Annotated in this window: 41 protein-coding genes and 1 pseudogene (1 of these 42 running past the window's edge); 19 read left to right on the top strand and 23 right to left on the bottom strand. The window is 42.1% G+C overall.

Annotated features, from left to right (window positions below):
- Nucleotides 1-470 (top strand): tetratricopeptide repeat protein (locus tag DXZ20_RS24020; RefSeq protein ID WP_250565905.1); only part of this gene is annotated, 470 nt, incomplete at its 5' end.
- 119 nt (nucleotides 471-589) lie between these two features.
- Nucleotides 590-790, top strand: a complete 201-nt coding sequence (locus DXZ20_RS24025) for a hypothetical protein (protein ID WP_250565906.1) — start codon at nucleotides 590-592, stop codon at nucleotides 788-790.
- Nucleotides 791-803: 13 nt separating this feature from the next.
- On the opposite strand, the pseudogene DXZ20_RS38775 reads toward DXZ20_RS24025, so the two are convergent.
- The 4 genes and pseudogenes from DXZ20_RS38775 to DXZ20_RS24035 form a co-directional block, all read right to left on the bottom strand.
- A pseudogene (locus DXZ20_RS38775) lies at nucleotides 804-911 on the bottom strand (IS982 family transposase); the annotation flags it as partial.
- Between the two features lie 161 nt (nucleotides 912-1,072).
- On the bottom strand, nucleotides 1,073-2,527 hold the full coding sequence (locus tag DXZ20_RS37750; RefSeq protein WP_250565907.1) for a tetratricopeptide repeat protein: 1,455 nt from the start codon (nucleotides 2,525-2,527) through the stop codon (nucleotides 1,073-1,075).
- Nucleotides 2,514-3,839: an NB-ARC domain-containing protein gene (locus tag DXZ20_RS37755; RefSeq protein WP_250565908.1), complete on the bottom strand. Its 1,326-nt coding sequence runs from the start codon at nucleotides 3,837-3,839 to the stop codon at nucleotides 2,514-2,516. The genes DXZ20_RS37750 and DXZ20_RS37755 overlap by 14 nt, the downstream gene beginning before the upstream one ends.
- Complete coding sequence (locus DXZ20_RS24035; protein ID WP_163701411.1) at nucleotides 3,832-5,133, bottom strand: tetratricopeptide repeat protein; 1,302 nt, start codon at nucleotides 5,131-5,133, stop codon at nucleotides 3,832-3,834. The genes DXZ20_RS37755 and DXZ20_RS24035 overlap by 8 nt, the downstream gene beginning before the upstream one ends.
- A 206-nt stretch (nucleotides 5,134-5,339) precedes the next feature.
- Between DXZ20_RS24035 and DXZ20_RS24040 the strand changes: the two genes are divergently transcribed.
- The 5 genes from DXZ20_RS24040 to DXZ20_RS24060 all read left to right on the top strand — a co-directional run bounded on the left by DXZ20_RS24040 (nucleotide 5,340) and on the right by DXZ20_RS24060 (nucleotide 11,231).
- Entirely contained in the window at nucleotides 5,340-6,239 is a 900-nt protein-coding gene (locus DXZ20_RS24040; protein WP_163701414.1) for a 5'-methylthioadenosine/S-adenosylhomocysteine nucleosidase family protein, read from the top strand.
- Between the two features lie 86 nt (nucleotides 6,240-6,325).
- On the top strand, nucleotides 6,326-8,116 hold the full coding sequence (locus DXZ20_RS24045) for a tetratricopeptide repeat protein (RefSeq protein WP_163701417.1): 1,791 nt from the start codon (nucleotides 6,326-6,328) through the stop codon (nucleotides 8,114-8,116).
- 240 nt (nucleotides 8,117-8,356) lie between these two features.
- Complete coding sequence (locus DXZ20_RS24050; protein ID WP_163701420.1) at nucleotides 8,357-9,067, top strand: IS6 family transposase; 711 nt, start codon at nucleotides 8,357-8,359, stop codon at nucleotides 9,065-9,067.
- Nucleotides 9,068-9,140: 73 nt separating this feature from the next.
- On the top strand, nucleotides 9,141-9,557 hold the full coding sequence (locus DXZ20_RS24055; protein ID WP_163701423.1) for a hypothetical protein: 417 nt from the start codon (nucleotides 9,141-9,143) through the stop codon (nucleotides 9,555-9,557).
- 303 nt (nucleotides 9,558-9,860) lie between these two features.
- Nucleotides 9,861-11,231: a tetratricopeptide repeat protein gene (locus tag DXZ20_RS24060; protein WP_163701426.1), complete on the top strand. Its 1,371-nt coding sequence runs from the start codon at nucleotides 9,861-9,863 to the stop codon at nucleotides 11,229-11,231.
- Between the two features lie 80 nt (nucleotides 11,232-11,311).
- Here DXZ20_RS24060 and DXZ20_RS24065 read toward each other — a convergent pair whose 3' ends face one another.
- The 11 genes from DXZ20_RS24065 to DXZ20_RS24115 form a co-directional block, all read right to left on the bottom strand.
- Entirely contained in the window at nucleotides 11,312-11,860 is a 549-nt protein-coding gene (locus tag DXZ20_RS24065) for a hypothetical protein (RefSeq protein WP_163703602.1), read from the bottom strand.
- 57 nt (nucleotides 11,861-11,917) lie between these two features.
- Nucleotides 11,918-16,096, bottom strand: a complete 4,179-nt coding sequence (locus DXZ20_RS24070; protein ID WP_163701429.1) for a PIN domain-containing protein — start codon at nucleotides 16,094-16,096, stop codon at nucleotides 11,918-11,920.
- Nucleotides 16,097-16,173: 77 nt separating this feature from the next.
- A complete protein-coding gene (locus DXZ20_RS38550; RefSeq protein WP_348918775.1) occupies nucleotides 16,174-16,980 on the bottom strand; it encodes a tetratricopeptide repeat protein in 807 nt (268 codons plus the stop codon).
- A gap of 3 nt (nucleotides 16,981-16,983) precedes the next feature.
- Complete coding sequence (locus tag DXZ20_RS24080; protein WP_163701435.1) at nucleotides 16,984-17,688, bottom strand: tetratricopeptide repeat protein; 705 nt, start codon at nucleotides 17,686-17,688, stop codon at nucleotides 16,984-16,986.
- The gene (locus DXZ20_RS24085) at nucleotides 17,666-19,402 is read right to left on the bottom strand and encodes a tetratricopeptide repeat protein (RefSeq protein ID WP_163701438.1); all 1,737 of its coding nucleotides are present in this window, start codon (nucleotides 19,400-19,402) and stop codon (nucleotides 17,666-17,668) included. Before DXZ20_RS24085 ends, DXZ20_RS24080 begins: the two co-directional genes overlap by 23 nt.
- Before the next feature lie 11 nt (nucleotides 19,403-19,413).
- Nucleotides 19,414-20,964 (bottom strand): tetratricopeptide repeat protein, encoded by a 1,551-nt coding sequence (locus DXZ20_RS24090; protein ID WP_163701441.1) that lies wholly within the window; start codon nucleotides 20,962-20,964, stop codon nucleotides 19,414-19,416.
- Between the two features lie 173 nt (nucleotides 20,965-21,137).
- Nucleotides 21,138-23,045, bottom strand: a complete 1,908-nt coding sequence (locus tag DXZ20_RS24095; RefSeq protein ID WP_163701444.1) for a tetratricopeptide repeat protein — start codon at nucleotides 23,043-23,045, stop codon at nucleotides 21,138-21,140.
- An 18-nt stretch (nucleotides 23,046-23,063) separates the two neighbouring features.
- Complete coding sequence (locus DXZ20_RS24100; protein ID WP_163701447.1) at nucleotides 23,064-25,280, bottom strand: tetratricopeptide repeat protein; 2,217 nt, start codon at nucleotides 25,278-25,280, stop codon at nucleotides 23,064-23,066.
- A gap of 206 nt (nucleotides 25,281-25,486) precedes the next feature.
- The gene (locus tag DXZ20_RS24105) at nucleotides 25,487-27,340 is read right to left on the bottom strand and encodes a tetratricopeptide repeat protein (protein WP_163701450.1); all 1,854 of its coding nucleotides are present in this window, start codon (nucleotides 27,338-27,340) and stop codon (nucleotides 25,487-25,489) included.
- Nucleotides 27,341-27,456: 116 nt separating this feature from the next.
- Nucleotides 27,457-29,442 carry a 5'-methylthioadenosine/S-adenosylhomocysteine nucleosidase family protein gene (locus DXZ20_RS24110; RefSeq protein ID WP_163701452.1) on the bottom strand — a complete coding sequence of 662 codons (1,986 nt, stop codon included), beginning with the start codon at nucleotides 29,440-29,442 and terminating at the stop codon, nucleotides 27,457-27,459.
- A 189-nt stretch (nucleotides 29,443-29,631) separates the two neighbouring features.
- On the bottom strand, nucleotides 29,632-29,889 hold the full coding sequence (locus tag DXZ20_RS24115) for a hypothetical protein (protein ID WP_163701455.1): 258 nt from the start codon (nucleotides 29,887-29,889) through the stop codon (nucleotides 29,632-29,634).
- Nucleotides 29,890-30,532: 643 nt separating this feature from the next.
- Here DXZ20_RS24115 and DXZ20_RS24120 point away from each other — a divergent pair.
- Nucleotides 30,533-30,778 carry a hypothetical protein gene (locus DXZ20_RS24120; protein WP_163701457.1) on the top strand — a complete coding sequence of 82 codons (246 nt, stop codon included), beginning with the start codon at nucleotides 30,533-30,535 and terminating at the stop codon, nucleotides 30,776-30,778.
- A 102-nt stretch (nucleotides 30,779-30,880) separates the two neighbouring features.
- Here the strand turns inward: DXZ20_RS24120 and DXZ20_RS24125 are convergent, their stop codons facing one another.
- From DXZ20_RS24125 to DXZ20_RS24140, 4 genes are read right to left on the bottom strand one after another with little or no spacing between them, the layout of a single operon-like run.
- Complete coding sequence (locus DXZ20_RS24125; RefSeq protein ID WP_163701459.1) at nucleotides 30,881-31,273, bottom strand: hypothetical protein; 393 nt, start codon at nucleotides 31,271-31,273, stop codon at nucleotides 30,881-30,883.
- Nucleotides 31,274-31,312: 39 nt separating this feature from the next.
- Nucleotides 31,313-31,705: a hypothetical protein gene (locus DXZ20_RS24130; protein ID WP_163701461.1), complete on the bottom strand. Its 393-nt coding sequence runs from the start codon at nucleotides 31,703-31,705 to the stop codon at nucleotides 31,313-31,315.
- Nucleotides 31,706-32,248 (bottom strand): hypothetical protein, encoded by a 543-nt coding sequence (locus DXZ20_RS24135; RefSeq protein ID WP_163701462.1) that lies wholly within the window; start codon nucleotides 32,246-32,248, stop codon nucleotides 31,706-31,708.
- A 9-nt stretch (nucleotides 32,249-32,257) separates the two neighbouring features.
- Nucleotides 32,258-33,385, bottom strand: coding sequence for a hypothetical protein (locus DXZ20_RS24140; RefSeq protein WP_163701465.1), 1,128 nt, complete (start codon nucleotides 33,383-33,385; stop codon nucleotides 32,258-32,260).
- Nucleotides 33,386-33,680: 295 nt separating this feature from the next.
- Here DXZ20_RS24140 and mobF point away from each other — a divergent pair, with 295 nt between their 5' ends.
- From mobF to DXZ20_RS24155, 3 genes are all read left to right on the top strand, one after another.
- Nucleotides 33,681-36,797 carry a MobF family relaxase gene (mobF, locus tag DXZ20_RS38555; RefSeq protein ID WP_163701467.1) on the top strand — a complete coding sequence of 1,039 codons (3,117 nt, stop codon included), beginning with the start codon at nucleotides 33,681-33,683 and terminating at the stop codon, nucleotides 36,795-36,797.
- A gap of 208 nt (nucleotides 36,798-37,005) precedes the next feature.
- Entirely contained in the window at nucleotides 37,006-38,826 is a 1,821-nt protein-coding gene (locus tag DXZ20_RS24150; protein ID WP_163701469.1) for a ShlB/FhaC/HecB family hemolysin secretion/activation protein, read from the top strand.
- 49 nt (nucleotides 38,827-38,875) lie between these two features.
- Nucleotides 38,876-43,432: a CHAT domain-containing protein gene (locus DXZ20_RS24155; RefSeq protein ID WP_250565909.1), complete on the top strand. Its 4,557-nt coding sequence runs from the start codon at nucleotides 38,876-38,878 to the stop codon at nucleotides 43,430-43,432.
- Nucleotides 43,433-43,453: 21 nt separating this feature from the next.
- On the opposite strand, the gene DXZ20_RS24160 is transcribed toward DXZ20_RS24155, so the two are convergent.
- Genes DXZ20_RS24160 through DXZ20_RS24175 form a run of 4 tightly spaced genes read right to left on the bottom strand, consistent with a single transcriptional unit; the run spans nucleotide 43,454 to nucleotide 49,819 of the window.
- A complete protein-coding gene (locus tag DXZ20_RS24160; RefSeq protein WP_163701472.1) occupies nucleotides 43,454-44,284 on the bottom strand; it encodes a hypothetical protein in 831 nt (276 codons plus the stop codon).
- On the bottom strand, nucleotides 44,220-46,814 hold the full coding sequence (locus DXZ20_RS24165; protein WP_163701474.1) for a CHAT domain-containing protein: 2,595 nt from the start codon (nucleotides 46,812-46,814) through the stop codon (nucleotides 44,220-44,222). The genes DXZ20_RS24160 and DXZ20_RS24165 overlap by 65 nt, the downstream gene beginning before the upstream one ends.
- 15 nt (nucleotides 46,815-46,829) lie before the next feature.
- The gene (locus DXZ20_RS24170; protein ID WP_163701476.1) at nucleotides 46,830-48,164 is read right to left on the bottom strand and encodes a DUF1822 family protein; all 1,335 of its coding nucleotides are present in this window, start codon (nucleotides 48,162-48,164) and stop codon (nucleotides 46,830-46,832) included.
- 11 nt (nucleotides 48,165-48,175) lie between these two features.
- On the bottom strand, nucleotides 48,176-49,819 hold the full coding sequence (locus DXZ20_RS24175; protein WP_163701478.1) for a hypothetical protein: 1,644 nt from the start codon (nucleotides 49,817-49,819) through the stop codon (nucleotides 48,176-48,178).
- A 593-nt stretch (nucleotides 49,820-50,412) separates the two neighbouring features.
- On the opposite strand from DXZ20_RS24175, the gene DXZ20_RS24180 reads away from it, so the two are divergent.
- From DXZ20_RS24180 to DXZ20_RS24215, 8 genes are all read left to right on the top strand, one after another.
- Entirely contained in the window at nucleotides 50,413-50,745 is a 333-nt protein-coding gene (locus DXZ20_RS24180) for a hypothetical protein (protein ID WP_163701479.1), read from the top strand.
- A gap of 146 nt (nucleotides 50,746-50,891) precedes the next feature.
- Nucleotides 50,892-51,713, top strand: a complete 822-nt coding sequence (locus tag DXZ20_RS24185; protein WP_163701481.1) for a hypothetical protein — start codon at nucleotides 50,892-50,894, stop codon at nucleotides 51,711-51,713.
- A gap of 172 nt (nucleotides 51,714-51,885) precedes the next feature.
- Nucleotides 51,886-52,653 carry a DUF3747 domain-containing protein gene (locus DXZ20_RS24190; protein ID WP_163701483.1) on the top strand — a complete coding sequence of 256 codons (768 nt, stop codon included), beginning with the start codon at nucleotides 51,886-51,888 and terminating at the stop codon, nucleotides 52,651-52,653.
- A gap of 103 nt (nucleotides 52,654-52,756) precedes the next feature.
- Nucleotides 52,757-53,242, top strand: coding sequence for a hypothetical protein (locus DXZ20_RS24195; RefSeq protein ID WP_163701486.1), 486 nt, complete (start codon nucleotides 52,757-52,759; stop codon nucleotides 53,240-53,242).
- A gap of 141 nt (nucleotides 53,243-53,383) precedes the next feature.
- On the top strand, nucleotides 53,384-54,412 hold the full coding sequence (locus tag DXZ20_RS24200; protein WP_163701489.1) for a hypothetical protein: 1,029 nt from the start codon (nucleotides 53,384-53,386) through the stop codon (nucleotides 54,410-54,412).
- 440 nt (nucleotides 54,413-54,852) lie between these two features.
- Nucleotides 54,853-55,794, top strand: coding sequence for a TauD/TfdA family dioxygenase (locus tag DXZ20_RS24205; RefSeq protein WP_163701490.1), 942 nt, complete (start codon nucleotides 54,853-54,855; stop codon nucleotides 55,792-55,794).
- Nucleotides 55,795-55,851: 57 nt separating this feature from the next.
- Nucleotides 55,852-56,943 carry an IS481 family transposase gene (locus DXZ20_RS24210; RefSeq protein ID WP_163701493.1) on the top strand — a complete coding sequence of 364 codons (1,092 nt, stop codon included), beginning with the start codon at nucleotides 55,852-55,854 and terminating at the stop codon, nucleotides 56,941-56,943.
- Between the two features lie 440 nt (nucleotides 56,944-57,383).
- Nucleotides 57,384-57,671 carry the 5' portion of a GNAT family N-acetyltransferase gene (locus tag DXZ20_RS24215; protein WP_163701497.1) on the top strand. 219 nt of this gene lie beyond the right edge of the window, so the window shows 288 of its 507 coding nt (coding positions 1-288); it begins with the start codon at nucleotides 57,384-57,386; its stop codon lies beyond the right edge, outside the window.

The raw sequence follows: 57,671 nt of genomic DNA on the forward strand, positions 1-57,671 counted from the left end.
GCGAATACGATAAAGCGGTTGATTACCAAAAACAGCGATTGACATTATCGAGGATGATTCAAGATCGTCAAGGGGAGGGACAATCATTGGGAAGCCTGGGTATGATTTATTTTGCTCTTGAAGACTACGATAGGGCAATCGACTATCAATACCAGGCTCTAGAAATTTCACAAATGACTAAAACTCGCTCAGAAGAGGCCATTATTTTGTGTAATTTGGGTAATGTCCTGATTCAAACTGAGAGTTATGAAAAATCCCTAGACTGTTTACAGAAATCGCTAGGAATTTGTGCTGATATTGATGATCCATATACTGAAGCGCAAGCACTTAAAGGATTAGCAGAAATTTATAAAAATTTGGGTAATGATAAACTAGCAAATCATTACTGCACTGAGGCTATCTCTATTGCTAGTAATCTGAAAATACCTTTTTTAGAAGATTGCTTAGAATTAAAGAAATCTATCATTTGATTTTTATATCTGTGCTGTTTACATAAAAACTAAGGTGATACTTGTTGCTGCTCATCATTTCAACAGATAAATGTTTGAATCGTTGTATTGAATTTATCTTTAAGGGGGGGGATAAGATTGTGGAAAAAGAAGAAGATATTCTTCCCTCTGGAAAAACAATTTTAGCTGAACTTGAGATTGAACAATTAACGGTTAGAAATATCAAGCCACGGTCTAAGCGTACTCATTATCGGGCAATCCTGAATTGGATAGTGTATTATCGCACATCCTCCAGTTCAAGCAACATTGGCTATGTCAAAGGATTGTTGGAAATCTTTTAACGTCAGTACGGGTTTAAGCCATAGGCGGTAATGCCCACTCTAGCTTGAGTGCTAGCTTTTTAGGCTGATGACAATAGGCAATTAATCCACAGATGAGATTGACCATGAAGTTGACGGGACTAAAAGGCTTACACAAAATTCTGAAGACTCTCCGAGTGATGACGCATCAGGTTACCCTGCGATTTCAAAAAGTATCGCTTTTTTGCAACGGAACCCTCTATAAGTGCTGACTGTATTGCAAGACCTTTCACCGTTTTTGAAAGACTGACTGACGCTGCATTGCTAATCTAATTTCTCTTTAAGGTGGTTTAGTAATGTTTGGGTAAAACAGTGTTTTGAGAGACTATTAGCTATGTTATTTTCGATAGCTGTCCCTAATAGTCGCACGAAGTTGTTGCGGACAGTCTGAGTGTTTTTATGGTCTTCACCTAGCGTTTGAGAAAACAGCTCTAGTGATCGCGCATAAAGAGGTTCAGCCTGTTGATAGCGCTTCTGTTCCTCGTATAACCCTGCCAAATTATTTAGGGTAATCGCAACATCAAGATGCGTTGGCCCCAGCGTCTGTTCTTGCCGTTTCAAGGCTTGCTTGTAACATGACTCAGCTTCACTAAAGCGTTCTATCGAGCGATAAAGTCCGGCCAAATTATTGTAGCTAGTCGCTATGCTGGGATGATCTGGGCCAAGTAAGCTCTCTCGTAGTTCGAGGGATTTTTGGTAGAGCGTTTCTGCCTCATTATAGCGTTCCTGAATTTTATACAGCAAAGCCAAATTATTGTAGCTAGTCGCAATGTTGGGATGAGAAGACCCAAAAATATGCTTCCAAATTTCGAGGGCATTGAGATAGAGTGTTTCGGCTTCGTCATACCGTGATTGTGCTCTATAGATTTCTGCGAGGTTATTGAGTGTCGTCGCAACATAGGGATGATTTGTCCCAAAACTATGCTTCCAAATTTCAAGTGCATAACCATAAAGTGGCTCGGCTTCGTTGACTTGGCCTCGGATATCATAATGTAGGGCGAAGTTATTTAGGCTAGTGGCTATGTGAGGATGCGAAGCGCCAAGCGTCCGTTTCCAGATTTCGAATGCGAAACGATGCAAAGGTTCAGCTTCTTCAAATCGGCCTTGAGCATCGTATAGCAATGCTAGGTTGTTTAGGCTTTGGGCAACATCAGGATGTTCTGCTCCAAAGTGGACTTTGCGAGCAGCTAAGACTTTACGCAGAGGCGGTTCGGCTTTGTCGTAAAGTCCCTGAAGTCGATAGAATTCGCCTATGTTGTTGAGAGCCTGGAGACTGTCGGGATGTTCTGGGCTACGATGAACTGCGAGAATGTTTAGAGCCTTACTATAAAGTGGTTCCACTTCTGTATATCGTCCTTGGGCTTGATACAGAGCCGCTAAACTAACCCAGCTATTAGCCAGACTAGGATGCGTATCACCTAAGCGAGTTTGCGTCGCTGATTGCAGCTGTCGTAGCCAAGGCTCTGCTTGGTGGTAAAGACCTTGCCCTTCGTAAAACCATGCCAATCGATTAAATGGGATGATTAAGGCTTCCTCATCTAGTAGATAGGCAAAGTTCGTTGCTACTTCTGCTAGGTGAGGAATGATGGGTGTGGCTGTTTCTATCTGTAGAAGGGTTGGCTGTTGAGGAATATTCTCAGCTTCTGCGACTAAAACCTGACAAAAGGCTTGCTTCAGTAAATCGGCTTCGGTAGCAGTTTGACATTCAGGTGATAACATCAGACTCTTCCTCTAGTTTGCTTCTGAAAAATTCTCGGATAAGGGAGTGCAGCCTGTATATCTGTTCCTGCTTTTGTGATAATTGAAGTAGATGGAGAGCCTGTAATCGACCTCTAGATTCTTCTAATTGTTCACCGTCGAACGTTGCTAGACTATCAGAACTTTCACAATACTTTTTCTCAACGGATTCAGCTAAATGCCAAGGAATAGGCGCTAGAGCGAAAAGACTTAATAATTTTCCTAAGTGTTGGCTATGCTCATCCAAACTCTCCCAGCTCAAATCGAAAGCAGCCTCAGCACTTCTTTGGGCAGTAGAAGTATCTGTATCTTCCTCTTGTTTCAGCGAGGCGTGGCGAATAGCTGCTCGCTTCTGAGCTTTTTCTTGTAGACGAAAGAGCAGAGTTGATAAGGATAAATCGTCTCTTCTGAGTAAATAACGACCCACTAATTCAATGCCTAGCGGTAAATGGCCGAGCCACGCACAAAGTGTAGTAGCAACCTCCCGTTCTGACTGAATGCGTGCTTCTCCAACAAGGGAAGTCAATAAATCAAGGGATTGCCCTGGTGATAAAACATCCAGAGAGATAGCCTGTATCGGTGGGCCAAATTTGAGCCGAGTGGTCATTAAGACCTTAAACTTTTCAAATGCAGTGGGAGGTAGATAGGGTGACACATCACGACGATAGTTGACGACATCATCTAGTACTAGCAGTGTCTGACCTTCTCGCCAGTGTCGCCAGCAGAATGAGACTTGGTCAGTGAGCTCCAAGCCTTCTGGGATTTTAAGTTTGAGCTGTGACTGAGCAAACCCCACGATCTGAGTACCCACATTAAACTCGCGAGCAAATAACCAGCAAATGCCACCGCTATAGAAATTAGTCTGTTGCTGGGCGTACTGAATGGCTAGCTCAGTTTTTCCAATCCCGCCCATCCCCTGCAAAGCTGAAATCGAGACAAGATTTCCATTTTGCAATTGCTGATGGAGTTCTTGTAGCTGAGATGTTCTGCCGATAAATTTGGCGACACCGCTACGAGGGACATTATTAGGACTTCCAGTGGGCTGCAGGGATTGCCAAAATGTTTTAAGAACGGTTTCTAGCTTATCTGGATCAAAATCGTGTAGGTGGATGCCAACGTTCGCGGTGCCACCTTCTTCTACTAAGGTTTGGAAGGCTAGCGCATTACCTGAGTTGATTTGGAGAATACGGTCATCGGAGTGAAGCTGTGCGACCAGCTCGGTAATCGTCGCTGTAGGGTTCGCCTCTAGGTTCTCAGCGATGTATTTACTGAGCTGGTTAATCAGATTAGCCATTTGTGATCGCGCTAGCAGTTCTGGTCATTTTCTCTAAGGCACTTAAGCCTACTTGAATACTATTCTTTAGGTTCAGATCTATGTCTGTTAACTGATCGCATATTTCCGAAGCTTCAACTAATGTAGTGTGTGCTTCGACAGGACGCTGTTGATAATAATAAAAATCTGACAATATTTTCAGACTAATGGCCACAGACGAATGAAATTGACCAAAGACATTCTTTTTGACCTGAATTGTCTCTAATAGTAACCTTTCAGCTTCTATGTTTTTAGATTGCAATCGATATATATGGGCTAAATTATTGAGACTGTCTGCGACTGAAAGATGGTGCTTCCCCAGCTTCTGAGACCTTATGTTGAGTGCTCGTTTACAATGAGCTTCCGCTTCGGGCAAGCGCCCTCTCTCATAGTAGAAAGTTGCCAAGTAATTGAGTCCTGTTGCCACGTTGACGTTCTCTTTTCCCAATAATTTTTCATGCAAAAAAATCGATTCGTTAAGTAGCGCTTCAACCTTATTATCTTGACCTGTCATTTCATAGATGGCCGCTAAAGTATGCGTTGCAGTTGCCATCGCATTTAAAAATATTCTAGGTTGTTCTGAAATGCAGTTTCGAGTTAATTCAGTCAAGATATAAATAGAACGTTGAGACAATTTTTCAGCTTCATCTAGGCGACGCTGTGCATGGTATACCAATGCCAAATTGTTATAAACCACCGTTATTTCAAAATCAACATTTTCATTTTGATGAGCCAAAATATCCAAAGCTTTTTTATAGGCCGACTCAGCCTCATCTAATCGTCCTTGGATAATGTAGAAACTGGCTAAATCTCTAAAAAGTTTTGCGACTTCAATATGGCGTTCACCCAACTGCTCGTTTTGAATATCTATAGCTCTGTTTAAGAGGTTTTCAACTTCACTGTATTTCTCCTGCGCTTGATACACCAAAGCCAGTTCTCTTAGGCATACTGCTACGTTAGTATGGTTATCCTCAAACCTGTCTTTTGCCTTGTCTAAAAACTCGAGACACCAGATCTCTTCTATCGGATATAACTTTTGACTTGAATAGTATCTTATAAGCCCCAAGAAAAGACTCACAAAGTCGTGCTCATTAAGTTGCGTAGGCGGAAATTTGGATACTTCTTTGATGTGAGGAATAGTGAGTTTAGTTACATTGATATCTTCATCAGTAAGCAAACCTTTATCAGCTATTTGTTGAGCGTAATCAGAGATGACTTGGCAAAAAGCTTGTTTTAGAGTTTCACTTTCTGTGATTTGTCTGAACTGAAGATTCAACGTACAGTTGCCTCCATCATATTCGTAATAAAACGCTTACCTTCACTTATAGCGTGCCTGGTATTCTACGGCTGGGATCGCAATACGTCTTAATGCTTAAAAAGTCTGGTTAGCAGCGCTCGTTAACGAATAAAAGCGTTACAAGCCATGGCAGATCTGCATGAAAATTGTCAGAATTAGGTGCTGCCCCTAATTCCTCACGCATTATGCCGAGTGCTGTTATCTTGACTGCCCTACCAGTAGAGTATCTGGCGGTTCGTGCTCATTTGAATGACCTCCAAGAAAAAATGCATCCTCAAGGGACGATTTATGAGGTAGGGAAGTTCTTGGGCGATGAACTGACTTGGGAGGTTGGAATTGGCGAGGTAGGGGCTGGAAATGCAGGGGCAGCAGTAGAGGCAGAGCGGGCGATCACAACCTTAAAGCCAGATGTTCTCTTCTTTGTAGGCATAGCTGGTGGTATTAAGGACGTCGCTATTGGTGATGTGGTTGTCGCCACTCAGGTCTATGGCTATGAATCAGGCAAGGTGGAAGAGCAGTTCTGGACTCGGCCAGCCGTTGGGCAAAGCGCTTATGCGCTTGTTCAGCGGGCCAAGTCAGAAGCGAGGAGGGATGAATGGCGGCAGAAGTTGGATGAAGTGGCCCCAGTGACACCAAAGGTATGGGTTGCGCCGATTGCGGCTGGGGAGAAGGTAATTGCGTCGCGGGAGTCAGCGCTATTCCAGTTTCTGAGAGCCAGCTATAACGATGCGATCGCAGTAGAAATGGAAGGGTTTGGATTCCTGAGTACGGCTTTTGCCTACCCAAACATTAAAGCGATGGTGATTCGAGGTATTTCTGACCTGATTGAGGATAAGAACGACGGTTCTCCAGAGTCTGGACAGGCACCGGAAGCGATTCGACAGCAACAGGCTTCTGAACATGCTGCTGCATTTGCCTTTTCACTTTTAGCAAAGCTGAACTTGTTAAACGTGTCAGAATCAAGCTCAGAATCGCATGGACTGAAAAATACTCGGGCCGTACAAATTAATACTGATAATGCCAAAGGCTATCAAACAATAGTACGAGGTGAGACTGTGAATATTGGTGAGACATACAAATATTAGAGATGAGTCCAATCATTTTGCAATATCTTTAATCGTCGTCTCCTAAATAATGCCTTAAGTTCAGTTGCCTTCAGGAATCTGTTGTTATGGGTAAGAGCACGAAGAGAAAAAATACGTTTTTACCTTCTAGTGATTTTATCTTTGATCATATTGATCTAGATCCAAATAGCGTTAAACTCATAACCCCTATATGGAAGCGAAGTCGTTACAAAGCGATAGTGAACTGGATTTCTCAGTACTCCGTAAGTCCCTACGCTGATAATTTAGATCAGTTAAAGGGAATTCTCGAGTCTTTTCACTTGCTATGCGACTTAGAACTATGGGAAAAAGCGAGTCACCTGCTTGCTTTACCACTTTCTGCACCTACAACCGAACTATTGAACGATCAACTAGATACTTGGGGATATTATGCAGAACAAATAGGCCTGTATCGACAACTAGAGGGAAAAGTCCGTCCTGCTTTAGGGGCGTCAGTCTCTAATCGGTTAGGCACTGCTTTCTACTTTATGGGAAACTACGAAGCAGCAAGCACTCACTATCATAGTGCTCTGATACTTGCTGAAGCGTCGCAAGATATTAGACAGCAAGGAGATATTTTAGGCAATATCGGCAATGTCTACAATGCTCTCAGCGAGTACGACATTGCCATTGGTTTTATTGAAAGAAGTTTGACTATTGCGAAGGCCTGTCATGATATTCAGAGAGTAGGGGAAGCCTGTAGGGATCTAGGAAACGTCCACTATTACAAAGGAAACTACGAACTTGCTCTTAATAGCTATCAGAAAAGTTTGGATGCTTCGCTTGCCTGTTTGAATATACAAGGAGAGATTGAGGCTTTGGGGAATATCGGTAGTGTGTATCTTGCTTTGGACGAATATGACTGTGCTATGGACAATTTCAAAGTCAGCTTACACAGATCAGAAGAGCATCAATACCTCAGAGGAGAAATGTGCGCCTTAGGAAATTTGGGCAGCATCTTCCTTTTTCAGGGGAGGTACTTAGAGTCAATTGAGTATCAAGAGAGAAGCTTACAGTTAGCGAAAGAGATTTCTAGTCCTGAGAACGAAAGTATTGCTCTCAGCGGGCTAGGCAACGTTTACTTTCGTTGCCAAGAGTTTGAGAAGGCGCTTGATTTCTATCTTCAGGATCTACGCATTACTCAGCGAATCGCTAATCGGCAGAATGAAGCGGGCGCACTACTCAATATTGGACAGGCTTATCTTTCGGTTCATAACAATAAATTGGCTACAGAATATCTTCAAAAGGGCTTAGAACTGGCTAGAGATATCGGCAGTTTGGGACTCGAGAAGAGAGGATTACAAGGACTAGGAGATATCTTTCTCAGCTTGAGAGATTATTCAAAAGCAAACGTTTATTATCAGCAACTTTTAAAGAATCTGGAAAAGACGGGCTTCAAAAGTGAAAAGCAGGCAACTTTGTCAAAACTAGGATTAACCTATGATGTGCTGGGTAGATTTGATCAGGCTATTAACTGCTATCAGTGCAGCCTAGAGCTTGCTAATGATGCGGGTGATCTAGTAGGAAGATCGACCGCAGTTTCTGGTTTAGGTAGTGTTTTTAGCCAACTAGGCAATCATACACAGGCTTTGTCGTTTTTCAAATCATGGTTAACTCTAACAAATATCTTAGGCGATACTTGTGGACAGGCATTTGCACTGTGCAACGTAGGAGAAACTTTAATGAGTCTCGAAAAAACACATGAAGCAGAAAATCATTTACTAGAATCCCTTACGATTTTTAGAGCTTTAGGTATGGAGTCTGAGGAAAACGAAGTGTTGATGCACCTATGCATACTGTACGAAACTTTGGGTGACTTGACACTGGCAAGCGAGTATCGTCAAAAGCTGTCTCAATAAAATGAGACTTTTTAGCTATGCCATCAAATCCTTCAAACAATCCTACTGAGGTGTTAATTGATGCTGTATGTAAAGCGCGAGAAACATCGCTGACACGCTATGAGCGAGCGCTATACGCGGTCATTCAAAATTGGCTTAGCCGTTATAACCCACTCCCAAAAGGGTTGTGTTGCAAAAGGCGGCATCTTTTGAGATTGCAGGGTAGCCTGAGTCGTCATCGATCGCACCTACCCATTGCCCATGTCTTCCTCAGAATCGTTCAAGTGGCGTCATTTCAAACCCGAGATCATTCTGCTGAATGTCAGATGGTATCTCCGCTATAGCTTAAGCTATCGGGATTTGGAGGAAATGATGTTAGAGCGTGGACTCAAAGTTGATCACACCACTATTTGTCGTTGGGTCCAGGCTTACAGCCCAGAGATTGACAAGTGCTGTCGCCCGTATCTCAGGCCCACTAACGATTCATGGAGGGTGGATGAAACCTATATCAAAATCAAAAAGGTGTGGAAATACCTTTATCGAGCGATTGATTCTGAGGGGAATATGCTGGACTCCATGCTCAGTGCCAGACGAGATGCGAAAGCGGCCAAGCGATTTCTCACAAAGGTCCTCAACTCAGCTCACACAGTTGAACCGAGGGTGATTACCGTCGATAAGAATGCAGCCTATCCGCCTGCGATCGAGAATTTAAAGAAAGACAAAGCCTTGCCTGAGACGACGGAAACCAGACAAATAAAATACTTGAACAATATAGTAGAGCAGGACCACCGCTTTATAAAACGAAAAGTTAATCCAGGCCTAGGATTTGGCTCTTTCAATACGGCCAGACGGACGCTCAGAGGTTATGAGACGATGAACATGATTCGCAAGGGGCAGATCAATGGTATCGACAAAGGAGATATCATAGAACAGATCTCTTTCATCAGCAAAATCTTCGAAGTGACTGCATAACAAGAGTGAGATCGATAACGATCTTCTCTTTTCATGATCTTTTTGCAACGCAACCGATCTCACACCCTCGGCAATGATAGATGGTGCGAACACCATGAATTTGTGTGGTGTAGCGGGTATGCGGATGAATCTTTTGACTACTATTGCAGCTTGGACACGGATAAGAAAAGAGGTCCATAACACCATTGACTTAGATAGGCTTGTGCTGACCAATTATCGCCTATCAAACTTACAGTATGACTTTATGTCATTCCACCTGACGGAATCAGTGCCTGACTGCTATATTCGGCTAAATACGCGAGAGGAAATTATGCCGTTGCTGATTTATAGGATGAAACGATCTGTAGATCTCATTCACTGCCTGATTGTGACAGATAAAATCATCCCGAAGATCAGCAACGCCTTCTTTCCAGAACCATTAACAGTAATCCATCAAGTATTTGGAGAAGATATCGCAGAACGTGTTCTAGAAGCCTTAGCTAAGATATAGCCTGTAAGGTTTACTGTATTGTTGGTTATCACTATTTGACGGATTTTAATCACAAATGAAATGAGCAATTCTCTGCATAACACAACGGCTAGTAGAGCCTTATGGGAGACTTTAGAACCTGAACTTAGAAAGGCTGAACACCGACCATCTCGGATAGTCAAAGCACATCACCGTGCCATAAAAAACTGGCTGATGCTCTACTGCCCAATAGATAACAGCTCAAACATTAAGCAAGTGCATGGTTATTTTGAGTCGTTCTATCATCTCTGTCAAGTTGGGCGGTGGGATTTAGCAAGTAACATTTTGGATACTAAGCCAACAGTTGACTCTGATAAAGAATTTCATAATCAACTGTTTGTGTGGGGATATTTTACCGAGCAAATCAAGCTTTATGAGCCTTTATTAGGTAAGGTAAGTATTGTTGTTGACGCAAACAGTTACCTCGCATTAGGCAATATTCATCACACACTAGGGCAGATAGATTCTGCTGCCGAATGCTATGGTCAATATCTTCGTATTGTTCGTAGGATTAACGATCAAGAAGGAGAATGTAAGGCTCTTGTTAGCTTGGGTAATCTGTATGACACATTGGGAAAATATGAGGATGCCATTGAGCTACATAGTCAAAGCTTGAAAATCGCACGAGAACTCAACAGTCAGGATGATGAAGCGCGTGCTTTATCGTCGTTAGGGAATGCCCATTTCTCGTTATCCAATTATGCAGAAGCAATACAGTATTACCAGGCTGATCTAGAGATTTTGAAGGAACTCAATGATACATTCTCTCAAGTCTCAACGCTGGGGAACTTGAGCAGTGTTTATGTTTTTCTAGGATTTTACGATGAAGCAATTGACTATGCTGAGCAACAACTAGCCCTTGCTACAGAAATTGAGAGTCAATCAGGTATCTGTTCTGCCCATGGTCACCTGGGGAATAGCTATTACTCTATTAGTGAATACGAGCAGGCTCTTGAACACACCAACAAACAAATATCTATTGCTCGTACCATTGGGGAGCAACCTAGTATTTGCTCTGGCCTTTGTACATTGGCTAGTATTCATTACTCCCTTGGACACTATGATTCAGCCTTAGAAAACTTGTTGGAGCTATTCAATAGCCCATGGTCTATCCATGATCGTCAACTCAGCATGAAGGCAACTGGTTTGTTAGGCAATATTCATTACTCTCTCGGAGAGTATGACTTAGCTTTGAAGTATACCCAACAAAAACTAGATATTGCTCAGGAACTAGGCGATCAGCAAGCTGAATCGATCGCGCTAGGTGATTTGGGCAACATCTACTATGAAAGTAGCGACTACGAAAAATCATTAGAGTTTTCCCAAGAGCAACTGGTAATTGCTCGTCGGATCAATGTTCGATGGAGTGAAGCTATGGCTCTCAGTAATTTAGGTGATACATATCTGAAATTAGAGAACTACCAAGACTCTGAAGCCTCTTTGAGGGCTGCGCATCAAATTTTTGATGAGTTAGGTGATCAAAATGCTGTCGCGGTGACCCTTCTCAATTTAGCTGAGCTGCACTATCAATTGAGTTTAATGGCTGAAAGTCAAGACTACTGTCAACAAGCGCTGACGATTGCCACGAGTTTGGATATCCCCCTAGTTCAATCGTGCCTAGAACTACAGGAATTGTTAGGTAAGCAGATAAAGTAAAGTGGTGGTGTCTATTCTCTCAATACTAGCTTTGACTTAATATTACGGGAATTGTGCTGAGCCAGATCTAGCCCCATGCTCTATCGACCTTTGGCCAGATCTGCATAGACAAAAATTTCCCATCCCAGAATCAATAGCAAAAGTAATTCAGCAGCGCTAAGCAAATAAAGGGCAAGAGCTGCTTTTGGAACTAAAATCCAAAAAGCCACCAGCGCTACAATCCCTGACAAAACAAATGTAATTTCATCAATGACCAGTTGCTCAATTTTTCGTCGGGAACGACGACGATCACTCCGGTGTGCGATTTCCCAACCAAAAAGGGACTCTAAGTCTGCATAGCCACTTTTTTGTTTTACTTTTTCAACTAGGGTTAGCCGAATATAGCGTCCTATTGCAGAAATTTTTTCGTCATTAACTAAATAGGTCCATCCCAAGATTAGACAAGTCCAGGGCAATATCAGAAAAGCATAGTGGTTGCTGACGTTAGAAATTGCAAAAGAAGCAATGCCACCAAAAACACCTAGAGCAACGTAAAGGATGTTATCACGAAAGCTAATACGCCTAATCTGCTCATCCTTAAGCTTATTGTATTCAGCAAGCCAGACATTTAGCACAAGATCTTGTGTCATTAGAGTTTCCAAACAAAGAGCAGTTATATATTTTCTCCTATTTCAAGAAAATTTTGACTAGGTAATGACTGATTGTGTACTTGCCCAAGTATAAATGTTTTCTATGACGTGCCTCTCATGTATAGGTATGAGTTGAAATCTTTCTTGAATAGCTGGTATCAGTACTTTAAAGAAATCGCTTGTAGAACGGGTTCCGGTAAGTATTCTCAAGAGCGTGAATACTAAGTCATCACGAGGATTTAGAAACTGGCTATCTGAGATAATATTTTCGAGGTAAAGCATCCGAAGAAAGTCTGCTACGACGGACGACATATAATACAAGTTAGTATTTCTATGTGCCAGGGATTTTAATACAGATATATAGGTTGCCTGAGGTTTCCATCCATCATAGCTAGCTGTCTTAAACAAAATGCCAGCATCTATAATTGTGTATGAGTAGCCATAAAGAGCAAGCTTAATAACCGTTTCTTGGTATAGAGACTCATTAACATTTCGTTGTCTAAAACAGTAGTCTAGAATAACCTGTGTCCAAATTCCTGGTACACCAAATTCCAGGTGAGCATGCCATCGTAAGAACTGATCATCAGAATATAAAACACGTCCAGGTTCCGCCGCAATTAGGGCAGTATCAGTAAATGATAGGCCAATATATTCGTTAAGTTGAGTGCGTTCTTCATTACTAATGTCCAGAGCTTTGTGGCAAGGCAAAACTTCGCAATTTTCTCTAACCCAGGCAATAATTCGCTCAAAAAATATCTTTTGTCTAGCAACTTGCTCAGGAGTGATTTCTATCCAAATGTTTTGATCATTCTCTACTCCAACAGTGGTAAATCCCTCCTTATTCAAACCTTGTGATGTCTCAACCATTGCTTGAAATAAGTTGATCGTTGATTGTGCGACTCCGAACCTTCCTACAGTCCTAACAACATCATCTGCAATTTTGAAATGATGAAGAGTAATTAGCGAAATTGGGTCAATGACTACAAATCCCCCCTTTTGTAGATTGAGCAAAGCATCTTCAAATTTTTCATGTTTGAAGTTAGACCAGGCATGAATATGCGGGTGGGCTCCCAATGCAAAAGTTTGCCAAACCTTTATTGGATTTTGATTTAATAGAATAGCAACAGAACCTAAAGGAACTTTCTCTGATGTGTAAAGCGCCTTAGCCTGATCGTAATGCTTTTGGTGTTGTTTTATCCCTTCAATAAACTGTTGAACCCAATCAGGAGATATTTCATTATCCCGAGTTGGAACGGCAATAGCCCTAAAGTCCTTTATGTTAGGTTGGTTTTCCAGAACTTCAAAACTCTGTTTCCCTGCAGCAAAATATTTGTTAGTAATAGCTCCTATTCTTAAAGCATTTTTGCCAAAACTATCTTCTGCTTGAATGATTTCTTCACCAAGACGTTTGCCGATTAAAGCCTGATAAAGTGGATGATTGGCGTTCAGCTCATTCCGATCTGATTTTGAATCTTCTCTGTCTTCTAGAATATACCACTGTTCTTTATTAAACTCATTTACTAAAAGAACCCCACACCCATTTTGCACTGACTCAAAACTCTGAATATCTACACCAGTTTTGGTCGCTTCCAAATACGAAATTTGATAGTATGCGTGAGTTTGACCATTTTCATAGAAACAATGCCTCATCTCATAAATAACTTCAAGAAAGTAATCTATTCGATTTCTCACCTTATGAAGTTGCGCAAGTTTCTTAAATTCATCAATACTGAATCCCTCAAAGTTTGGGTGTGAATCAAGGAATTCATCTAGTTTTTCAAATTCACCCGTAGCATAGTCTATTACTGCTAACCGCAACTGCATCCTTACATCGTCTGGATAGACATCAAGGTAATCTTCACGGATTGTTCGGGCAACATCCATATTACCTATTTCACCGTTAATATGGGCGGCCATCTCAGAGATGATCGGCAAAGGTCCGTATTTATTAAGTAGCTGCTGGCATAAATTTAGTACTTTTCGGTAATCACCCGCAAAATAATAGGACTGACACAATTGATGCGCCAGTCGAGTATTGTGGCTCTGATCAACAAACTGCTCATATACTTCTGCAGCGTCTCGATAATAGTTCAACGAACAGAGAAGTTCTGCAAGTTCAAGTTGGGGCAGAATAGAATCTCTGAAATCTTTAGCAGTCAGAGTTGATTTTGCTTGCTCAATCAATTCTGGAATAGGATTTTCATCATCAATATATTTTTGCCATTTAATTTTGCTAATTAGCGTAAAAATGTTCTCTGCATCTTCCTGGATTATTTCATTTAATATTGCTTCAGCAATTTCACGTTTATTCTGTTCTAAAAGTAGCCCAAACTTCAGACGTTTTGCAGTTTCCCTAAGTTCTTTAGGATAATCTGTTTGGATAAAATCATCCAAAAGGCTTTCTGCCTCCTCAAACCGACTAAGATTCGCTAGGGAATTAGCTGCTATTAGCTGCGATTCCGGCATTTCTGGAGATGAGAGAACTGGCTGGATATAATCATAAGCTTCAGCATAATTTGTTTTCTCATGAGCTAACAAAGCTCGTTGTTTAATTAGATAAGGGTCTGTTGGTTTTTTCTGACGAGCAATTTTAATATCACGAATTGATTCATCGTATCGACCTAGAAGACGTAGGGCAGCAGCTCTATTAACCAATGCAGTGAAATTTGGATGCGATAAGTTATTTGGGTCAGGGTAGTCTCCACCTAAAGCTTCAGTAAATATGGTAATAGCCTGCTCCAAGTCCTCCTTTTGAGAATCTAACAATTGACCAGCTGTAATTAATGGAAAGTAATGAGAGATAGGTTCTAATATCGAAACGCCAAGAAATGCCCTAACATTATTCATGCTATGGCCATTATCTAAATCTAAGGCAACTTGAAAGCTTTCTCTTGCTTTCTCATAGAGACGACGGTTCAGGGCAGCTTCTCCAAGTGCTATCAAGATTTCTATATCTGTATGGTAAACTTCCGGCACCAATTCTAATAACGACTCAAAAGGTACTGTCTTTGGTGCTGACCGAATGCGTAAAGAGTACGCTAAAGTGCTTGCTGGATTTTTCTGTAAGGCTTTCTCAGCATGCTTTTCAGAGTTAATTAAATCTCCCTGAAAGACATATCCCATCGCAGCATAAGCTATTGCCTTTTCATCTTCTGGGTTATACTGCAGTGCTTCGATAAATAAAGTTGCCGCATTGGCGATGTTTTCATTAAAACCTAATTGCGCTACTCCAAGATTAGCTAATAGTCGATACTTAAGCCTGTCATCTGCCTGGTGCCATAGTTCTGACTTGAGGTCTGTTAAATATTGAATGGCCTGTCTGTACTCTCCTTGATTAATTAGAGTACTTGAATGATTAACACGCTTATGACGCTCATCAGTAACACTTGCATTGATTGTTGCTTTAACTTGATGTCCAATACCAGTAAACAAGTCTTCAGGAGTTATGCCATATGACACAACTCCTTCTATTCTGTCAGTAGTTGCTGCATTGCCTACTTTAAATTGGGAAAGAACTCTAAAGACAAATGCACTTGCATGGTTTATTGCAATATCTCTAACATCTTTCAGCTCTGTACCAATACCTTCACTGATTACTCTAGAGATACCATGTACCGTTAAAGCAAGAGTACTTTCGTTAATGCTGACAGCTTGAAGAACCCCGAAACCTGAGTTCTCAGCAGCAATAGCATCGTTATATTGGGAATGTAGAAATTCTAAAAATTCTATTCCTGCGTCAGCTAGTTCTTTCTCTCCAGATGCGATTGGTGCTAGAAAAACGGAAGGTTGTAAATTAGATGTATTGGTAGATAGATGATTGAACCAGTCTTTGTTTCGACGCTCTACTTTAGCTCGTTCACGAAGAGGGTAAGACGGTTTTAGAACCTCTGGCCGAGGACGAAACTCATGGTCTACTCTACCTGACTCGTAACCATAAACTTTGTTAGCAATTACAATATCTCCTGGATGAACATTTTTTATTCCAGTGGCAGCGCTGATTAAAAAAATGACATCTGGTTCGAAATGTTTAATTGCACGTTCGGCTTCTGCTGCTGAGCTAGCGTTATTACTATCAATCTCAGCGATCGCAACTTTCCAGACTTGCTCATCTTCAGGGAACTGGCCTACTTCATAGATAGTCCCTTGGGGATGTGTCTCCTCATTCAACTCCGTCAAATGAGTGCGGATAATTTGGTAATCATTGGGATCGGACGCTAAGATTACCGCACGAAACATGGGTAAATACTTTTGTATTAATGTTTATTGCTATATTCTGCCAAGCCCATAGCAAATTGCCCACTTAAAGGTACGTTTTATTCCTCAAATAAATATTTTCTTAATCTTGAAATGGCTTCCTCCCCCTGAATTTGCTCAATAGTCACCAAATGCTGCTCCAGTAATTCGGTATAGGTTTCAATGCCAGTTGTAAAAGCAATTTGGGTCAGTAGTACCATAACCGTTTCAACCTGTGGAGCACCCAAGGCATCAAATATCAGCAAACTATGCAGTAAACTATCCATCGCCTGGACAAATTGCTCAGATAGCCGATAGGTATCCCCCAAATTGCACAGAGCCGCAGCCTGCCCCCAACTATCTCCAATTTCTTGCGCAATTTCTATGCTGGCTTGCTGACAGTCAATGGCCTCTGCATAGCTCTCCAAACAAGTATAGGTATTACCTAAATTACTCAAAGCATAGGCCTCGCTCTCACGATTCTGAAGACGACGAGCCAGTGCTAGCTTTTGCTGAAGATGCGCTAATGATGCAGCATAATCCCCTAACTCCTTAAACAAGGTGCCCATATTGCCTAAAGCCTTTTCTTCTCCTTCGAGATACTGAATCTCACGGGAGATTTCAAGTTGTCGCTGATAATGTCGTAAAGCCTCTTGTTTGTTATCCAACGCCATGTAGACATTGCCTAAACTACCTGAGGTAGCAGCCATGGCCTTTTGGTCCCCAATTTGAGCACTGATACGTAAACTACTCTGGAGCAGATCCTCAGCCATGTCGTTTTCCCCAAGAAAATAATGGGCGACACCTAAATTTGCTAGGGCATTCGCTTGCCCTGCTTGATCTTCTAACCCAATGGCAATGTTTAAATGCTGCTGATGATAGGCAATAGCCTAGTCAAACTGCCGTTGAGATCGCATCACCACACCCAAATTTCCCAACAGCTCCCCTTCACCTTGTTGATCGTTGAGTTGTCGGGCAAGGACTAATGCCTGCTCATAGTAAGTGGTAGCTGCATCATATTGCCCCAAAAGCCCACACAGATTACCCAGATTACACAGCCCATTCTGTTGAGCATCTAAATCTTCAAGCTGACTGGCAAGCATCAAATGCTGACTATGGTAGTCAATGGCCTGATTGTAGTTGCCTAGACTTTGATGAGCCAGCCCCAACCCATTCAGACAAACCATATCCGTTTCTGGGGTGGAATGTCCGAATAGCTTCTTGTATAGCTGAATCTGGATAGGGTACTGGCCCCAATGTCCAAGCTGCATATGGAGTGGTTCGGTAATGGCCCCTTCCAAGGGACGATTTACCACCTGAATAGGAAGAAATAATAGTTCAGCCGCTAGTTTCCACTGATTTACTGAACATAGGTGATGAAAGGCTTCGAGCAATCCTTTCATATGCTTTAGATTACTGGCTTCTGTGTAAGGCTGATAGCTGATTAGCCAGTTTTGAACGGCTTTGTAGTTAGCACGTTCAACACGGGATGCTTGGATGTAGCGCTCGTCGGTCCTGGCGATTGCCAGGTGGGATAAGATAACGTGCCCTGCTTCTGCTAGATCGTCTGTCTCAAGAATTGTTTGATTGGTCATAAAGCAACATCTCTTTTAGTTCTTGACAGTCTTGAGCCAGGGGAATTCCTAATTCTGTAGCGATGGTGAGGGCGCGATCGCAAGCTATATAAGCATCATCCAGTTGTCCTAATTTTTGGTATACCTCCGTCATTCCATAGAGCACAAGTGCCTCGGTAGCACTCTCCCCAGTTTCTCTAACAATAACCAGTGCTGAACGTAAGTAGTTCAAAGCATCTGAAAATTGCTTATCTTGAACTACTGTAAGCCCTAAATTACAAAGTGTTCTACCTTCACCTTCTCGATCTCCTATCTTTCGAGTAATCTCTAGGCTTTTTAAGTAACACTCAATGGATTCATTGTATTTTCCCAAATCATCGTAAGCATTGCCTAAATTCAGATAGGCCGTAGCGATACCTCGGTCATCATTAAGTTTTTCCGAGAGATTGAGGTGTAATTTAGAATATTCAACACAGTCCCAAAAACGGTCTGTAAAGAAGTAAATGTTGGAAATATTGCCGACAGCATTGGCTTCTCCTTGTACATCGTTAATTTCTCTTGTAATAGACAAATGTTGTTGATGCATATCAAGAGCCTTTTGGTATCTCCCTTGATCACAATATACAAGACCTAAATTTCCTAAAGCATTCCCTTCTCCCTCCCTATCACCAATCATTCTGGCAATACGCAAGGCATTGTTGAAATTGTCTATCGATAGGTTATATTCAGCAAGAGAATAATATGCAAGACCTAAATTAGAAAGAGCATTGCCTTCTTGCCACAAACTGTGAATTTCACGCGATATCACTAACTGCTGCTGGTGATATTCTACGGCTTGTCTATGATCACCCAATTTGTCGTAGACGTTCCCTATATTGCCTAAAGCAATACTCTCAATCTCGCGATCCTGGAGCTGTTTCGCAATTCTCAATTGGTTCTGATTAAAATCGAGTGCCTTGTGGTAATCATTCATGTACCTGTAGGCAGAACCTAATCCACCTAAAGCGAATGCTTGCCCCTTGAGATCATTGATTTCCTCAGCAATTTTTAGAGATCTCTTATGATACAGAGCAGATTTTTTATATTGACCAATAGAAGCATAAAGGTTACCAAAATTTCCAAAACTATTGCTTTCAGCTTTCTTTGTCCCTAACTGTCTTGAAATTTGGAGGTTTTGTCTAAATAATTCTCTAGCCTTTTCATTGTTGTTTAGAGACATGTAAACATTGCCTATGTTGCCAAGGAGAATACCTTCTCCTTCAAGATCTTGTACTTCTCGTCGTAACTCTAAGCTTCCTTCATAGTAGTGAATAGCGTCCTCATACTTGCTAAGTGTGTTGAAGGCGTTGCCAATAATATTAAGATACGTGCTGTCAGTATCTTGATTTAACTTACCTATAATAAGCAGACATAACTCGATTTGCTCTTGATAGTAGCCCCAGTTTCCTAATGTTAGACATAGCTCATCATCATCATCAGAATCTCCTACTTTGAGCTTAAGAACTGTCTCAGCCTTATTCCATTCATTAAGTGTGCCTAGGTGATAATAAACTTCTAAAAAGGGTTTGACTTGTGCAAGATTAGATGAATCAGGGCTTCTGATATTCTGAGTTAACCAATTTAAAATAGCTCTGTAGTAGGCCCTGCGTTTTCTGGGCTTAAGTTCTTTTAGAGTAGAGATTGGTAACTGAAGCTCTTTTAGAAGCTCCTCTTTAGCACTTTTTAAGTCAATCAAAATATTTCCTGTTAGATTAGTGGGTTATGAAGCAACTGCTCTTTAAATTCTTGACACTCTTGGGCTAATGGAACGTCTAATTTTGTAGCTATGACGAGGGCGCGATCGCAATACTCTAAAGCTAAGTCAACTTGAGACTTTTGGTAATGGAGTTTTGCTAAATTGTGGCAAGATTCAGCGACACCCTCAATATCTCCAATATCCTTAGATATGGCTAAAGATTCCTGAAAGTTTGCCAATGCTAGTTCGTATTTTCCAAGTTTGACTTGAGATTCCCCTAAATTACCCAGAGCAATTGCCTCTCTGGGGCGGCTACCAATTTCCTGAGCAATAACTAGAGCTTGGTGATAACACTCTGCAGCATTCTGATATTGCTCAAGCGAGTAATAAACGACCCCCATATTACCTAACACTGCCCCTTCCCCATTACGATCACCAATTTCTTGGGCGATAGCAAGACGCTGTTGATAGTAATCTATAGCTTTTGGATAGTTCTTGAGAGTAGAGTAAGCATTTCCTAAATTACCTAGTGTGATACCTTCCAAACATCGATCTCCGCTTTGTTGAGTAATCACTAGTTGTTGATGATAATGCGTGATCGCTTGACCATATTCTCCTAAAGAGTAGAAATAATTGCCCAGGTTACCTAGAGCATTTGCCTCTCCAGTGCGATTATTAATTCCCTGCGCAATGGCTAGCCCTTTTTGGTGATACTTCAATGCTTCATGATGTTTTCCCAAAGCACGATAGACACACCCTAAATTACTTACTACTACACCTTCTCCTCTACGATCACCAATCTCCTTCGAGATTGACAATTGCTTCTGGTAGTATTCAATTGCCAAATTATATTCTCCTAGGACATTGTAAGAATTTCCCAAATTTCCAAGTACTCTGCTCTCTCCCATTCGATCACCAATCTCTTTCGAGATTGGCAATTGCTTTTGGTAGTATTCAATTGCCAAATTATATTCTCCTAGGGAACTGTAGCTAGTTGCTAAATTTCCTAATGCTTTGCCTTCCCCCTTGAGATCGTTGATGTCATGAGCAATCGCTAAGCACTTCTCATGATACTCAATAGCTTCTTCATATCGCCCTAGGGCATTGTAAATGGCCCCTAAATTGCCCAGAGCATTGCTTTCCATGCTGGGATCATTAAGTTCATGGGCAATACTTAAACATCGCAGGTGGTATTCAGCTGCTTTTGGGTATTGCCCCAAGTAATCATAAACAACTCCTAAATTTCCTATTGCGATACCTTCTTCATAGATATCATTACTTTTCTGAGTAATGACTAACTGCTGTTGATGGAAATCAATTGCCTTTTGATAATTGCCCAACGCTGTATGTATACGCCCTAAGCCACTCCAACACAAAATATCCCAGGTATCGTCTATTTTTCCTATGAGTCTGGTATACAAGTCAATGGCTTCATGGTAGTAGCTCCAAGTACCTAACTGGCTATGGAATTCTTCTTTGCTGAGAGTGTTGTATTGAAAGGTAAGAATTTTACTGGCCCTTTGCCAGTCTTCTACTTCACAAAGATGGTGAAATGCTTCCAAGTAACCATGTACTTGTTCTAAATTGGATGCTTCTGGTGGATAGATGTATTGCGTGAGCCAGTTTAAGACTGCTCGATAATGGGTGCGCTTTAGACGAGGGTGAAGGCGCGATATTCCCTGTTTATCGATATCGAGTATGCTTAAAGCCTCTTGGGGAGCCAAAGTGATATTTTTCATATGTTGTTTTCTTTCTCATAATCCTTTCTTGCGGTTTGCCGTTTCAGTAAATCTTCTTTTAGCTTTTGGCAATCTTGGACCAGAGGAGTCTCTAATTCTATAGCGATGGAAAGAGCGCGATCGCAATATTCTAGAGCATCTTGAAGCTGCCCTTTGCCCCCATAAAGTTGGGCTAAACTAGCTAAACTCTCCGCTTCAACAGCTCTGTCACCAATCTTTGAGCAAATCGTCAATGCCTGCTTTAGATACTCTAAAGCTGTATCATATTGCTGAATATGTACCAAAGTATCTCCAATAGCACTGAGAGCAGAACCCTCTGTACCCAAATCTCCAATTTCTTGAGCAATTTCAAGGCTTTGATGCATGAGCATAAGAGCTTTCTCATGATGATCTAGGCCCTCTTCCACAAGGCCTAAATTCATTAAAGCTGTCCCTTCTGCAGCCCGACTTCCAATCTCCTGTGCAATTGTAAGGCTCTGTTGATGGTACTCAAGCGCTTTGGGATAATTCTTTTGAGACAGGTAAACATTGCCTAAGCTACCTAAGGTTTCACCTTCTGATAATCGATCACCAATCTGTCTGGCAAGTTTGAGACTGTCTAGGCTATAGGCAATTGCTTTCTCGTAATTACCCAACATATAGTGTATATTTCCCAAACTTCCAAGGGCAGCATTTTCGCCAGCCTGGTCTCCAATGCCTTGTAAGGTTTCCATACCTTTTTCAACATGTTGAATGGCGCTTCGATATTCCCCTAAGAAGAACAGAATATCTCCCAGATTACCAAATGCTCTTCCCTCACCCTGTTGATCCCCAATCATTTGAGCAATAGATAAGCTTTTTGAATGGCATTCTAATGCTTTTTGATATTGGCCAAGAGCCGCATACACAAGACCTAGGTTTCCTAAAGCTTCCCCTTCGCCAGCTTGGTCCTGAGTTTCTTTTGCAATGGTTATACTACGTTTATGGTACTCTAATGCTTTGCTGTACTCCCCAAGATTTTCATAGGCCATGCCTAATTTTCCTAGAGCAATTCCTTCACCCAGACGATCTCCGATATCTTGCGACAATTGCAGGCAGTCTTCAAAGTAATCGATCGCAGTGGAAATATCACCTAAGGAGAGATAAACAAAACCTAAATTTCCTAGAAACCGTTCTATAGCAAACCAGTCTTCAAGCTCTTCCAGTTGCTCTAAACTTTGTTCGTAAATCTCAATGGCTTGAGAATATTGCCCGAGTGAATAATGACTATTCCCCAAATTGCCCAGGAATGTCGCTTCTGCAGCCTGATCACCTGCTTTTTGCGCTGCTTCGATGGCAAGTTGATGATATTCAATAGCCTTTTGATATTGACCGATTGAATCATAGACGTTTCCTAGATTGCCTAAAGCTCGACCTTCACTTTTAAGGTTTTTTATCCCTTGGCAAAGAAGCATACTACTTTCATAGTACTCAATTGCTTTAGTATGATTACCTAGGGCTTGATAAGCATTACCAAGTCCTTGTAAACAAAAGATCTTAGATAATGGATCTACGTGTTCAAATAGTGTTGTGTATAATTCGATCTGATGTTGAAAGTAACTCCAAGTACCGAGCTGATTGTCCAGGTTTTCTTCTAGTGCAGGACTTAAGGATAGAGAAGAAAGGGCTTTGGCATGATTCCAGTCTTCTACTTTGCATAAGTGATGAAATGCTTCTAAGTAGCCCTGTACCTGTTCCAGGTTAGAGGCTTTATTCCCAAGTTGATAATAGACGAGCCAATTTTTGACTGCTCTATAATTAGCTCGTTTCAGACGAGACAAAAATTTCTTTTGTTCTGCTATATCCGCTTCAATCGTTTCCCAGAAACGTATTCCTGGAATTAAAATAGAATAAACCTCTTCTAGCTGAGTTTCATTTAAGGCCATATTTATGCGGTCTTTAAATTATTTATCAATAGGCGGATTTTTTGTTTTGAGTGTCTGAACCAGTTTTTGCTTTAGTGCTTGGCAAGCGTTTAATAATGGGCTATCTAGAGTAGTTGCGATCTCAATCGCTTTTTGACAATGCTCTAACGCCTGCTCCAGATTGCCTAGTACGTAATGCAATTCTGCCAGACTTCTCAAGGCTCTTGCTTCAGTAGTAGTGGCTGACATTTTCCTAGATTTCTCTAATGCTTCTAATAAATACGTCTGAGCTTCTGAGTACTTTTCTAGCTGTAGCAAGGTGGTGCCTATGTTGTTCAGCATTGTTGTCTCATCAGATTTTATCTTCAGCTCTTGAGCAAATGCCAAACTCCGTTGATAAAAGTCCAAGGCTTGTTCATATTCACCAACATAGAAACCGATATCCGCAATGCCTGCTAAAGCTAGCCTTTCCTGATTACGATCATTCGTTTCCCAGGCAAGTTTTAAGCTTTGTTGTTGAGATTGCACCGCATTAGCATAGTCCTCTAAATCCAGATAAGCATTACCAAGGTGTCCAAAAATGGTGGCTTGACTACCCTGATCCTCAATAGACTGCGCTAATTCTAAGGCTTGTTGGTGGAGTGAAACTGCTTCCTGCGGTTTACCTTGAACATGGACGACGGTTCCTAAACCACTCATCGCCTGACAAGTGCAGCGGTTATCTCCTATGGCCCGACTGATACTAAGCGCCTGAGTGTAGTGCTTATCAGCCATGACATAGTCACCTTGGTCAAAATAGGCACTGCCCAGAAAACAATACGATGCGGCCTGTCCTCGACGGTCATGTAACTCTTTAGAGATTTGTAGGCTATCTGTTTGTAGTTTGATTGCTTGTGTATATTTGCCAAGGGATTGAAATGCCCTGGCTAGATTTCCCAAAGCATTACCTTCAGCTTGACGATCATCCAGTTCCTGTGCGATCGCTAAATGCTGCTTGTGGTATTCAACAGCTTTCATAAAGTCGCCGAGTCCTGCATGGGCACTACCCAAATTTCCCAGGGCTTCACCTTCACCGCGATAATTATCATGGGTGCGAGCCAGGTCCAGGGTCTGTTGATGACAGTCAATAGCCTGTTGATACTGGCCAAGACCATAGTAAGCTAGCCCAAGATCACCCAAAAACATCTGCACTGCTCGGTAATCCTGAAGTTGTTTGAGGATGTCTAAGCTCTTTTGTAGATACTCAATCGCATCGTGGTATTGGCTTAAGTAGTAGTGATTAAGTCCAATGTTACCCAAGGCGTAGGCTTCTCCTTGATGGTCCTTGATGTGAGCAGCAATTTCAGCATGTTGCTGTTGAAGGGTAATGGCTTCTCTATAGGCTCCCAAAGAAGTTTGACTATTTGCTAGACCATTCAGACAAATAACATCCCAAGTAGAATCAACTTTGTACAGAAGATTTTTGTAGAGTTCAGCCTGTTCAGAATAATGGCCCCATGTTTTGAGTTGGTTATGAACTGCTTCAGAGGTAGGGGTATTTAAGTTGACCGAGATAAGTTGGCTGGCAGCTTTCCAGTTATCTGCTTTACTAAGATGGTGAAAGGCTTCTAGATAGCCTTTAATTTGTTCAAGTGTCTGACTGTCTTTAGAAGCACGATATTTTGTTAACCAGTTAATGACAGCACGATACTGAACACGATGGGGATGCTTGCGATCTCGCTTCAGTTCAGTTGCATTAATGCCTAGGGTGGATAGTACCGATTCTCCGCTAGGAGTAACAGAAGAGATTTCTTCTGGCAGAGGTTGATTTAGTGCCTGGTATACCTGGCGTAGAATGCTTAGGGCATTAATTTCTAAAGATAGATGGTGAACCTGTCGCGCAGCCTTTAAGCCCTGCTGGGTATAGGTGACGGTTTCATCAGTTTGCTTAAGCTTCCAATAGAGGTTTCCTAGGCTAATAGATGAAGCAGCAATTAGCCATTGGTCGCCAATATCTTCTGCGAGCTCCAAACAATACTGATGCGTTTGTCGCATTAACGGGTACTGACTATTAGAAGGTTCGATTTTTTGGTAAGTCCAACCTAAGCCGAGTAATATATTGGCTTCTAGCGATTGATTATCCAGAGTCTGAGCAAGTCCTAAGGCTTGTTGATAAACATTGACTGCCTTGGAGTAATCTCCTTCTGCATAATGTTTTGCACCTAGCTGATTTAGCTGTTTTGTCAGCTCTAAGGAGTTGATATTGACCTTAGCCATTTCAGTTGCATTTGGTTTTGACTGAGAACTCCTCAAAGTCATCGTCTAGTTTATATAGGTATCCTAGAGACAGCTTCTAATCATATAAATCTATCTTAGCGCGTTCTGATTATCACTGATACGCTTAGAACAGCAAGCTTCAGCGCTGCTTTCAACTACTGTGCCCGAATCATTCATCTCAAGTTTAGCAATATCATTTCTCATGTCTAAGTTGCTTCGGAAAGAAGTCTATCTTTGAGTGCTTGACAGTTTTGAGCTAGAGGAATCCCTGATTCTGTGGCGATAGTTAGAGCGCGATCGCAAAGTTTTATAGACCGGTCCCATTGTTGAACAGCTTCACAAGTAATTGCCAACTTTAATAAAGCCTCAACATAGATAGACATATCATTCAGTTCTTCTTGATTTTGAGACAAAATATCTACACTCTGCTTGTAAGCACTCAGAGTCTTATCAGTATCGTCTAGTTCTACATATAGATCGCCAAGGTGTAGCAATAAGGATGCTTCCATGGCGGGATAGTCAACTTCGTTAGCTATAGCCAGACCAGTCTCGTAATAATTGATTGCCTTGTCATATTGTTCAAGGGCCAAGTGAGCTAATCCTAAACGTTCTAGACTTTCACATTCCCCGTCATGATCTCCAATTTCTTGGCGAATTGTTAGGCTTTGTTTGAAGAGTTCAATGCTTTTGGAATAGTTGTTTGTGGATAAGTAAAGTTCACCTAAACCTTCTAGATATTCACTTTGGGCTGGATAATCGTTTAACTGTTTTGAAATGCTTAAACATGTTCTGAAACATTCAAAAGCTTTCTCTACTTGCTCTAATTCAAGATATATTTCAGCGAGATGTGCACATGCAGCTTCCTGTCCAGTAATATTTTGGATACGTTGATCGATTTCTAGACTTTGCTTATAAAAAGTAATGGCTTGTTCAGTTTCTCCTGTAATTGAGTGAAGATTCCCTAAGCTTCTGAGAGATTTACTATGCCAAAAGTGATCTTGAATCGTGAGTGCGATATTTAAACTTTTCTGATAAAAAGTCTTGGCGAGACTATAATCACCTTGACGATGGTAAATATTGCCTAGAAGCTCTAGGCAACTTTCTTGATTGCGATATGAGCCAATTTCCTCTGCAATCATCAGACTGTCTTGCAAGTATTGAATAGCTTTATCACTCTCTCCAGATAATGAGTAGACCTTCGCTAAGCCGCTTAGGGCAATTTCCTCATCTTGACGAACCTCTAATTTTTTAGCTAGTTTTAAGCTTTCTTGAAAATGGCTAAGAGCTTGTTCTAAATTGCCACGAATAATATGTACTGATCCAAGACTGCTCAATATTTGACATTTTTCTTGGATATTATGAAGTGATTCCGCTAAGGTAAGTGCTTGCTCAAAATAGTCAACCGCTTTGTCATAGTTAATAAGATCGACATAAGCATTGCCTAATGCTTTGAGACAACCTGTTTTTATGCGCGCATCTCCAACTTTCACTGCAATACTAAGGCTTTTTTGCTGATGTTCAAGTGCTTTCTCAGCATTACCTAGACCTGTACTGGCTAATCCAAGGTTACCTAAATATAAACATTCTAATGAGGCGTCATCGATAGATTGGGCAACTTTCAGACCTTGCTGATAGTGTTCAACAGCTTCTTTAAAGTCCCCAAATGTCAGCCATGCATTTCCACATGTATTTAGTAAGATGGCATCTTCGCGTGGGCTTAATTTATGCAAGATTTGTTGGCTTAGCTTCAATGCCTCCTGATGGTATCCCCAGGTTAGAAGTTGATTATGGAATTGCTCTTGTGTAGGTGTATTTAATTGGATAAAAAGAATTTTGGATACTCGTTCCCATTCCTTTAGTTCACAAAGGTGGTGATGAGCTTCAATTAGCCCTTTGACTTGATCTATATTGTTCTCTCCGGATTTGGGGTGATATTTAGCTAGCCAATTAACAGTGGCTCTATAATGAATTCGCTTCTGGGTTTGCTTAATAGAGCCTATATCAACAGAATCTAGGCCAACTACACTAAGGAGTTCTGTTCGAGACAGGATAGATGACATGGGTGTTGATTGATTTCAAAATGGATGCTCTTTAGGACTCTTTAAAGCGATTTAATATAGTCTTCTGTGAGAAGACACGGTTTACTGAACTAAATGAATAAAAGTATATTTTGAGTTTAAAAATCTTCAAAATCATCATCCAGCTTTTCCAGACATTGCAAAGATAAACCTCTGACTAGGTTGTGCTGTTTCAACATGATTTGATTATCAGTGATAATTTGTTCAACCAAGTACCGTTCTCGGAGAGCATCTAGAGCCATTATCTGTTGGTCTGTATCCCTGTCCCAATCTTCTAAATGACTTAGCCAGAAAGTCTCTGGCACTTCACAACGATAAACAGAGGCTTCGCATAAAAGGATATAAGACCATTTAGCTCCCTCTTTCAGGCGCTCAAAAGTTTGCTTCAAACGGTACTGAACATTATCTCTCAGTGTTTTCGTAAACCGATCAAGCTTCCATTGATCGTCTGCACCCTGTTGTGCATTACCTTGTCTGGCTTCTTCAATCGCGTCTAAGACTTCCTGGACTTCGTCACCGTAACGATTCCAATAAGCGATGACATTACCATGAAAGGGGGTATTCTTGATTTCTCCTCCAATGACCCTTAGCGCTAATGGGTGACCTTCATAAGCTTGACCAATTTGTTCCAATCGCTCTCTGCTTTCAGAGTTGTCACTAATATCCAAACCTATTTTTTGAAATAAATTTATTTGCTCTGTTTTTGCTAATCCGCTAAGAGGTTGAGCATGCCAGAAATTTTGAGATCGTGTCCCAACTTTTCCTAACTGACCAGGCATATCTTGGGTTGTCAGAATAAAACAGCTTTGGCAGGAGTCTGTCTTCAGGTAACTTGTGAAGAACTTGAGCCACCACTCATCTTTGAAGTCATTCCATCCTTTCTCTTCATCACCCTGCAAAATATTTTCCAGAGAGTCCATTTGGACCAGATAGCGATTTTCGCGCAAATAGCTAATAGTTCGGTTCATTAGCCGCTCAGGATCTTTACGATCATCAGGCGTAACCAATTCGCCCCATTTTTCTAACCAACGGGCAGCCACACTAATAAAGTCACCACTCTGTTGATCATTATCAAAATTTTCCTGATGGTAATGGGACCAGTCATTACCTAACCAGTCAATGACCTCTACGGATAGGCGTTCTCCAAGTGCAGTTTTACCAATGCCAGTAATACCCAATAGCATGAGTAATCGACAGTTACCTTGAATAAGGGTACTCAAATCTTGAATCAAGTTTATTCGACCAACCCATCCATCGTCATATGCAAAGAAACTAGGACGAGAAGCTGGTTCGGTAGGTTTTGATTCTAGTTTGGTAGATTTAGGGGCTTTGACTTCTAACTTTGACAAAATTTCAAAGGCAAATGCGCTAGCATTCTGTGAAGCTCGCTCCTGCCGGTCTTCTTCATTACCTTCGACTGGGTCGTCTGCATTTTTATCTTTAATGAGATCGGAGATGCCACGAATTACCAAAGTCTGGATATCAGGGTAAGCAAAGGCAGCTTTCAGGAAACCATAGCCTTCCATTTCGACTGCGATCGCATCATTATATGTAGCCCGCAAAAACTGAAATAATTCAGACTCACGGGATGCGATTACCTTTTCTCCAGCTGCAATAGGAGCTACAAATCCTTTGGGTTTAGTGCTAGCATCACCAATTATCCGTTTGACCCACTCAGCTTTTCTTGCTTCCGCCGTAGCCCTTTGAACAATGGCATTGGAAGAATTTCCAACTTCAGGGCGGCTTGAAAACGTTTCACCAACTTTGCCAGACTCATATCCATAGACTTTAGTGGCAGCCACGACAGAGCCGACCTTAACGTCTTTTATTCCCCCCGCAATGCCCACAAAAAGTAGTACATCGGGTTTGAAGTGAGCAATGGCCCGTTCTGCTTCAACGGCGGCCCCTGTATTGCCAGCCCCTACCTGAGCAAGACCTACATCCCATAGCTGAGTATCCGTTACGAACTTTCCCCGTTCATAAATCATCCCTTGGGGATGCGTGTCTTCCTCAAGATCTGTCAAATGCTCGCGTACAGCCAAGTACTCAACCGGCAAGGCTGTCAGGATTACAGCAAGGGGCATGGGCTTTATTTCAATTTAGCTTGATGTTCACTATTCTGGCGATTTCAACTTGAAATGCCAAGGGACTAAGGTATTTCTTTGCTTTTTGATCTACTACAAATGGGTTTTCACCATTGCTGTCTTATTTGTTGAATTTAACAAGCAATAGAGTGAAATGGTACAAATTTTCTGCTATTAAAAGTAAAAATTCTATCTCTTATGTGTTCTCTTTTGATTACTCAAAAGAGACTTTTGGTAAATTGCAATAGCTCTACCATGGGCAACAGGATCTTCTCGGTTATGCAACCAATCCTTTAGAAGCTCAAGATTATAGCGAATGCAACGACTGTTGATCCTCACCCAGTGGAGACCTTCAATCCATTCGCCACTGCGACGATAGCGCTTGAGTGTCGAAGCACTCATATTCAAACATTCTGTTGCTTGACGTTTACTTGCAAAGAGAAGCATGACGCTACTCCTAACCGTTATTGGTCAACTCCAAAATCGGCAGATGTGTGTGAGAAGGTTCTTGCTGCTATGCCAGTAAACCCTCAGCAGTCCTGATAGCTTCTATATTACGATCAATGCTGAATCTATGCGGACGAAGAAATATTGCTTAATTTAGTTTGTGGTTGAATATTTCATATAGGCGAAACGTCAACTTTTTTAACCTATATGCCTGAACTCAACCTATCTAAAGCTCTGGGTTTTGAAGAAACCTACCAAAGTTGTCAGCATAAAGTGACTATGTAAGGACGCCAACCAGTTATACCTGGTTGATTGATCAGCATAACTCTCAAAACTACTGGTTTAGCTGGACTTTAGCTCCTATCAAAATCTAAACTTGCCTAGCTCATTGCCCCTTGACTCAGTCAGGCGTTGTGGCTAATCTAAGCCTTAGGCTGTTCACGGCCTTACTACAGAGCCCATAATTTAGCGCCATCGGCAGGTGCAGCAACACCATGCCGATGACATACGCCCTCCAAGCTGAGCGAGCAGCCTGGGAACGCAGGTTTAATGTACCTGATGCCACCCCGGATTGCACCTATGCAGGGGGTGGCTATCTTATGGCTCTGGTTTCCTTCTCGTCGTTTATCGGAGATCAGAGTCCATGTTTATCGAAACTGACCAGGGCGCAGATGCGCCTACGGATCAACCTGTCAGCGTAACTTTGCCAGAGCATAACTATGAAGATGTTCGAGTACTGCTGCTAGGTAGCCTGACATCGGTGCAAAATACCATCGCCCTACTGTTTAAGCTCAACTACGCAGAGCCTAACGACTGGAGCCGTCCTTTGGCCACGGGTCGGCCTAATGAAGTGATGGCTATCTTAACCAAGCGGGTCAGGGTGGATTAGTCTCTTGCCGACCTAATTTACAGAACAGTCATCATTCTCAGCTCGCGATTCATCTTCTTAAGGAGATGGATCGCGAGTTCAACCAAGATTCCCAGACGTGATTTAACTGGTGACTGCTGAAGCACTCTGTTTCTGCTGGGGTAAATATCTTGGTTGTTGTTTGAACTGCTTGAACGCGTCTCGCACTGTGTATTTTGCATAGCGAACCATGGCCAGTATTATCACGTCTTTTTCATAGACCTGATACTGAATAAACGGTCCCTGAAGTAGAGTAATGGCTACGTTCATAGCCGGTTTTCCAAGTCTGAGTGCGGTCAAGGCCACTGAGTCATCTAGTTTGATGGCAGCCCACTCATTAACAATAAAGCGCTGGTATAGCTCGATATAGTCAATATCAGGTTCTCCAATCACCTGTCGGCTAATCTCTAAATAATCGTGCCGTGCGGCCTGAGCTTGTTGGGTCCTACATGTATGAGGCTTAGGAAGACGTTTCATACGCTTTTGAGTTTAGCTATCCGTCATCAAAATCACTCGTTAGTCAATTTCTAAATCAGCCTTTCGAGATTTTATCGGTTTCGTTCCCAAAGACTTCGCCTTCTCTACTTGCTGCAACACTTTCATCACGGTCGATCTCACATATTGACTCATTGGTGGAAGTGGCACCTTATTCTGATGTACGTGGTACTGCAAATAGGGACTTTGATGCAAAATCCCCGATACCACCTTTGGCGAATGTCCTGACGTCAATCCTTTCAGGGCAACTGCCTCATCCAACTTAATCGCTGCCCAGTCATTTTCAGCAAACCGCTGATAGAGCACACCATATTCGAGGTTTGGGTCTCCAATGACCCGCCGCGCCAGGTCTAAATACTGTTGCCTCGCGACCACCCCACGCTCACTGGCCGGTTCCTTTGGTGTTAATGCCATCTATCCCGCAAGCTCCGAATTATCGATTATTTCGCCAAGGGCTAATTCTCCAAGGGCTGCTGCCTCATCAAAATCCACTCCCTCGTTCTGGGGAATGGCGTCACTCTCCTCAGATGAATTCTCTACTGAAACTTGTTGGTCTCCACCTTGGGAGGCCAATACCCCGGTCACAATAAACTGCTGTAACACTTCACCCATCGTCTGCTGAATCGCCTGCTTCAACTCGGGACTCACCTGAGCTGTCTGGGGAGACTCGATGCTAAAGGTTTGACAGATCAAATCAATCTGACGACTGAGTGCCGCCACCGATTCTCTGGCCATTCCTTGCAGTTCGTCCTCACTAAGATCTTTCATCGCCTGATAGGCAAAGGGCTGCCAAAACGCTGACATGGCTTCCAGTCCCTTATGCTTACCCAGGCGGGCAGGTATCTGTTCATTCTGAATCAGATACTCAAACACCACCCCAATGGGCTTATCGAGATCCGCATTGTAGGAAAACAAAATCCGCTGGCGTTCCGTGTTCGCTTGTCGTTTCCGGGGCATTGATGTCTCCTAGGCCGTTACCTTGCATAGCTTACCGATGAGGCCCTGAAATAGGCCGTAACCGTCCACCATTCGTAACGGTAGCGTTGGAATAATGGCCGATTCCGGTAACTGATTGGCAATGGCCGTGAGCTGAGACTGACGGCCATCGGCAAAGGTGACTCGCTCAGTAAGATTCAGATCATAAAAGTAGTCTTCCAACCTGGGGCGCAATACATGGGAGGCTCCACCACTGACGGTGATATCCACGGCTGCATTACCCAGTTGCTTAAAGACGTGGTCCTGCAAATGCACCTGTACCGATTGCCAGTAGGTTTGCCGTACCGCTTCGGCCAGCTCACCAAAATCATAGAGACTGCCCCGCGACTGGGAAATCTGCTGATTGTGTCCCGTCATCAATGCATTCATTAAGGCCCCATAGTCAGCCGTTGTGACTCCTAGCGAGTCAGCCGTCTTTTCAAATATTGGCCAGAATCCTGGACCATTAGAGCTGGACGATGCTACTCGCAATGAGCCACCTTCAAAATACAGTGCCGACAAATTCCGGTGTCCCATCATCAGCACCATCATGCAGCGCTGGGCAATGGACTGGCCCACCGATTCCAACCGCTGCTTATGTCGAAGATACAAGCCAAATCCTTCAGGAAAGAACTTCAGTGATAGCCCTATCCGCTGAGGGGTATCTCGAAACTTAAAGCCGGACTGACAGAGTGCCTTCAGTTGTTCGGCTACTTCATTACGGGTGCGAATTTCTGTGAGGGGCAATGCTAACCAGACGGTTGCATCGTAGTGGGTGGGCAGTTCTTCGGCGGTTGCGATCGCACCCAACGCCGCCGCAATCTTATACGCCGCCATCTGCGATTTCTTGGCCATCAGACTATTGGTTTCCAGAAATGCCTTCGCCGCATCCCCCACTAACACAATTTCATCATCCAACTGTAACCAGGCACACTCTTGAGGCCGACCTGAGGCATTCAAGCTAGGCACTGAAACCGACGATAGTCCATCGGCTACTTCCGCCCCCATCCATAGGGGCACGGTTTGGCCTGGATGCACCCGATAGAAAAACTTTGAAGCCGACGAACCCAGGTCCGCCGCCAGATAAATCTGTGGATTTGCAACTGTAGTTAGAGTCATGTGGTTCTCCAATTCCGACACCGCCCATGCTAAGGGCATTAAACCAGCATGGATATAAATGGATAAATAATGAAATATAGTTGACCAAATAATAGACATATTGGTTAGTATTGGAATTAGATTTCAGGTTTTGTCTACCAGGTTACGCCCCGATCCGGGGCTTCACGGGGAGGCCACACAGGACGCCAAATTTTTGGCAATTTTCCCCTATCCCCCATCTCCCAACAGTTTCAAGGTTTTTCACCTCATCTACTCGTTTTGCTCGATTGTTGTGTCGTTTTAGACTAAGCTTTCCGTGCTTTCCACGAGTAATCTTTCGGCCCATCAAGCGGCCCATTACTACTCAAAAGAAGACTATTACAGCCAGGAGGAAGGGGTATCTCTATCTCGCTGGTTGGGTGAGGGTGCCAAGAAATTAAATCTCTCTGGTGATGTCAATACCGAAACCTTTCAACAGCTGTTGCGAGGACAGACGCCGGAGGGGCAGAATTTGTTCAGTCGTAAAGTCAATATCGATAAGCGCCGAGCGGCGACAGACTTTACCTTTAGTGCGCCGAAGAGTGTTAGCATTGCTGCCCTGGTGCAACAGGATGAACGGGTGGTGAAAGCGCATCATCAGGCCGTGGCAAAAGCCGTTTCTGTTTTAGAAGAACGCTATGCTCAGACAAGAATTTCAACGGAAACAGGACGGCAACGGATCAAGACTGAAAATCTCATTACGGCTGTGTTTACCCATGGCACCAGTCGAGAGGTTGAGCCTCAGCTTCATAGCCATTGTGTGGTGCTAAATGCTACCCAGTTGTCCGATGGTCGCTGGTTTAGTTTTAGTAATGAGCAGGCCATAGCTAATAAAAAACTGCTCGGTCAGCTCTATCAGAATGAACTGGCCCACTTACTCAAACGACAAGGGTACGAAATTGAGCCCAAAGCCCACGGTCAATTTGAGTTAAAGGGCTATGCTCCAGAATTGCTGAAAGCTTTTTCTACCAGACGAAAACAGATTCTGTCTTTACTGGAAGAATGGGAGTCTGAGGGGAAGAAGCCGACAGCGGCTAATGGCAAGGAAATTCAGTCGGAGATGCTGTTACGGGAAGCAGCGAATCTGAAGACGCGGAAGAATAAACCAAAAGTAACCAGTGCTGAACGATTGCTAAAGGGTTGGAATGCGTTTGTGCAGTTGAAGGGGTTTGAGTTACCGGAATTACCGGGGGAGGGGGTTGCGATCTCTCCCGGTCAAACAGTTCATGCCGATAATGCCGAATCGAATCTCAAACCTGCCATCCAACATTGTGGTGAGCGGGATGCGGTTTTTCGGCAAACGCACCTGGAGCGGTTTGTGTTTGAGTATCATTTAGGGGAGCAGAGTTGGGAGGAATTGGAGGGTGCGATCTCGACCAACCCCGAACTCATCAAAGTCGAAGATCAGAAGTTCACCACCCAAGCTGCTTTAAATCTCGAACTCAATACCATCCGACTGATGCAGCAGGGTAGGGGAAAGGTGGAACCACTGGCATTTTCGGAATCGTTGGTGAACGATCTCTCCCTTACACAAGAGCAAAAGCAAGCTATCCAACTCACCTGTACCACTCCCGACCAGTTCGTTGCCTGGCAAGGCTCTGCTGGTTCCGGTAAAACCTATGCCCTGAATACGCTCAAGCAAATTGCTCAAGGCCAGGGCTATCAGGTACGAGGCTTTGCCACCAGTGCTGAAGCGGCCCATGGTTTGGGCCAGACATTAGATATTCAGACAGAAACCGTGGCTGCCTTGCTAGCTTCTCAAAATTGGGAAACCGGAAACGCTATCTGGATTGTGGATGAAGCAGGCCTACTCAGCATGAAAGATGCTCGTGCTTTACTGACCCGTGCCACCGTCGAGCAGGCCCGAGTGATTCTGGTGGGTGATACGAAGCAGCTCTCTGCTGTTGAAGCAGGCAATCCATTCAAAAGTTTGCAGGCAGGGGGAATTACTACCGCGTATCTGGATGAAACCTTACGGCAGCAGCGCCAGGAACTAAAAACAGCGGTGCAACTGATCGTTCAGGGCAAGATGGTTCAAGGTATCGATACTCTTGATGCAGCTGGATGTATTTGTGAGGTTGAAAATGCTGACCTCAGGCGTAAACAATTAGCCCAAGATTATCTGGCGCTATCATCAGAGGATCGGAAGCAAACGCTAATTCTGGCAGGGACTAATCAGGAGCGGTTGGCATTGACTCAAAACTTACGGGCGGAGCTTCAGGCTGAAGGGAGTTTAGGGCAAGATGCTTTCACGGTTATGGGGTTGCGCCAGAAGAATATCACCAAAGCCCAGGCTGGTTATGTGACGGTGTATCAGTCAGGAGATGTGCTGGTGCCAACACAGAATTATCAGAAGCAGGGTTTACTGAAAGGGCAGCAGTATACGGTAGTTTCGGTAGATCAAGAAAACCATCGGCTACTGGTAGAGACACCGGTTGGTCAAGTGATGGGAGTTGATCCTGGGCGGTGTCCGTTGAAATCAGTTTATGTGGGCCAGGATGTTCAGGTAGCTCCTGGCGATCAACTGCGTTGGACTAAAAATGATCGGGCTAATAAACGGCGCAATGGCCAGCGATTTACGGTTCAGCATATTGGGACTGATGGCACCGCTCAGGTGACTGACAGTGAAGGGAATACGCAGCAGATAAATCTCAGCAGTCGGCAGTATGTGGACTATGCCTGGGTGAGTACAACCTATGGCAGTCAGGGAAAGACAGCGGATCGGGTCATGGCTCTAATGGATAGCACGACGACAAATCGAGAGTCTTTTTATGTGACGGTGTCTCGTGCCAAGTACCATTTAGCACTGTATACGGCTGATAAGGTGGCGCTATCGCAGTGGGCTGAGGCATCAAAGGCTAAGGAAAATACGAGTGATTATGTTCCATTAGCTCAAGTGGTGGAAAAGAAAGTTACAAGCTCACCTGAAAATCCTCAAAGCACCTCTCAAATTAATAAACAGCCTGTAAACACGACAATTACAAAAGAGTTATCAGGACAGAAACAGTCTGTCGTCCCTAATGAGAGTCCTAATCCAGATATTGACCGACGTAAAACTGAATCTCCACTCCTCAAATCAAATACTCAGCCATCAGCAAAACAGAAGTACATGGCTCTTTGGCAGCGCTATAGTCAGGGGCTTACAGCCAGTGACCCCGCGAATCTTGACATCCAGGTTGCACGACGAGCGTTGAAGGATGGCCAGACCCAGAAGGATATTTCGCTGATGCTTTCAGCAGTTAGCACTATGGTGCGGCGAATCAGTCAAGAGCAGGGTAAGCCGCAGGCGATACTCTATGTCAATCAAACTATACGAAGGATGCTCATTAGTAAGCAAGCTCCCACTGTGACGAGACGTCAAGGGGCGTATGATCGGCAGATGGAATTGGAATGAAGTTCAATCTCAACTTATGCACTATCTACATGGTTTGAAAATAAATTTTGAACACGCTTACAACTTTATTGAGTTTAGTGTCCGCACTATTGCACTAATTTGTCACTAGTGTTTATCTGTAAGTCAGTATTTTTACGGATTTTGAAGATTAATCACTAATAGGCTCTATAGCTTATGGATTTCCTAAATTATCAGGGTGTGGTGTAGTGTGGCTCGAAAAATTTTGCTTGGTTTGGTATTGCCATTGACCGTTTTGGCAAATGTTACAAATCGAAGTTGGGCATCAACGCATCCTTCAGAATTTGGTAATGAGGCTCTGGGTACTGAAGAGTTATATGCTCAAAATTCATTAAACGATTCTGAAGAAGGTTTTCCAGAATTAGCTGGGCTAGGAGGGTGTCCTGACTCTTCTACGGAAAGAGATAACACGATGAAATACAAAGATGTAATGCTACCTCGTGGCAGTCGTATAACCTTCTCTTCAACTGATGTGCTTGACACTAATAGTCAGAATAAATTTCTTGCTCCCTTAAAAAATAAAGAAGGTACTTTTAAGGAAGAGATTTCTTTAATTGATGTGTTGAATGTCATTAATCAAATTACTGCCTGGTATGTAGGAGAAGGATATATTACGTCTCGTGCTTGTTTGCCTGAGGACTTACGTCCAGTTTGGGATGCTGGTAGTGAGGCCGTTCTGGAGATTCAGTTAATTGAGGGTGTCATTGAAGATAATATTGATATTAAAATAAAAGATAATGAGAATGAATCTGGACCTCTTGCTGATTACATAAGAAGCAGAATTCATTTAGGAATTGGGATACCTTTTAATGCCTTTAGGTTGGAACAGCAGTTAAGACTTTTGCGAGAAGATCCGCTCTTTGAAGAAATTGAAGCAACGGTTAGAGCTACAGATTCGAATGGCTTCAACAATCAAAGTAAGCTTGAGGTTGAATATGTAGAAGCTGATCCTTTTATATATGGTGTTTCTATAGATAACTACTTACCGCCCAGTGTTGGCTCTGAGCGTGTGAGCGTAGATGTGGGATACCGCAATCCAACGGGTTTAGGGGATTTGTTTACTGTTGGCTATGCCAGGTCTCTCACAGGTGGTTTAGATATGTGGAATGCCAGCTATCAACTGCCGTTAGGACCTGAAGGAAACACACTCTTACTACAAGGAGTTTGGCAGGATAGTGAAATTACAGGAACAGAGTTTGAAGAGCTGGATCTACGGGCTGAAAGTGAATTTTATAAATTAGCGTATCGTCATCCATTACTGCGAACAGTAAATAAAGAGTTTGCCCTATCTCTTGGTTTTGAGTTTAGGGATGGTCAAACGTTTGTCTTTGAAAGGTTACCTACACCATTTGGCATAGGTCCAGATGAAGATGGGGTCAGTCGGACAAGCGTTGTTACCTTTGGGCAAGACTATCGATATCGAGATGAGCACGGAGCCTGGTTAGCGGAATCTCAGTTTCGAGTCGGAACTGGTTTATTTGATGCAACGGATAATGACTCTCCAGTTCCCGATGGACAGTTTGTAAGTTGGTTAGGACAGGTGCAACGGGTAAAACGTTTAGGCTACAACCAGCTTTTGGTGATCAGTGGTTCGATGCAACTCAGTAGTGATAGTTTATTACCTTCAGAGCAGTTTGTTTTAGGGGGTGGGCAGTCTCTACGGGGGTTTCAGCAAAGTGCTCGTTCAGGAGATAATGGCATTCGTTTTTCTATCGAAGATCGGTTTACGTTGTCACGTTGTTCTACAGCAGCACGGGAAGTGCCGGAATTGCAGGTAGCTCCTTTTTTTGATATTGGCGGTGTGTGGAATGCTTCTGGCAATCCGAATAAGATACCTGAAGATCGTTTTTTGGCTGGAATTGGAGCAGGTTTGATTTGGGATGCTTGCTTACCTAATAACAACTTGATGACTCGTTTAGATTTTGCGTTACCAATAACAGATTTTTCAGGGCGTGGTAACAATCTGCAGGATGCTGGAATTTATTTTCAGCTGCAGTTTGGTTCAGATTAGCAAGTTTGAGTACGGTTAGATACGGGTGACTATCATAGGGGTATTGTCAATGTTGCAGATAGAAAAGGCTAAAACAGGTTTTGGTGCGATACTGCCCGAGTTCGCAAGGAATTTAACAAGTGTATCTAGTCTCTGCACCTGGGAAAGGGTTGGGACGGTAGGTTTAACGGTGTCTTTAGTGGTTGGAAGTGCTGTACCCGCTATAGCTCAGTCGATTACGTCAGCAAATGATCCTGTCAACACGATAGTTACGCCCCAAGGAAATGGGTATTTGATTGATGGGGGGACTCTGTCTATTGATGGGGGGAATCTTTTCCAGAGTTTTGAGAAGTTTGGGTTAACCCAGGGAGAGTGGGCCACGTTTTTGTCAACTCCGTCAATTAATAATATTTTGGGTCGTGTGGTTGGGGGTGATCCCTCCATTATTGATGGCTTATTGCAGGTCACTGGTGGAAACTCAAATTTGTTTTTACTGAATCCATCAGGAATAGTATTCGGTACTAATGCGAGTTTGGATTTGCCTGCTGCGTTTAATGTATCGACTGCAACGGGTATTGGGTTTGAGGATGGTTGGTTTGAAGCGTTTGAAACGGGTGACTATAGTAGTTTAACCGGGGAGCCGCTGGCGTTGCGTTTTGATAGTGCGGCACCAGGTTCTATTGTGAATGCGGGAACGTTGGCTTTATCAGAGGGAGCGACACTTTCTTTGGTGGGGGGAACGGTGGTGAATACGGGGACGTTGCAGTCGACGGGTGGCAACGTGTCTATGGTGTCGGTACCGGGTAGTGGTCAGGTAGAGTTACGGCCTCCAGGCTGGGTATTGGGGTTTGAGGTGGAGGTACCTCAGGGGAATGATGGGCAAACGACAGCTATCGCGGTGTGGGATTTGCCTGGGTTGCTGACGGAGGGGGCTGGCGATGTGGAGACTGGGCTGGCTGTAGAGCCAGATGGGGCAGTGACGGTGGCTGGTGCGGACACTGTAGTTCCTGCTGAGGTGGGGACTACGATTGCTGCGGGTGTTTTGGATGTGAGTAATGCTGCTCCTGATGAGGTAGGAGGGGAGGTTAATGTTTTAGGTGAGCGGGTTGGGGTGATTGGAGCGGAGATTGATGCTTCTGGTGCTAATGGTGGTGGCACTGTTTTAGTTGGGGGAGATTATCAAGGGAATGGAACGGTTCCCAATGCTTTGCGGACATTTGTTGATTCTGATTCAGTGATTTCTGTAGATGCCGTTGATAGTGGTAATGCTGGGCAGACTATCTTCTGGGCAGATGGCGAAACTATTTTTTTTGGAGAGGTTACTGCTAGGGGTGGAAGTGAGTTTGGTGATGGTGGATTAGTAGAAATATCAGGAAAGGAAAGTTTGTTGTTTCAGGGGGATGTGGATACGAGTGCGTCCTATGGAAGTGCTGGGACACTTTTGTTTGATCCTATTAATATCAATATAGTTGATAACAGTTCAGGAGGCCTGAATGATTCTGAAATAGATAATGATGGAACAATATTGTCGAGTGATGGCATAGGGGTTAGTTTTACTATTTCGGAAGAGACTTTGGAAGATTTATCAGAAGACACCAATATTACACTTCAAGCCTTGGAAGATATCGTCATTGAAGACTTGGCTGATAATGTACTTGCATTTGCAGATGGTCCAGGCGGTTCAATTATCTTTACAGCGGATGCGGATGGTGATGGATCTGGGGATTTTTCAATGGATAACAGTGATACTATACGTGTTCAGGCAAGGGACATTACCATTCAAGGTCAAACCTTAACTGTTGGAAATATTGATACCAGAGTTAGGACTGATGGTGGTAGGAGTGGCGATATCAATTTAGAAGCGAACGCTGATATTAATGTTGTAGGTACTGGAGTTATAATTGATTCTGATGGAAGTCTTCTTGATGGTAGCGTAGGTACTCCAGGTATTCAGCGTGTTTCACTTGCCTCTTTTGTGGGCGTTAGTATCACTGGTGGTGGGACTGCTGGAAATATCAGCATAGTTAGCCAAAATGGATCAATTGATACAACTAGTGCTCAAGTCGATGCTACCAGTAGTGGCACTTTTGGCGCTGGTGGTAATATCACTATTCAAGCAGAAGGCAATATTAATACTGGTGATATTGAATCTTTCCTTGGTACCAATAATGATGGCACTGGTACTGGTGGTGATATCAGCATTATCAGTACTGGCGGGTCTATTGATACGACAGCTGGCTCTTTACAGGATGTTAGCGCGAATAGCAATCGTGGAACAGCGGGCAATGTTCTCATTCGTGCTGCCAACCAAGTTACTGTGGATAATGTCAGTGCACAAGTTCGCTCAAATAATGGTACAGCTGGCAGTATCACAATTATTAGTCAAAGTGATGAAATTAATGTTATTGATGGTGGTGTAATTGAGACCTTTACTGAGGGAGTTACAGGGACAGGTGGAGATATTAGCCTTAGTGCACTAACAGGCATTAGACCATTTGGAGATTTGTTTATTGATGCGGAAGGAGAAGTAAACATTACTGATATACTTCCTGCTGCTGGCAGTGGGACAACTGGTGATTTAGAAATTATTAGCCGAAGTGGTTCTATCAATGCTTTAGGTCGTTCTATTTCTACACAGACTACAACTGGTGAAGCTGGCGATATTACCCTTAGGGCAGGAAACAATATTGAAGTCGGTTCTATTAATGCAGAGGGACAAGGTGTTGATGGAGGCGGGATTGTAAATGCCATAGCAGGTAATTTCTTCCGTGCGTCTGAAATATTTTCTGCTTCAAATGGCGTTGAAGCTAGCATTTCTACTGTAGATAGTGGGGATGGCGGGGATATTACTATCACCCATGGTGGTGGTTTTATAAATGTTCCATTTACCGTAGGCGATGCAAGTGTTAATGGAACAGCAGGCGCTATTACTTCTGCAGCTGATAATGTTATTGATCCTGTTCAAGTCTTTCCTGGTTCTTTCACTCAGGGCAACATCAGAATTATTACACCCACACCAGAAGCACGAGATGTTGAAGAACCAGATCCTCTGTCTTTGCCTCCTATTCCTGACCCCACCGAAGAAGTTGAACAACTAGTCGCAGAGCTAGAAGAAGGATTTACCTCACCCTACACAGACTATTTCGGTAGTGAAGACGTACGCATTAAGAGCTTAGACGAAATTCAAAACGAACTGCTCATTATTGAAAAACAAACCAATGTTCGTCCTGCCATCATTTATGCCTTCTTTGTTCCTAGCGACAGAGAAGACGAGTTAACTGATCTCAAAAAACGTCTTGACCAACGTAGAAGTCGTAATACTGATTTTGGAGAAAGATCTGACATCAGTAGTCTCGAAGAAGAGCAACTGACTGCAAATGAACTAGATGGAGAAGACTCAGACGAAGAAATCCTATGGCGATATGACTCAGAAAGTGTTGCCACTGAATATAGAACTCTTAGTAGGTATGTTGCTGAGGATTTAGATAATGATGGTGATACTAGCACAGAGAATAAAGAACAAGATGCTGAGTTAGTCTTACTCTTAGTGAGTGGACGTGACTATCCAGTGTTAGAACTGACGGGTAAAAAGTACAGCGATATTGAAGTATCTGTAAAGAATTTACGTGACAACCTTGGTTTTGCAGGTGTTTGGGAAGATGGTTCTAAACAGCTCTATCAGGCGTTAGTCGCTAATTTAGTACCTTCCTTAGAAGCACAAACTATAGAAAACCTGGTATTCATCATGGATACTAATTTGCGTGCTTTACCGCTCTCTGCATTATCCTCAGAAACTGAGAGTTCAGCACTCGATCAATTTCCAATATCAGCTCTAAAAAGTAGCGATACTGGTAGATTTTTAATTCAAGATTACAGCGTTGGTCTTATGCCTAGCATGAGCCTGACTGAAACACGCTATAAAAACCTGAGTCGATCTAGGCTATTGGCAATGGGAACTCGTAACTTTGACAATTTGAGAGATTTACCATCAGCAGATGCTGAACTCTCTTTTCTTAAAGAGAATTGGGCTAGACCAACGGTTCCTACTCCAACTATTCGGCGTGATCAAGATTTTACTAAAGAGAACCTAAATCAACTTTTGACAGATACACAATATGACATAGTTCATTTAGCAACCCATGCCAAAATAGGGGCAGGAGATGTTAGCAACTCATTTATTCAATTTTCAGATGGACCGCTTAATCTGAAAGAATTAGAACAGTTAAATTTGAGTGATGTGGATCTCTTGACCTTAAGTGCATGTCAAACAGCATCTGATGACAAGGGTGCTGAATTAGGCTTTTCTGGATTAGCTCAACAGGCTGGTGTTAAATCTGTTCTAGCGAGTCTTAAGCCAGTTAGAGACTTTGAGACTTATGTGTTGATGAGTTTGTTCTATACCAATCTACAATCATCCTTAATCAAAGCAGATGCTCTACGAAAAACTCAGTTGATGATGTTAGAGGGGGAGTTTAACCGTGATAATTCTAATTTTATCGTTATATACGATGGAGTTGAAACTTCGATCCCTTTGCCAACAAACATATCAATTTCTTCAGCTACCTTTAGTGAGCTTGAGAATCCACAGGCATGGAGTCAGTTTACAATGGTAGGAAGCCCATGGTAACTGACTCCTACTTAGGTTCTGCTATTCTTCTGGGTCGCAAAACGCTTGTAATACATTTAGATATGGCGCTCTTTCGGAGCTGACAGCCAAGTTAAACACTTCACTGATTGCATCATAGATTAGCACATCTTTAAAATCATAGTCAGCCGATGAATATTTTTCTGAAATATCGTCAAGTTTATTATTAGAGTATTCATGACTTAAGAAATACTTTATTCTCTGATGAATTAGTTGATCCGATATTCCACCTGTTGGGGTAAGCCCCATACTTAATAAATCATCCTTAATTTGTTGTTGCGATTTTTCATCAATAACCTTGAATGGCAAGGTTATATCAGGATCATTACTGTCAGCATTCTCATATACTTCAAAAACATATGCCTCATCTGAAGTTAAAGACTCTGAACCAGCATAGGATACTTGGTACAGAGTAGCTTCTCCTATGCTTAAATCAGAGATAAATTCTAATGTTTCTCCTTGCCTCTCTTGAGGCCAGGACCAAAATACTTCAGACTCACTGTAGCGTCTGATACTTAGCCGTTCAATGGATAAAAACTCGGTCGATGAGGACTCGTCTAGCCAAATAAATGAAGGAGACAGATCACTAAAATAAGCCACACTCCTCCTATTTTGTTCTGAAATAATTGGACAAACTGTGCTGGGACGACGGTCAGGATCAACAACTTCTCCACATCTACGCCGAAGTACACAATCCACCCAATTACTTAAACGCTCATTGAGAGGATTATTATTTAAGGATGCTAAATTTACTGCTTTACTTTGAATGCTAACAAAACCGAGTGAGGAAGATGCTATTAAAAAGCTTCCTGTTACCAAAGTGAACTTGAACATGGAACACACTCCTATAAATAGGCAAAAGATATTTAAATAGGACGAAACCAGGAACTAATATTGGAACTAACAGCCTTACTGACACATAAATCTGTAGTGAAATGACTATAGTACTAAGTAAAATAGGAATTAAGCACAACAAGGCTTGCCGACGTCTCTCTAGAGAGAATTGCGTTAAATATACGCTCAAGGCTTTTCCTAAGAATCCTGTAATGAGAATAGCAAGTACGTCAGAAAATCTGATAATGCTAGTATTTGTGGTCAAATTATAGACTGAATAACTATATAATTCTGCCTTGGTAATATTGCGATTACATTGCTTATTTTTAATATTTTGAGACCCTACAGTATCTGGTTTTATGGCAGTCGTCAGGCTTGAATCACACCACCAGTAGTCCACTGCAAGTGGTGGATTAACAGTATTAGACTTGTAGTCACCATAAAGACCACGTCCAATAATTACAATTGTTGTGTTCAAATTAGAGGACTCAGGCTTTTTTGAGCTTTCAGAATCCTCTTCCAAAAGATTAGATGCAAGCTCTTTATGATACGCATGACTTGGTGGAATCGAAAAATCAATAATTTGTTGCCATCCAAAGATTGACTGTACAGATTCTATGAATTGGGATACCGAACTATATAAATTTGTATTATTCGAAAATAATTCTAGATCTCGGCAAAAGTTTTGCTCGTCAGCTTTTATTGAATGCAAATAAGATTGAATCTCTCTCTTTAGAGATGTTAGCTTAAGTGTAGGCACTTCTTGCTTAAGGACATGGGCAAGAGATACAAGATATGAATAAGAACACTCTTGCTTATTTGTCTTCGAATTAGCGGGAATATCTAAGTATGGCAAGCGAAAATAACCTTCTCCCTCAACACCATATTGATCTAATTCATCAGGTATTTTATTATATTCCTCTGCTGCACTAAAGGGAAATATAAACCAATGCTTCTCACTGACTGCCGCCGACTCAATTGTTTCAAATAATCTTTCAATATCACCTTCTGCTGAATTACTGAGTTGATAAGTGTACCCCAACACACCAGGCTGATACTTTTCCAAAGATTTTTGAGTGACATCTGCTAGTAGTCCTCTGTTAATGTTCTTCGTGTCCTCAATTCCTCTTTCATTGAGAGCGGCTTGGTTGATCAAGATAGTATTTACTGGTGATGCATGATTTGATCGTTGCCCAGTCACATCACGAAATACAGCTTGAATAAATTGTCTAACCTCAGTTAAAGGCTGCTGAACAAAAGCCTGCGAACCAATTAAACATGCCGCAATAAGAGTTGTTGCCTCTCGACGAGTTGGCCCCCATCTCTTAAAAGGCTTCTGCCATCCATAGTCTTCTAATTGAAAAGGCACTATCGTTGACGGACTAAAAAACGATGGCAGTAAATAAGCAGATGGATATTCACTAGAGTCAGGACCACTGACCTTTAAGTACTCAGAGGCCTTAATAACCGCCTCATGTACATCCTGTTTCTGACATAACCCCTCACACAATTGCTGCAAAAATGCTAACGCCACATCACTCCGAATCGGCTCACGCATTACCACAGCTTGAATACCTAATTTAATTAAAGACTCAGCAATCAGTAACCCTGAACAAGAATTAAAAATTGCCAAACGTAATCCATTACTTTGGGCAACTCGTAAAGGCTCTGCCAATTGTTTCATAAACAGAACTATATTTGGTCTTAGCTGAAACGCTCCGCTTATACTTGTTTTATCATCACTATGACCTACAAATAAAAGACCATCCCAGCCTCGATCATCTCGAATTGTTTCACAAAGCCGATGAATAACTTCTCGCTTACTTTCATCTTCTTTAGCTCTAAACGATTCTATATTAGCTAACCCAGCCCTTTCAATTTTTTTCAATGCTTGCAAATCTTTTTCAAGAAAAGGCTCTAATTCTGGCTCCTGAGCTATCACAGCAAGAATTCTAGGCTTCCCAGATCGTTTGATAGTTGATATATTGCCAGCAAGCAGCTCACGATCATCTTCAGTACCACGATCATCTTCAGTAGTTCGAATCAAGCGAACAGCATCGGGAGACGCTGATTGAACCACAAAATGTCTCGCCCAAATTTCCCAAGGTAATTTTAGCAATCGCTCATGATCACAAGACAAATAAATATCTAGGGGAATATTTTGGTTAGCAACAGGCCAAATTGCCCGTTCGATAATAGCGGCTTCATCAGTAGCCAACCAATTAAGGAAGAAATCACAAAACTCTTCCTCACGCCTTCGAACATCAGCAGATAGATCACCTGTGCTCGAAACTCTAAGAGCCCCCGCACCCTGGCTTAAGTCTGAAGCCTGGGCGTTTTCTGAACGAGGATCATAATATTGTAAATAACGACTACGCCATCGTCTATACAACTTCTCCATTTCTTGCGAATACAGTTTTCGTGCATATAGCTCCTTAGGTTTTCCATCTCTTATGAGACTAAAACTACATATCTGATCAAAATCTTGATATCTGAGCCTTAGGTGAAATACTGTACGTTTGCTACTCATGCCACTACCTCCAAATTATAATGTCAACGTTGGTAGAGCATGGTAACTACCATTCGGATGCTTCACACTAAAACGGAAAGCTTCTCCGATCGATACACTCAAGCGAAGAAATACCACAGACTCATCCATATCTAGTTCATACTGTTGAAGTATCCCAGAGTCCGTTTCCGCCTTAAATATTAACCCCATTGGCAAATCTTCATCATCTTCCGCCCTTAGAATAATCAGTAGATGTTGTTTCTCAGTATCTTCTTTAGATAGGGGAAAAACAAAGCAAAAGCGTAACTGTAGTTCCTGAAATTCTGTCTGATAGTATATAGGCAAAACTAAGGATGGAATAGATACCCCCTGCTCACGCAGGCTTCTGAGTCCCTGCCTAAATACCTCAGAAGAAATATCTAACATGAGTTCACTGCAGCGTAGTGGACCAGCATCAGTCATTAAAGCAGGTTCAGATGATAAGGCTTCCCCTAACCAAAAACCTAACTGTCGACTTGGTTCATCTAACTTACCCTGAAGCCATCCCATAATATTTAGAACCTTTAGGGCAGCAGACTCTACAATGACCTTTTTAGACTGTTCATATTTGGGCTGCTCATAGAGCTTTTGAAGCCTTTCTTGTGATCTTAATAGAGCAGCTCCCCCGTCCCAATTCAACTGCTGCCATAACGGCTCCTTAATATCTATCACCGTATCTAAAGATACGCCTGGCTCATGGCTTTGTTTCCTACAAATCTCAGTAACGGATACAGCTTGCCTAATAGTTGCTGGCTCTAAATGTCTTGCATAGGTCATTAAACAACCAGGCTCATTACCAAACAATGCAAGTGGCACCTCATAAGTCCAATTTGATAATGGCTGAATCTCAAAGTCACTCAGATACTGACACAGCTTATCTGCCGACACCACCCCACGCATAACAGCAAATTCTGCATCCATATAATCTTCTTGAGCTTCCTTCACCTCTACCAAAAAGTAAATATCCGGTCTAAACTCAGGTAGCTCTACAGCCGCGCGTGGAATAACGACCTCACCACTTAAAACACTTTCAATCGCTAAAACACAAACATTAAAATCCCCCACTTTCAAATTGCAGATTGCTTCTAACACATGAGATAGAGGAAATTGCAATAAACTACAACTTTGTTGGCTATATGATAGTCCCCTGAGTCGCGGAGATATCCACTCATCAACAGCAATCCGTGCTAAGTGTCGAATATAAGTTGCCCACCGATAAGCTTCTGGAAGCCTATCATCAATCTGCTGACTGGCCTGAAAAATATCTTCAGGATCAAATTCCACGGTTTCCGGATAAGAAATTTGGAAGTTACCAATGTTATTAGTTTGCATGTCTATATTTCCTATATTTGTTCTGACAAAAAAATCTGTAGCCGTTGAGCATAAAGACTATAAAAAACACGGTTTCTACCTGCCTTTAGCTCAGAACAAGCATCTCGAAAAGATTTATCATCTGCATACTCCGCTAAATTAACTTCCAAATTAGTAATAAAATCTACACTAGAAGAAAGCTGAGACTCACCTATTGCAATTAGAACACGTTCAGTCAATTTATCTAAAACATAATCACGAGTCTTCCATACTAAATTTTCCAGATCTAATATTCGCCGCATTTTTTGCTTATCAAGTCCAAATCCTGTTGCTATCTCTTGCAAGAAAAGATTGTTAAGGTAAGTTAGCTTTAAACCTTTTGTAAATTTTGGCCAATGCTCTTTGTAACGTCCTTTTTGCAAGCGTAAATGACGTGTCTCCACAACAAACTGAATACCTTGATCTAAAAGATCTACAAACTCATCATTTAATGTTTGGGAAAGGACTGTTCTTACAGCTCCTTCAGCATCTAATCCTGGAGATTTAGGCAATTCTGGGTGCTCACCAGAGATACCATTTTCTGATGAGGGTAGCTCAATTGGTTCCATGCCAGACCCTATTCTGCTCAAATCAAAATCCTTGAGCTGTCTTGCTAACTGTTGTAACTCCTGTAATAATCTCTCTGGTGATTCAAAATATATGTCCTCTTTTCTTAGTAAAGTCAACATTTCATTGAGTTGTTCTAAGTTTGGCGGAGGACATTTCCTAGAATTACTAGAGTACTGATTTTGCACAGATGACAAACGGTCTCGACGATAAACGTCATGATATACCTTGAGCAATTTGATATCTAGACAAGAAACTAAATTTTCCTTAGGAAGCGGTTCACATCTACGATTCAGATATGCCCAGTCAGTTAATCGATGAAATCCATGCGTTGCCAAAATATTTTGGATACTTGGCTGGTTACCTAAGTACTTGTAAATCCAATTCTTCAAATTCAACTTACTAGAAGAAACATCTAGACTATAATCCGCCAAAATCTTCAAGTTAAAGGGAATATACTTACTTGGCTGAGGTTCATTATTGTCTTCATTAAATCGAATTTCTCCATTCTTTTTGGCTGTATAAAGCTTATAAGTCTTCTTCTTCTGTTTCTTCTGCTTCTTCCTGCTTTTCTGGCAACTATTTTCTAATGTACCATCAGTATCTTGAGAGTCATTTGTTGCTATTTCAGCTTTTGGAAAAACAGAAGGAATGCCAATATCAGCTTTGAGAAAAATATAGGGAGTCGCATCATCGTCCAAAACTGCTGCAATTAGTTCTTCTCTTAAAACCTTATTCCTATCTCTAGGATCTAGCATCGTAACCATCTTCTGGACACAAGCATAGGAGTATTGAGAAAGCTTACAACGAATACATACACCAGCCAGAGCTTGCGCATATGTTTCAGGAAACTTTTGATCTTTTGGATCTAATAATCCTAAAAAAGTAAGTAAAAGGTGATCATCAATATATCTGGTTTCAGATTTCGCACACTGAAGCTGTATAGAAACATGAATTTCAAATTCCTTAAAATATTCTCTGCTATCCTCAATTAGCCACACTTTGGCATAGCCATGTTCAGCAGCAGATGGTACTAACATCTCTGCGTAGGTTGACCTATCGTCGTTCATAACGCACCCATCCTCCTTCGACTCACCACATAAGAAATACACATCCATAAATAGATTAGTGTAGAGCATCTGAACCGATTCACTTTTACTGAATCGTATTTATAGCAAGCCATTCGAGACATTACTTATAAGAACCTCCAACTGTACTAAGCTGGCAGTGGCTACTGCAGTAGTTCCAATAACCTGGAGTCTACAGCAACACTGCAATCCAAAATAAAGATCCAAACCTACACCACGTCCAAGTTGAAACCCGTAGATTACTCTACAGAAAAAATAATTCTGGACGTGGACAAGATACCAATCGAACATCTTAGAGTACTTTTACTACTGGCCTTGCATCATCTCAACCTATTTATCAATTTATAATCTCATCACAGTTTGAGAAGGCTGTACGGCACTAGGACTTTCTCCAAGGCTATGAAAAACTTACTGGCAATAAGCTTTAGCGTGACAAGAACAACACTAAGAAAGCAACTAAAATAACAACTGAACCAGTTTATTGGAATTACAACAATACATAAATGAGTTCGAACAAAGGACAATCGAAAACTTTGGTTTGGGCTTTATCAATATCAAAAATGAAGAGACATTTCATGAAAGCACATCAGTTACTTTCAGCTTCAATGCTACTTGTTGCTACAAACGGAATAATTAGTGGACCAGTGTTCTCACAAGTTGAATTTTCTGGAGATTCCGGACAGCCACAGCATGACTCTAACATAGACTTTTTAAATGATTCTCCATTTGGACAATCTGACTATCCACATAATTTATTTGATGATCACGTTCCGATTTTCATACCACAACCAGACGATAGTCCCGCAATAGACCCTGATTTTATTCAAGATGATGACAACTATCAATTTGATGACGAATGTACTGAGAAATACGGCCAACAATGGTATTGCCGAAATGGCCTTAAATAACGTCTTTTCACATTCCTGGGCCTTATGACTAACGTTCTGAAGTTATCTATTTCATTTCTCAGATAAGTGAAATAACGTTTATCTATAATCAGTGCTTTCTACTTTCCAAGCTTTCTCTTTCATCTTCATTCTCTCAAGGAGATATCATGACAACTAAAAAACGTTCATTGCTACTAGCAGTTTCATGTACAGCTCTTAGTTTAGCAACTTCTCTTCCAGTTCGAGCTAATCCAACTGAAAATATTATCAATGATATTAATGTTGGAGACGTCTTAGAAAAGTGTGATGACATTGTAGCTAATGAAGTAGCTGACACACTAATTGAGAATCGCTATAACACCAGTAGTGAGGAAGCTATGAGATCAGCTAATCAGTTTAAATCAGGTTATCAGAGAACTACTAATACAGGAGGGGGATGGGGTCCCTTTAAGGTCAATCGCGAAAATAGCTCCTCTGGTAATAATGAGGGCTCTAATGAAGATCTCACTAATTCAAAGAAAAAGGTCTTTCAGGAAGGTATTTTCCACGGTAAAACCATTAATCCAACTGCTGTTGGCAAAGACTGTAAAGCAGCCGTTAATGCTTACAATGGAATTGTTACTGCTTTATTTAGTCATCTCACCGCAATACAAACATCTCAGGATCAGGTGACTATTGCTTTAGGAACATCTCAGGACCAGGTGACTATTGCTTTAGGGCAGCAAGATGTTGAAAAGTATGCTTTAGAGACTGAGCGTAAAGCATTGGAAATGCAGGCAAACTTGGCAAAACAGCAGATGCGAGCACAACGTCTTGACCAATTACTGGGTCCATTTAATGACATGTTAAAAACTTCAATGGCCCCACGTCCACAGGCTCCCTCTAGCGTGTATAGCTCTCCAGGATGGCCACAGCCACAGCCACAACCACAGCCTCAATCTCCTCCCATTTCTCCAGCAATGCAGGAGTTATTAAAACTATTGCAGTAGTTGAAAGAGAGATATCACGTTCCGAATGTTTTTAGGCTCAAGCCTAGCTTGCATATAAGTTCAGGCTTGAGTCCCTAAAATCCTGATTCTTAGATACGTTCCTTTTTAGGGCATAACTTATCTATTGACCTGAAATAACAATGTCTTCCATTCTAATTTGGACTATTGAACCATGATCTTTGACCTTAAGTTTCTTACATCATTCACACTGTCTTTAGCAGTCGCAGTCAGTCTGCCACTTATAAATAAAACTGCTAATGCTCACCCACTCAAGCTGTCATCAGGACATCAGACCAACAATCTTGTTGTAGTTGCTTCAAAACTTTCAAGAGGAAATTACAAAGTTAATGTTTTAGAGCAAATTCCAGGTCAACAAGCTTGTTGGGAGGAATATAGCTCACATTCCTACACCCATATTGCCCCCCTACTACTCAATTTTGACTGGACTGGTCATTGCAAGCGTTATGACAGTAATGGTTACTCAGTTAATCTAGTAGGTCAAGACTCAACTGGTTACCGACTCCGCATTCGCCATCTACAAGAGCCTTCTATATGGGGTAAAGCATCAAAAAGCTTAAGACTCGAAGCTTTCAACCCGTTTGACCGTGAAGCTCCCAGTTTTTGGGTCGGAGATGCATACACCAGTAAAGATATGCACCCAGATGAACTAAGAGATTTGAAAAATTTCAAGCACCTTAAAGTCCATTTAAATCCGAATTGGGAAATTGTCAAAAAAACAGATAAAAATAGAAACACAACTCATCTTCAATTTACTCTGACAATCTCTCAAATGGAAGATGCGAGTCAACCGTTACCCAAGTTACCTGATATAAAAGAAGGTCAATTTAGGCAATTAGACTCCTCGTCATCACGTCCAATCCTGCAAGAGGACTATCGTTATCCAATGTCTAAACCTTTTCATAAAACATTTGAGGAATAGCACTCTTCTTGTCCTCATCCATCTTTACCAAGTGTAGTTGCTGAATAGCCAAGTCTTATAACAGCTTTCTACACTAATCGTTTCTACTAGCACAACAGCAATTATGAAATTCAAGATCTCTTTTCTACTCTCATTAGTAGCAGCTTTTGTCAGCATTTTGCCAGCGAAAGCAAATGAGACTGCACCAATGTGTTCACCTCAAGACTCCTATAGCCATATCAGTACTGAAGATCTGAGTTGTGACCCAGAAGACTATGGATTTACATACAATTCTGATGGGAATCTAACACCATTAGAATTCGACTATCATGATGGTCCCACTATCAGTAATGCCCCTCCACAAGACCGCGTAAGCCATCGCCGCCCTCGCACCATCCAAGAAGAAGGTGAAATAGTAACCGGCTCAGTGCTTGGCTCCGCTCTTTATTGGACAAGTAAGGCAGGAGGAAGATCCCATGAGGAAGCCATGGACATGGCTGAATTTGGTTATCACGCTGGCAGTGTTATTGAGGGGGTAGCAGGCTCTGCTCCTATACGTCCCAACAATCATCAACCTAGACGAAATACTGGTTCAGAATACTACCCATAAGTCTTGCCTAAAGTGCTCCTGGCAATTAAGAGGGGAGGCTCCTACTATTCATAAACTCCCCTTTTTTGTTAGCTCAACCCATAGATCTGTGCTAACAAAAAGTTTATGTAAAATCTGATCTCTATAGCATGAACTCTAACCATGAAAAGAAATCTGTCTATATCTCTCTTATGCCTGCTTTCCCTATTTTCTCCAATAGCAGCCTTAATACCTACTAGAGCTGCCCTCGCAGGTGAGACTATAATCAACAGTGCTTTTGTTGCACGAGATCAGCGACTATCTGTTTCCAATCCAAATGTTATTGCTATCCGCTTTAAGGGTAAGCATACTCCTACAGTCTCTTGGACGCTTGCTGAGTCATTGAAAGATCATAGAGGAGGAGTCTTAATTCCAGCAGGCGCTGAGATTCCAGGCTCTTTAGAGTTAACAGATGAACCTGAAGGAGCAAGGATTGTAGCCCGATACATTATTGTTGAGGGAATGGAGGTTCCAATCGAAGCATCTGGCTACATTCTACCTGTAGAAAGTCAAGTTACTCGTACAAAGGCGGAAAAAATAACCGAGTTTATGGCCTATACTAGACCAGCTGGCTATACCCTCGGGCAAATGCTCTTTGATGATGCACAGCTTGGAGAAATGATAGGGACATTATTGCCTATTTTAGCTGGCTCTCTTTTTATGAGAGATAGTGTGGAAAGAGCTATCTATATTCCACAAAATCAGAAATTCTCACTCAAAATTGAAACACCAATTGCGCTCACGAACGAAGTCGCGCAAATCCTCCACGGTCCTGACGCTTGGAGAATTGCGCGAGATCAGCCTCTCGGATCACATCAGCTAGCTGCATATAATAGCGCACAAAGTACAAAGTTACCTACAGTTGCCCAAACTACTGGATGTTCAGGAATTCAGTCCAATGAGCATATAGTCAGCTATCATTTGGGCCTAGGTGTCTACGAACAGCCTACCTTCACCAGTAAAAAGGTCATGGCCCTACCAATGGCAACAGTAGTTGAATTTAATACTGATTCTTCTGAGCAAGGACAGATGACTGACGCTAGCAACATTACATGGCAAAAGGTCCAAATGCCTGTTTCTGGGTTTATCCCTATCGGAGAAAATGGTTCTATGTCGAACGTACAACCCTGTAGTCGAAACTTAGAAGCTTAAGAATCCACGATATCCATATTGTGTGGTTAATCAGAGTCATAGAGCTGGAAAACTATTAGCATTGACTCCACAATCATCATATCCGTCAGCTCTGCTTTTTCATAACAAGTGAACCAGTTAAATTAGTTTGCACTAATTAATAAGTGTTGGGAGAAATGAACGGTTTTGGTAAGAGGCATTACCTAACCTGCCATGCGGCTTCATCGATCCCAAAGTAGTTAGCCTAATGTCAAACCTATCCAAGGATTTCATCTTCAACAATCACCCAAACCACTAGAACCAAAATTGGGTAATCCATCTTCTATGGCTAGAGTTTAGCTAAGCATTCTACTGTTTAATTCATACCTTTGAAATGATTGAAAAATGTATCTAGTCTCTTTTTCAATCATTGTTATGTCTAGTGTTCAGCAAAAGTCAACCATCACTACTACTGCGGAAAGATGTCAATTTACAATACACCGCCATACTCTATTAACCTTCTAGATACAAACTCCTGGGAACTCAATTCTCTGGATATATGGAAAGATTCACATCGTATAGCCTTTCAGAGGCAAGCAGAGAAGTTTAAACCATTTCCCGAGCATGACCTTAATACTCAACTACAATGTGAAGCACTTAAATTGCTAAAATACTTCAAAGACTTTCAGCTCCCATTGAAAAAAGTCCATCATCAACCATATATGGTTATCACGGAGCTTCCAATCGATCCTAAGCTACCAGCACCGCCTACTAATGGGCAACGACCTAAAGAGAAAAATACTTGGATTAGTGAGCTATTATTGCTTTGTTTGTCAAAGATTGCAAATCTCCATCCGCCAGCTTATAAGGAAGAAAAACAAGGGGACCTAATTCATCAAATTGCACCTAGAGATGGATATGAAAATACAGTTTCAAATGCTGGGAGGGTGACCTTTGCTTTACACACCGATGCAGCAATCTTAAAACCCCCATATACTCCAGAGTTCCTACTAGTGTTGGGCCTACTAAATGAACATGACACTCCAACGTACTTAGCAAGTTTAGACGAGATTTTGGCTCAGCTTACACCCAATGATATTCAAATATTGAGCGAACCTCGTTTTCATGTTGAGTCTCCAGGAGTCATGAAAATATGGGGCGGTAAAATAATACGCTCAGAACGTCGGCCTCTGATTACCATTGATCAAGATCAATGTGCAACAATCAACGCTCATCTACACACAACAAAAGCTACAGATCCTGTAGCAGAATTAGCATTGAGTGCATTGAAAGACGCCGCCAATAAAGTGGCTCGTTCAGTCTCCATATCACCGGGCACACTAGTTATTTTGAATAATTTCCAATGTATGCATGGGAGAAGTGAAGTCACCGGTCAACGTTGGCTACAGAGGCTTTACGTGTAATAGTTAAGACTTTATCTGACACATCCTGTAAACTCACACTGAATCAGGAGTGTCACAATGAATACACAAGACAAGATCGTAAAGAACCGCTTAGGCATTCTAAATCTAGCCAAAACACTCGGCAACGTTTCCAAAGCATGCAAAGTGATGGGCGTATCGCGAGACTCGTTCTATCGCTATAAAGAACTCTACGAAACAGGAGGAGAAGCGGCTCTACGGGATATTGACCGTAAAAAGCCTTGCCCTAAGAACCGAGTAGAACCTGAGATTGAAGCCGCCGTGGTTGCGTTTGCCACAGACCAACCGGCTTACGGCCAGGTACGAGTTTCGAATGAACTGAAGAAACAAGGCATCTTTGTCTCTCCAGGCGGTGTTCGCTCAATCTGGCTACGTCATGACCTTCAAACGTTTAAGCTCCGGCTCAAAGCACTAGAAGCGAAAGCCGCTCAGGACAACCTGATTCTGACCGAAGCGCAGGTAAAAGCCCTCGAAAAGGCGAAGGAACAAAAGGAAGCCCATGGGGAAATAGAAACCCATCATCCAGGGTATCTCGGCTCTCAAGACACCTTCTATGTGGGGCACATTAAAGGCATCGGACGGATTTATCAGCAGACCTTCATTGACACCTACACACGGGTGGCTCAGGTGAAACTGTATGACCGTAAGAATGCGCTGGTGGCCGCTGATACGTTGAATGACCGAGTGATCCCATTCTATGAAGAACAGAGCATTCCTTTATTGAGGATTTTGACCGACCGAGGCACCGAATATTGTGGGAACGTAGAACACCATGAATATCAGCTCTATCTGGCTATTGAGGACATTGACCATACCCGAACAAAAGCGAGATCACCCCAAACCAATGGGATTTGTGAACGCTTTCATCGCACGATTTTGGAGGAGTTTTATCAAATTGCGTTTCGTAAAAAGGTGTATCAAAGCCTTGAGGAGTTACAAACTGATGTGGATGAATGGATAGAGTATTACAATTGGGAACGACCCCATTCAGGTCGATATTGTTATGGCAAGACACCCATTCAAACCTTGCTCGATAGTGCGCATTTAGCCGAAGAAAAACAATTAGATCAATACGGAGAAAAGAGTGTAAAAAATCAAACACAACCTGACAAATCTCTAAGTGTCAGATAACCCCCTTCTGTCAGATGAAGTTTGATCTATTACACTTTACGGGTGTCGATCTTTAGACGCGCTAATTGAATCTACAAATGGGGACTCAACAAGTTTTTTGTTCAGCACACGTTATCTTGTTCTTGAATGATTCATATAGGGAGCTAATTGAATCTAACCTAAGGGTCAGATTCAATTAGCTCATAAAGCCTTTTTAGGCTTTATGAGTATCAGGCTTTGCCCTGAATTCTTGATTATTACTTGTATCTTCACTCACTCAACAAAAACTTGCTTGTCTAGTTTTTTGCTTACCTTGGTTATTCCTCTTAATGACTTTGATTTATGCCCTTCTAGGACTTGAATCAATCTCGTTTGAAGCACTTTGTAATGCAGTTTTTGCATAATACATGCCCTCTCTGCAAGGGTTCTCTGTAGTGTTCTAAATAGTTCTTTTGAAAGTCATGATCCATACAGAATATCTTGTTAGTCATCTTGTAGGGAAAGATGCTACCAACCTCTTCCTGGCAAACAAAGCATGCCTTCCTTATGCTCAAACTCTGGAGGCTATGACCTACCTCAATGAGTATTTGGCACTTATGCATGGGATTAAAGTCTCCTGTCCAATTATGCGTTCTGGTATTATTCAAATGTTGGATAATCCTAGCCTTGGAATCTACGTGTTAGCTTGGAGAGCTTCAGATTTAAGGTTGATTGGTCAAATTGAAGTGAAAGAAATATTTGAGGCTATG

This window comes from Adonisia turfae CCMR0081 (genome assembly GCF_011009555.1).
GTDB lineage: Bacteria > Cyanobacteriota > Cyanobacteriia > Phormidesmidales > Phormidesmidaceae > Leptothoe > Leptothoe turfae.

What these genes read in the sequence shown, in the direction of transcription:
- DXZ20_RS24175 (WP_163701478.1), bottom strand. Translation starts at nt 49,819, where the DNA reads ATGAACGACGATAGGTCAACCTACGCAGAGATGTTAGTACCATCTGCT.
- DXZ20_RS24105 (WP_163701450.1), bottom strand. Translation starts at nt 27,340, where the DNA reads ATGTCATCTATCCTGTCTCGAACAGAACTCCTTAGTGTAGTTGGCCTA.
- DXZ20_RS24040 (WP_163701414.1), top strand. Translation starts at nt 5,340, where the DNA reads ATGCCGAGTGCTGTTATCTTGACTGCCCTACCAGTAGAGTATCTGGCG.
- DXZ20_RS24130 (WP_163701461.1), bottom strand. Translation starts at nt 31,705, where the DNA reads ATGGCATTAACACCAAAGGAACCGGCCAGTGAGCGTGGGGTGGTCGCG.
- DXZ20_RS24200 (WP_163701489.1), top strand. Translation starts at nt 53,384, where the DNA reads ATGAAAAGAAATCTGTCTATATCTCTCTTATGCCTGCTTTCCCTATTT.
- DXZ20_RS24080 (WP_163701435.1), bottom strand. Translation starts at nt 17,688, where the DNA reads ATGACCAATCAAACAATTCTTGAGACAGACGATCTAGCAGAAGCAGGG.
- DXZ20_RS24185 (WP_163701481.1), top strand. Translation starts at nt 50,892, where the DNA reads ATGACAACTAAAAAACGTTCATTGCTACTAGCAGTTTCATGTACAGCT.
- DXZ20_RS24110 (WP_163701452.1), bottom strand. Translation starts at nt 29,442, where the DNA reads ATGCCCCTTGCTGTAATCCTGACAGCCTTGCCGGTTGAGTACTTGGCT.
- DXZ20_RS24050 (WP_163701420.1), top strand. Translation starts at nt 8,357, where the DNA reads ATGTCTTCCTCAGAATCGTTCAAGTGGCGTCATTTCAAACCCGAGATC.
- DXZ20_RS24095 (WP_163701444.1), bottom strand. Translation starts at nt 23,045, where the DNA reads ATGGCCTTAAATGAAACTCAGCTAGAAGAGGTTTATTCTATTTTAATT.
- DXZ20_RS24125 (WP_163701459.1), bottom strand. Translation starts at nt 31,273, where the DNA reads ATGAAACGTCTTCCTAAGCCTCATACATGTAGGACCCAACAAGCTCAG.
- DXZ20_RS24065 (WP_163703602.1), bottom strand. Translation starts at nt 11,860, where the DNA reads ATGACACAAGATCTTGTGCTAAATGTCTGGCTTGCTGAATACAATAAG.
- DXZ20_RS37750 (WP_250565907.1), bottom strand. Translation starts at nt 2,527, where the DNA reads ATGTTATCACCTGAATGTCAAACTGCTACCGAAGCCGATTTACTGAAG.
- DXZ20_RS24135 (WP_163701462.1), bottom strand. Translation starts at nt 32,248, where the DNA reads ATGCCCCGGAAACGACAAGCGAACACGGAACGCCAGCGGATTTTGTTT.
- DXZ20_RS24055 (WP_163701423.1), top strand. Translation starts at nt 9,141, where the DNA reads ATGATAGATGGTGCGAACACCATGAATTTGTGTGGTGTAGCGGGTATG.
- DXZ20_RS24210 (WP_163701493.1), top strand. Translation starts at nt 55,852, where the DNA reads ATGAATACACAAGACAAGATCGTAAAGAACCGCTTAGGCATTCTAAAT.
- DXZ20_RS24115 (WP_163701455.1), bottom strand. Translation starts at nt 29,889, where the DNA reads ATGCTTCTCTTTGCAAGTAAACGTCAAGCAACAGAATGTTTGAATATG.
- DXZ20_RS24190 (WP_163701483.1), top strand. Translation starts at nt 51,886, where the DNA reads ATGATCTTTGACCTTAAGTTTCTTACATCATTCACACTGTCTTTAGCA.
- DXZ20_RS24180 (WP_163701479.1), top strand. Translation starts at nt 50,413, where the DNA reads ATGAAAGCACATCAGTTACTTTCAGCTTCAATGCTACTTGTTGCTACA.
- DXZ20_RS24045 (WP_163701417.1), top strand. Translation starts at nt 6,326, where the DNA reads ATGGGTAAGAGCACGAAGAGAAAAAATACGTTTTTACCTTCTAGTGAT.
- DXZ20_RS24100 (WP_163701447.1), bottom strand. Translation starts at nt 25,280, where the DNA reads ATGGCTAAGGTCAATATCAACTCCTTAGAGCTGACAAAACAGCTAAAT.
- DXZ20_RS37755 (WP_250565908.1), bottom strand. Translation starts at nt 3,839, where the DNA reads ATGGCTAATCTGATTAACCAGCTCAGTAAATACATCGCTGAGAACCTA.
- DXZ20_RS24165 (WP_163701474.1), bottom strand. Translation starts at nt 46,814, where the DNA reads ATGAGTAGCAAACGTACAGTATTTCACCTAAGGCTCAGATATCAAGAT.
- DXZ20_RS24205 (WP_163701490.1), top strand. Translation starts at nt 54,853, where the DNA reads ATGTCAATTTACAATACACCGCCATACTCTATTAACCTTCTAGATACA.
- DXZ20_RS24195 (WP_163701486.1), top strand. Translation starts at nt 52,757, where the DNA reads ATGAAATTCAAGATCTCTTTTCTACTCTCATTAGTAGCAGCTTTTGTC.
- DXZ20_RS24155 (WP_250565909.1), top strand. Translation starts at nt 38,876, where the DNA reads ATGTTGCAGATAGAAAAGGCTAAAACAGGTTTTGGTGCGATACTGCCC.
- DXZ20_RS24120 (WP_163701457.1), top strand. Translation starts at nt 30,533, where the DNA reads ATGTTTATCGAAACTGACCAGGGCGCAGATGCGCCTACGGATCAACCT.
- DXZ20_RS24160 (WP_163701472.1), bottom strand. Translation starts at nt 44,284, where the DNA reads ATGTTCAAGTTCACTTTGGTAACAGGAAGCTTTTTAATAGCATCTTCC.
- DXZ20_RS24140 (WP_163701465.1), bottom strand. Translation starts at nt 33,385, where the DNA reads ATGACTCTAACTACAGTTGCAAATCCACAGATTTATCTGGCGGCGGAC.
- DXZ20_RS24170 (WP_163701476.1), bottom strand. Translation starts at nt 48,164, where the DNA reads ATGCAAACTAATAACATTGGTAACTTCCAAATTTCTTATCCGGAAACC.
- DXZ20_RS24070 (WP_163701429.1), bottom strand. Translation starts at nt 16,096, where the DNA reads ATGTTTCGTGCGGTAATCTTAGCGTCCGATCCCAATGATTACCAAATT.